This window comes from Streptomyces sp. NPDC001941 (genome assembly GCF_040296945.1).
Lineage (GTDB): Bacteria > Actinomycetota > Actinomycetes > Streptomycetales > Streptomycetaceae > Streptomyces.
Window position 1 is genome coordinate 138,612 of sequence record NZ_JBEOYE010000007.1, and the last position, 56,724, is coordinate 195,335.

General features: G+C 72.8%; 51 protein-coding genes and 1 tRNA gene (2 of these 52 running past the window's edge). 28 read left to right on the forward strand and 24 right to left on the reverse strand.

Annotated elements, in window-relative coordinates; genetic code table 11:
* The 6 genes from ABT160_RS08810 to ABT160_RS08835 all read left to right on the forward strand — a co-directional run.
* Nucleotides 1-709: the 3' portion of a DUF881 domain-containing protein gene (locus ABT160_RS08810; protein WP_351645344.1), read on the forward strand. Its footprint begins 59 nt before the window's first position; 709 of the gene's 768 nt are visible here — the last part of the coding sequence; its start codon lies off the left edge, out of view; it ends in the stop codon at nt 707-709.
* Between the two features lie 53 nt (nt 710-762).
* The gene (locus ABT160_RS08815; protein WP_351645346.1) at nt 763-1,455 is read left to right on the forward strand and encodes a class E sortase; all 693 of its coding nucleotides are present in this window, start codon (nt 763-765) and stop codon (nt 1,453-1,455) included.
* Nucleotides 1,456-1,518: 63 nt separating this feature from the next.
* Entirely contained in the window at nt 1,519-1,680 is a 162-nt protein-coding gene (locus tag ABT160_RS08820) for a hypothetical protein (RefSeq protein WP_351645349.1), read from the forward strand.
* Nucleotides 1,677-2,315 carry an aminodeoxychorismate/anthranilate synthase component II gene (locus ABT160_RS08825; RefSeq protein WP_351645351.1) on the forward strand — a complete coding sequence of 213 codons (639 nt, stop codon included), beginning with the start codon at nt 1,677-1,679 and terminating at the stop codon, nt 2,313-2,315. Before ABT160_RS08820 ends, ABT160_RS08825 begins: the two co-directional genes overlap by 4 nt.
* Nucleotides 2,316-2,383: 68 nt before the next feature.
* A complete protein-coding gene (locus tag ABT160_RS08830) occupies nt 2,384-3,454 on the forward strand; it encodes a class E sortase (protein ID WP_502984186.1) in 1,071 nt (356 codons plus the stop codon).
* A 29-nt stretch (nt 3,455-3,483) separates the two neighbouring features.
* On the forward strand, nt 3,484-4,161 hold the full coding sequence (locus tag ABT160_RS08835) for a class E sortase (protein ID WP_351645356.1): 678 nt from the start codon (nt 3,484-3,486) through the stop codon (nt 4,159-4,161).
* Nucleotides 4,162-4,331: 170 nt separating this feature from the next.
* Here ABT160_RS08835 and pknB read toward each other — a convergent pair whose 3' ends face one another.
* From pknB to ABT160_RS08865, 6 genes are all read right to left on the reverse strand, one after another.
* Nucleotides 4,332-6,350 (reverse strand): Stk1 family PASTA domain-containing Ser/Thr kinase, encoded by a 2,019-nt coding sequence (gene pknB, locus ABT160_RS08840; RefSeq protein ID WP_351645358.1) that lies wholly within the window; start codon nt 6,348-6,350, stop codon nt 4,332-4,334.
* 143 nt (nt 6,351-6,493) lie between these two features.
* Nucleotides 6,494-7,951 (reverse strand): peptidoglycan D,D-transpeptidase FtsI family protein, encoded by a 1,458-nt coding sequence (locus tag ABT160_RS08845; protein WP_351645361.1) that lies wholly within the window; start codon nt 7,949-7,951, stop codon nt 6,494-6,496.
* The gene (locus ABT160_RS08850) at nt 7,948-9,357 is read right to left on the reverse strand and encodes an FtsW/RodA/SpoVE family cell cycle protein (RefSeq protein WP_351645362.1); all 1,410 of its coding nucleotides are present in this window, start codon (nt 9,355-9,357) and stop codon (nt 7,948-7,950) included. The genes ABT160_RS08845 and ABT160_RS08850 overlap by 4 nt, the downstream gene beginning before the upstream one ends.
* Nucleotides 9,358-9,397: 40 nt before the next feature.
* The gene (locus ABT160_RS08855) at nt 9,398-10,867 is read right to left on the reverse strand and encodes a Stp1/IreP family PP2C-type Ser/Thr phosphatase (protein ID WP_351645364.1); all 1,470 of its coding nucleotides are present in this window, start codon (nt 10,865-10,867) and stop codon (nt 9,398-9,400) included.
* A 186-nt stretch (nt 10,868-11,053) separates the two neighbouring features.
* Nucleotides 11,054-11,572 carry an FHA domain-containing protein FhaB/FipA gene (locus ABT160_RS08860; RefSeq protein WP_351645367.1) on the reverse strand — a complete coding sequence of 173 codons (519 nt, stop codon included), beginning with the start codon at nt 11,570-11,572 and terminating at the stop codon, nt 11,054-11,056.
* 10 nt (nt 11,573-11,582) lie between these two features.
* Entirely contained in the window at nt 11,583-12,524 is a 942-nt protein-coding gene (locus ABT160_RS08865; protein WP_351645370.1) for an FHA domain-containing protein, read from the reverse strand.
* A 902-nt stretch (nt 12,525-13,426) separates the two neighbouring features.
* Here ABT160_RS08865 and ABT160_RS08870 point away from each other — a divergent pair.
* The 3 genes from ABT160_RS08870 (at nt 13,427) to ABT160_RS08880 (ending at nt 16,200) form a co-directional block, all read left to right on the forward strand.
* A tRNA-Leu gene (locus ABT160_RS08870) sits at nt 13,427-13,510 on the forward strand.
* A gap of 266 nt (nt 13,511-13,776) precedes the next feature.
* On the forward strand, nt 13,777-15,504 hold the full coding sequence (locus ABT160_RS08875; protein WP_351645373.1) for a sensor histidine kinase: 1,728 nt from the start codon (nt 13,777-13,779) through the stop codon (nt 15,502-15,504).
* Between the two features lie 36 nt (nt 15,505-15,540).
* Nucleotides 15,541-16,200: a response regulator transcription factor gene (locus tag ABT160_RS08880; protein WP_351645375.1), complete on the forward strand. Its 660-nt coding sequence runs from the start codon at nt 15,541-15,543 to the stop codon at nt 16,198-16,200.
* A gap of 249 nt (nt 16,201-16,449) precedes the next feature.
* Here ABT160_RS08880 and ABT160_RS08885 read toward each other — a convergent pair whose 3' ends face one another.
* The gene (locus tag ABT160_RS08885; RefSeq protein ID WP_351645378.1) at nt 16,450-16,884 is read right to left on the reverse strand and encodes a MarR family winged helix-turn-helix transcriptional regulator; all 435 of its coding nucleotides are present in this window, start codon (nt 16,882-16,884) and stop codon (nt 16,450-16,452) included.
* Between the two features lie 245 nt (nt 16,885-17,129).
* Here ABT160_RS08885 and ABT160_RS08890 point away from each other — a divergent pair, with 245 nt between their 5' ends.
* From ABT160_RS08890 to ABT160_RS08900, 3 genes are all read left to right on the forward strand, one after another.
* A complete protein-coding gene (locus ABT160_RS08890) occupies nt 17,130-18,566 on the forward strand; it encodes a DUF2252 domain-containing protein (protein WP_351645380.1) in 1,437 nt (478 codons plus the stop codon).
* 166 nt (nt 18,567-18,732) lie between these two features.
* Nucleotides 18,733-19,641: a J domain-containing protein gene (locus ABT160_RS08895; protein WP_351645477.1), complete on the forward strand. Its 909-nt coding sequence runs from the start codon at nt 18,733-18,735 to the stop codon at nt 19,639-19,641.
* A gap of 56 nt (nt 19,642-19,697) precedes the next feature.
* On the forward strand, nt 19,698-20,042 hold the full coding sequence (locus ABT160_RS08900) for a rhodanese-like domain-containing protein (RefSeq protein ID WP_351645383.1): 345 nt from the start codon (nt 19,698-19,700) through the stop codon (nt 20,040-20,042).
* A 52-nt stretch (nt 20,043-20,094) separates the two neighbouring features.
* Here the strand turns inward: ABT160_RS08900 and ABT160_RS08905 are convergent, their stop codons facing one another.
* The 6 genes from ABT160_RS08905 to paaA form a co-directional block, all read right to left on the reverse strand.
* Nucleotides 20,095-21,228, reverse strand: a complete 1,134-nt coding sequence (locus ABT160_RS08905; RefSeq protein ID WP_351645385.1) for an acyl-CoA dehydrogenase family protein — start codon at nt 21,226-21,228, stop codon at nt 20,095-20,097.
* A gap of 123 nt (nt 21,229-21,351) precedes the next feature.
* Nucleotides 21,352-22,407, reverse strand: a complete 1,056-nt coding sequence (locus tag ABT160_RS08910) for a 2Fe-2S iron-sulfur cluster-binding protein (protein ID WP_351645387.1) — start codon at nt 22,405-22,407, stop codon at nt 21,352-21,354.
* A complete protein-coding gene (gene paaD, locus ABT160_RS08915) occupies nt 22,408-22,872 on the reverse strand; it encodes a 1,2-phenylacetyl-CoA epoxidase subunit PaaD (protein WP_351645478.1) in 465 nt (154 codons plus the stop codon).
* 176 nt (nt 22,873-23,048) lie between these two features.
* Nucleotides 23,049-23,774, reverse strand: coding sequence for a 1,2-phenylacetyl-CoA epoxidase subunit PaaC (gene paaC, locus ABT160_RS08920; protein WP_351645390.1), 726 nt, complete (start codon nt 23,772-23,774; stop codon nt 23,049-23,051).
* A complete protein-coding gene (gene paaB, locus ABT160_RS08925) occupies nt 23,771-24,055 on the reverse strand; it encodes a 1,2-phenylacetyl-CoA epoxidase subunit PaaB (protein WP_351645393.1) in 285 nt (94 codons plus the stop codon). The genes paaC and paaB overlap by 4 nt, the downstream gene beginning before the upstream one ends.
* The gene (gene paaA / locus ABT160_RS08930; RefSeq protein WP_351645395.1) at nt 24,052-25,005 is read right to left on the reverse strand and encodes a 1,2-phenylacetyl-CoA epoxidase subunit PaaA; all 954 of its coding nucleotides are present in this window, start codon (nt 25,003-25,005) and stop codon (nt 24,052-24,054) included. Before paaA ends, paaB begins: the two co-directional genes overlap by 4 nt.
* Before the next feature lie 112 nt (nt 25,006-25,117).
* Between paaA and ABT160_RS08935 the strand changes: the two genes are divergently transcribed.
* The 3 genes from ABT160_RS08935 to ABT160_RS08945 are packed head-to-tail and all read left to right on the forward strand — an operon-like array spanning nt 25,118 to nt 27,953.
* Complete coding sequence (locus tag ABT160_RS08935; protein ID WP_351645398.1) at nt 25,118-26,014, forward strand: DUF5819 family protein; 897 nt, start codon at nt 25,118-25,120, stop codon at nt 26,012-26,014.
* Complete coding sequence (locus tag ABT160_RS08940; RefSeq protein ID WP_351645399.1) at nt 26,011-27,267, forward strand: HTTM domain-containing protein; 1,257 nt, start codon at nt 26,011-26,013, stop codon at nt 27,265-27,267. Before ABT160_RS08935 ends, ABT160_RS08940 begins: the two co-directional genes overlap by 4 nt.
* Nucleotides 27,264-27,953, forward strand: a complete 690-nt coding sequence (locus ABT160_RS08945) for a TrmH family RNA methyltransferase (protein WP_351645402.1) — start codon at nt 27,264-27,266, stop codon at nt 27,951-27,953. Before ABT160_RS08940 ends, ABT160_RS08945 begins: the two co-directional genes overlap by 4 nt.
* Nucleotides 27,954-28,186: 233 nt before the next feature.
* Here ABT160_RS08945 and paaN read toward each other — a convergent pair whose 3' ends face one another.
* The gene (gene paaN, locus ABT160_RS08950; protein ID WP_351645405.1) at nt 28,187-29,884 is read right to left on the reverse strand and encodes a phenylacetic acid degradation protein PaaN; all 1,698 of its coding nucleotides are present in this window, start codon (nt 29,882-29,884) and stop codon (nt 28,187-28,189) included.
* 147 nt (nt 29,885-30,031) lie between these two features.
* Between paaN and ABT160_RS08955 the strand changes: the two genes are divergently transcribed.
* Nucleotides 30,032-31,555: a 3-hydroxyacyl-CoA dehydrogenase gene (locus ABT160_RS08955; protein WP_351645407.1), complete on the forward strand. Its 1,524-nt coding sequence runs from the start codon at nt 30,032-30,034 to the stop codon at nt 31,553-31,555.
* Between the two features lie 14 nt (nt 31,556-31,569).
* A complete protein-coding gene (locus ABT160_RS08960) occupies nt 31,570-32,166 on the forward strand; it encodes a TetR/AcrR family transcriptional regulator (protein ID WP_351645409.1) in 597 nt (198 codons plus the stop codon).
* Between the two features lie 58 nt (nt 32,167-32,224).
* Here ABT160_RS08960 and ABT160_RS08965 read toward each other — a convergent pair whose 3' ends face one another.
* A complete protein-coding gene (locus ABT160_RS08965) occupies nt 32,225-32,737 on the reverse strand; it encodes an Lrp/AsnC family transcriptional regulator (RefSeq protein ID WP_351645479.1) in 513 nt (170 codons plus the stop codon).
* A 165-nt stretch (nt 32,738-32,902) separates the two neighbouring features.
* On the opposite strand from ABT160_RS08965, the gene pdhA (ABT160_RS08970) reads away from it, so the two are divergent.
* Genes pdhA (ABT160_RS08970) through ABT160_RS09000 form a run of 7 tightly spaced genes read left to right on the forward strand, consistent with a single transcriptional unit; the run spans nt 32,903 to nt 41,383 of the window.
* Nucleotides 32,903-34,156, forward strand: a complete 1,254-nt coding sequence (gene pdhA, locus ABT160_RS08970) for a pyruvate dehydrogenase (acetyl-transferring) E1 component subunit alpha (protein WP_351645412.1) — start codon at nt 32,903-32,905, stop codon at nt 34,154-34,156.
* Nucleotides 34,153-35,202, forward strand: a complete 1,050-nt coding sequence (locus ABT160_RS08975; RefSeq protein ID WP_351645414.1) for an alpha-ketoacid dehydrogenase subunit beta — start codon at nt 34,153-34,155, stop codon at nt 35,200-35,202. The genes pdhA (ABT160_RS08970) and ABT160_RS08975 overlap by 4 nt, the downstream gene beginning before the upstream one ends.
* Nucleotides 35,202-36,638 carry a dihydrolipoamide acetyltransferase family protein gene (locus tag ABT160_RS08980; protein WP_351645416.1) on the forward strand — a complete coding sequence of 479 codons (1,437 nt, stop codon included), beginning with the start codon at nt 35,202-35,204 and terminating at the stop codon, nt 36,636-36,638. The genes ABT160_RS08975 and ABT160_RS08980 overlap by 1 nt, the downstream gene beginning before the upstream one ends.
* A 33-nt stretch (nt 36,639-36,671) precedes the next feature.
* Entirely contained in the window at nt 36,672-37,808 is a 1,137-nt protein-coding gene (locus tag ABT160_RS08985) for an NTP transferase domain-containing protein (protein ID WP_351645418.1), read from the forward strand.
* 14 nt (nt 37,809-37,822) lie between these two features.
* Nucleotides 37,823-39,316, forward strand: coding sequence for a molybdopterin molybdotransferase MoeA (locus tag ABT160_RS08990; protein ID WP_351645420.1), 1,494 nt, complete (start codon nt 37,823-37,825; stop codon nt 39,314-39,316).
* Entirely contained in the window at nt 39,313-40,392 is a 1,080-nt protein-coding gene (locus ABT160_RS08995) for a potassium channel family protein (protein WP_502984182.1), read from the forward strand. The genes ABT160_RS08990 and ABT160_RS08995 overlap by 4 nt, the downstream gene beginning before the upstream one ends.
* Nucleotides 40,393-40,402: 10 nt before the next feature.
* Nucleotides 40,403-41,383 carry an NAD(P)H-quinone oxidoreductase gene (locus ABT160_RS09000; protein ID WP_351645422.1) on the forward strand — a complete coding sequence of 327 codons (981 nt, stop codon included), beginning with the start codon at nt 40,403-40,405 and terminating at the stop codon, nt 41,381-41,383.
* Between the two features lie 122 nt (nt 41,384-41,505).
* Here the strand turns inward: ABT160_RS09000 and ABT160_RS09005 are convergent, their stop codons facing one another.
* From ABT160_RS09005 to ABT160_RS09030, 6 genes are all read right to left on the reverse strand, one after another.
* Nucleotides 41,506-42,048: a bacterial proteasome activator family protein gene (locus ABT160_RS09005; protein ID WP_351645425.1), complete on the reverse strand. Its 543-nt coding sequence runs from the start codon at nt 42,046-42,048 to the stop codon at nt 41,506-41,508.
* Between the two features lie 142 nt (nt 42,049-42,190).
* A complete protein-coding gene (locus ABT160_RS09010; protein WP_351645482.1) occupies nt 42,191-44,965 on the reverse strand; it encodes an ABC transporter permease in 2,775 nt (924 codons plus the stop codon).
* Between the two features lie 86 nt (nt 44,966-45,051).
* Nucleotides 45,052-45,792 (reverse strand): ABC transporter ATP-binding protein, encoded by a 741-nt coding sequence (locus ABT160_RS09015; RefSeq protein WP_351645427.1) that lies wholly within the window; start codon nt 45,790-45,792, stop codon nt 45,052-45,054.
* Between the two features lie 86 nt (nt 45,793-45,878).
* Nucleotides 45,879-46,502: a PadR family transcriptional regulator gene (locus ABT160_RS09020; protein WP_351645429.1), complete on the reverse strand. Its 624-nt coding sequence runs from the start codon at nt 46,500-46,502 to the stop codon at nt 45,879-45,881.
* Nucleotides 46,503-46,587: 85 nt separating this feature from the next.
* On the reverse strand, nt 46,588-47,193 hold the full coding sequence (locus ABT160_RS09025; protein ID WP_351645431.1) for a hypothetical protein: 606 nt from the start codon (nt 47,191-47,193) through the stop codon (nt 46,588-46,590).
* 142 nt (nt 47,194-47,335) lie between these two features.
* Nucleotides 47,336-48,952 (reverse strand): protein kinase domain-containing protein, encoded by a 1,617-nt coding sequence (locus ABT160_RS09030; protein ID WP_351645434.1) that lies wholly within the window; start codon nt 48,950-48,952, stop codon nt 47,336-47,338.
* 299 nt (nt 48,953-49,251) lie between these two features.
* On the opposite strand from ABT160_RS09030, the gene ABT160_RS09035 reads away from it, so the two are divergent.
* Nucleotides 49,252-50,898, forward strand: a complete 1,647-nt coding sequence (locus ABT160_RS09035) for a protein kinase domain-containing protein (RefSeq protein WP_351645436.1) — start codon at nt 49,252-49,254, stop codon at nt 50,896-50,898.
* Between the two features lie 52 nt (nt 50,899-50,950).
* Here the strand turns inward: ABT160_RS09035 and ABT160_RS09040 are convergent, their stop codons facing one another.
* The 3 genes from ABT160_RS09040 to ABT160_RS09050 form a co-directional block, all read right to left on the reverse strand.
* Nucleotides 50,951-51,967 (reverse strand): phosphotransferase, encoded by a 1,017-nt coding sequence (locus tag ABT160_RS09040; protein WP_351645439.1) that lies wholly within the window; start codon nt 51,965-51,967, stop codon nt 50,951-50,953.
* A gap of 23 nt (nt 51,968-51,990) precedes the next feature.
* On the reverse strand, nt 51,991-52,407 hold the full coding sequence (locus ABT160_RS09045; RefSeq protein WP_351645441.1) for a pyridoxamine 5'-phosphate oxidase family protein: 417 nt from the start codon (nt 52,405-52,407) through the stop codon (nt 51,991-51,993).
* A 131-nt stretch (nt 52,408-52,538) separates the two neighbouring features.
* Nucleotides 52,539-53,198: a response regulator gene (locus ABT160_RS09050; protein WP_351645443.1), complete on the reverse strand. Its 660-nt coding sequence runs from the start codon at nt 53,196-53,198 to the stop codon at nt 52,539-52,541.
* Between the two features lie 338 nt (nt 53,199-53,536).
* Between ABT160_RS09050 and pdhA (ABT160_RS09055) the strand changes: the two genes are divergently transcribed.
* The 3 genes in view from pdhA (ABT160_RS09055) to ABT160_RS09065 are tightly spaced (at most 9 nt apart) and all read left to right on the forward strand, a layout consistent with a single transcriptional unit that may run on beyond the window.
* On the forward strand, nt 53,537-54,688 hold the full coding sequence (pdhA, locus tag ABT160_RS09055) for a pyruvate dehydrogenase (acetyl-transferring) E1 component subunit alpha (RefSeq protein WP_351645445.1): 1,152 nt from the start codon (nt 53,537-53,539) through the stop codon (nt 54,686-54,688).
* A gap of 2 nt (nt 54,689-54,690) precedes the next feature.
* Nucleotides 54,691-55,671, forward strand: a complete 981-nt coding sequence (locus ABT160_RS09060; protein ID WP_351645447.1) for an alpha-ketoacid dehydrogenase subunit beta — start codon at nt 54,691-54,693, stop codon at nt 55,669-55,671.
* A gap of 9 nt (nt 55,672-55,680) precedes the next feature.
* Nucleotides 55,681-56,724: the 5' portion of a dihydrolipoamide acetyltransferase family protein gene (locus ABT160_RS09065; protein WP_351645448.1), read on the forward strand. The gene runs 396 nt beyond the window's last position; 1,044 of the gene's 1,440 nt are visible here — the first part of the coding sequence; its start codon is at nt 55,681-55,683; its stop codon lies beyond the right edge, outside the window.

Sequence of the window (56,724 nt, forward strand, 5' to 3'; positions counted from 1 at the left end):
CCGGGTCCTCACGGCCGCCGTCTTCGCCCTCGCCGGGCTGATCTTCGTGACGAGCTTCAACACGGCCAAGGGCACCAACATCCGCACCGACGCCTCCCTGCTGAAGCTCTCCGACCTCATCCAGGAGCGCAGCGGCAAGAACGCCGGCCTGGAGGAGTCCACCGCGGCCGTGCGCGGCGACGTCGACGCGCTCGCCCGGCGCGACGACGGCTCCACCAAGGCCGAGGACGAGAAGCTCGGCGCGCTGGAGCGGACCGCGGGCACCACGCCCCTGAAGGGCGAGGGCCTCACCGTCACCCTCAACGACGCCCCGCCCGGCGCCCAGGCCGCCCCCGGCTACCCCGAGCCGCAGGCCAACGACCTGGTCATCCACCAGCAGGACCTCCAGGCCGTCGTGAACGCCCTGTGGAAGGGCGGCGCCCAGGGCATCCAGGTCATGGACCAGCGCCTGATCTCCACCAGCGCCGTCCGCTGCGTCGGCAACACGCTGATCCTCCAGGGCCGCGTCTACTCGCCGCCGTACAAGATCACCGCGGTCGGCGGAACCGGCGCGCTGCAGAAGGCGCTCGGCGCGTCGCCCGCCCTGCAGAACTACCAGCTGTACGTGAAGGCGTACGGGCTCGGCTGGAAAGTCGACGAGCACCGGGCGATGACTCTCCCCGGCTACTCGGGCACAGTGGATCTCCACTACGCGAAGCCGGTGGGCTAGCCGCCCCGCGAAGCCGGTGAGCCAGCCGCCCGGGGAAACCGTTGGGGGAGCCGATGTCGGTGCGCGCGGTCGTCAGGACGTTCAGCGAGCTGTGCATCACCGTCGGCGCCCTGATCGTGCTGTTCGTGGTGTACGTACTGTTCTGGACCGGAGTGAAGGCCGTCGGCGCCACCGACGACCAGGTCCGCGGGCTGCAGGACGCGTGGGCGCGCGGCCCCGTCGCCTCCGCCCCGCCCGCCGGAGGCTCCCCGGCCGCGCCGCCCCCGCCCGCGTACCGGTCCGGCAAGGCCTTCGCCGTCATGTACGTGCCCCGCTTCGGCAAGGGCTGGGACTGGCCCGTCCTGGAGGGCACCGCGGTACCCACCCTGCAGAAGGGCCTCGGGCACTACGCCGGCACCGCCCGGCTCGGCCAGACCGGCAACTTCGCGGTCGCCGGCCACCGGCGCACCTACGGCGACCCGTTCAAGGACTTCCCCGAGCTGCGCCCCGGCGACCCGATCGTGCTGACCGACGGCACGACGTGGTTCACCTACCGGGTCGACGGCAAGCCGTACCGCACGGTGCCCGGTGACACCGCGGTCATCGACCCGGTGCCGCGCAAGTCCGGATTCGACGGGCCCGGGCGCTATCTGACCCTGACGACCTGCGACCCCGAGTGGGGCAGCAGCCACCGGCTGATCGCGTGGGCGCACCTGGACGCCACCCAGCCCGTGACACGGGGCAGGCCGCGAGCTTTGGACAGCTGACCCAAGTGTCGGCCCCGACCCTTAGTCTGGTGCGGTAACGATACGGAAGGGACACGAGGCGTCATGTACGGCTGGATCTGGCGGCACCTGCCGGGCAATGCGTGGGTGAAGGCCCTCATTTCGCTCGTCCTGGTGCTCGCGGTCGTCTACGTGCTCTTCCAGTACGTGTTCCCCTGGGCGGAGCCACTGCTTCCGTTCAACGATGTGACGGTGGACGGCCAGTGAGCTCTCGGATTCTCGTCGTCGACAACTACGACAGCTTCGTCTTCAACCTCGTTCAGTACCTCTACCAGCTCGGTGCCGAGTGCGAGGTCGTGCGCAACGACCAGGTCTCCCTCGCGCACGCCCAGGACGGCTTCGACGGCGTCCTGCTCTCGCCCGGCCCCGGCACCCCCGAAGAGGCCGGCATCTGCGTCGAGATGGTGCGCCACTGCGCCGACACCGGCGTCCCCGTCTTCGGCGTCTGCCTGGGCATGCAGTCGATGGCCGTGGCGTACGGCGGCGTCGTCGACCGCGCCCCCGAACTGCTGCACGGCAAGACGTCCCCGGTCGTGCACGGCGGCAAGGGCGTCTTCGCCGGACTGCCCTCGCCCTTCACGGCCACCCGGTACCACTCGCTGGCCGCCGAACCCGCCGCCCTGCCGGACGTCCTCGAGGTCACCGCGCGCACCGAGGACGGCATCATCATGGGCCTGCGCCACCGCGAGCTGGCCGTCGAGGGCGTGCAGTTCCACCCCGAGTCCGTGCTGACCGAGCACGGCCACCTGATGCTGGCCAACTGGCTGGAGCAGTGCGGGGACACCGGCGCCGTGGACCGGTCCGCGGGACTCGCGCCGGTGGTGGGCAAGGCCGTCGCGTGACCGCGCTGCGCCCGGAGCCGCCGGGGCAGCGCGGGGAGCACCAGTCGCCGTGGTTCCGCTCCCCCGGCATGCCCGGGGAGCAGGAGTCCGCGCCGGCCGCCGACGACACCGCGCCGATACCCGGCCCGCCCGCCGACCCGGGCGCACCCGGCGGGCGGATACCCGGCCCCCGCACGGAAGCCGCCCCCGGCCCGTCCCCGGAGCCCTTCCCGGACCCGGCCGGCCCCGCGCCCGAGCCCTTCGCCGACCCGGCCGCCGACACGCCCGACGACGCCACCATGGCGCTGCGCACGGTCCCCGCCGCCGGTGAGCCGCTGCCGACCGGCCCCGGACGCGCCGAGCGCCGCAAGGCGGCCCGCAAGCGCGGCGGACGAGGCAGAGCGCCCCAGCGGCCCCAGAGGCCCCCAGAGGCCCCCCAGCGGCCTCTGACGCGGGTCGAGGCCCGCAGGGCCGCCCGCGCCCGCAAGGACAGCGTGGGCGTCGTCATGAGCCGCGTGGTGGGCGAGCTGTTCATCACCTTCGGCGTCGTGATGCTGCTCTTCGTCACCTACCAGCTGTGGTGGACCAACATCCGGGCCGGCCAGCAGGCCGACAAGGCCACCCACCAGATCCAGGACGACTGGGCCAAGGGCAGCGGCACCCCCGAGGCGTTCGAGCCCGGCCAGGGCTTCGCCATCATGCACATCCCCAAGCTGGACGTCGTCGTGCCGATCGCCGAGGGCATCAGCAAGGAGAAGGTCCTCGACCGGGGCATGGTCGGCCACTACTCCGAGGGCGGCCTCAAGACCGCGATGCCCTCCGCCAAGCAGGGCAACTTCGCCGTCGCCGGGCACCGCAACACCCACGGCGAGCCGTTCCGCTACATCAACCGGCTGACCAAGGGTGACCCGATCGTGGTGGAGACGCGGGACGCGTACTACACGTACGAGATGGAGAGCATCCTGCCGCAGACCTCCCCGTCGAACGTCAGCGTGATCGCGCCCGTGCCCGAGGGCTCGGGCTTCACCAAGCCCGGCCGCTACCTCACGCTGACCACCTGCACGCCGGAGTTCACCAGCACCTACCGCATGATCGTGTGGGGCAAGCTGGTGGACGAACGTCCGCGCAGCAAGGGCAAGCCGGCCGCGCTCGTAAGCTGATCCCTCCAGACCTGAAGACGGGACAGACAGTGGCAGCACGTGCGCGGAGCCGGATCGCCGGCGCCATCAGTGTCTTCGGCGAGCTGCTGATCACGGCGGGAGTCCTGCTCGGCCTGTTCGTCGTCTACTCGCTGTGGTGGACCAACGTCCTCGCCGACCGGCAGGCCGACCGCCAGGGCGACCAGGTCCGCGACCGCTGGGCCGGCGGCCCCGGCGCCCTGGACACCAAGGACGGCATCGGCTTCCTGCACGTACCCGCCATGAAGAACGGCGAGGTGCTGGTCAAGCGCGGCACCGACGCCAAGACCCTCAACGGCGGCGTCGCCGGCTACTACGAGAAGCCGGTCAAGTCCGCGCTCCCCCAGGACCTCAAGGGCAACTTCACCCTGGCCGCGCACCGCGACGGCCACGGCGCCAAGTTCCACAACATCCACAAGCTCAAGGACGGCGACCCGATCGTCTTCGAGACCAAGGACACCTGGTACGTCTACAAGGTCTACGAGACGCTCCCCGAGACCTCCAAGTACAACGTGGACGTCCTGGACCAGGTCCCCAAGGAGTCCGGCAGGACCAAGCCGGGCCGCTACATCACCCTGACGACCTGCACGCCCATGTACACCTCGGACTACCGCTACATCGTGTGGGGCGAGCTGGTGCGCACCGAGAAGGTCGACAAGGACCGCACCCCGCCCGCCGAACTGCGCTGACGGACTCGGTACCGCGTACGGGAGCCGACAGACGCTTCCCGCTTACGCGAGCCGACAGACGTTCCCCACGTACGGGAGAGGGCCCCGGCACCATCAGGTGCCGGGGCCCTCTCCCGTACGTACCGCAGCCCTGCGGGCAGCGGCCGCGGACCGTCCGTGGTGCCGGAGTGCTAGTCGTGCTCGCGGTGCGAGAGGCCGTCCAGTCCGAAGACCGTGTTGCCGCCGTTGTCACCGCCCTGCTGGCCGTTCCCGCCGTTGTTGCCGCCGCCGCCCATCGTCTTCACGTTGACCTGCTGGTTCGGCTGCGCCTGGCTGCCGCCCTGCGGGTCCTGCGTGAGCACGCGCGCGTTGTCGTCGTTCGGACCGTCGACGTTGCCCAGCTGCAGCCCCGCCTGCTGGAGCAGCTGCTTCGCCTCGCCCAGCGTCTTGCCGAACAGGCTGGGCACCTGCGCCTGCTGCTTGGGGCCCTTGGAGACCTCCAGCGTCACCGTGGAGTCCTTGTCGGCCTTGCCGCTCTTGGGGTCCTGCTTGACGACCTGGTTGGCCGGCTTGTCCGAGTCGACGTCGACCCGGGCCACCTTGAAGCCCAGGCCCTCCAGCTGCGCCTTCGCCGCGTTGAAGTCCTGGCCCTCGACCGAGGGCACGTCCTGCTGGCCCTTCTTGGCGACGGTCAGCGTGACCTTGGTGCCCTTCTCGACCTCGGTGTTGCCCTCGGGGTCCTGGCCCAGGACGGTGCCCGGCTCCTTGTCCGAGTCCTTCTGCTCCACCTCGATGTTGCTGAAGCCGGCCGACTGCAGGTTGTTGCGGGCCTTCTCCAGGGACTGCTCGGTGACGTCCGGCACCTTGACCTTGGGGGCGCCCTCGGAGACGACGACCTGCACGGTGTCGCCCTCGTTCATCTTGGCGTCGCCCTCGGCCGAGGGGGTCTGGCTGCAGATCGCGCCCTTGGGCTGGTCGCAGCGCTCCGTGCCCGACGTGGCGACCTTGACGCCCGCGTTCGTCGCGAGCCCCTGGGCCTGCTTCAGCGTCTTGCCGACCAGCTGCGGCACGGTGACCTGGCTGGAGTCGTCGCCCGTGCTGCCGAACACCGCCCGGCCGATCAGGACCGCGCCGATCAGCACCAGGATGCCCGCGACCACCAGCAGGATCGTCGACGTGTGCGACTTCTTCTGGCGGCGCCGGTCCGGACGCTCGTCGTACCCGTAGCTCCCGTCGTCCGGGTTCATGGGCGGCAGCATGCTCGTCTGCCCGGCCGCGTGGTCCGCCTGGCGCAGCGCCGTCGTGGGCTGGTCCTCCGGCGGGTAGCCGCCGTAGCCGACGGCGCCCAGGGCGGCCGTCGCGGCGACCGGCTGCCCGTCCAGGCACGCCTCGATGTCGGCCCGCATCTCGTCGGCCGACTGGTAGCGGTAGTCCGGGTCCTTGACCAGCGCCTTCAGGACGATGGCGTCCATCTCCGGCGTGATCTCGGGGTCGTACACGCTCGGCGGCTGCGGCTCCTCGCGCACGTGCTGGTACGCCACCGCGACCGGCGAGTCGCCGACGAACGGCGGCCGCACGGTCAGCAGCTCGTACAGCAGGCAGCCCGTCGAGTACAGGTCCGAGCGGGCGTCCACCTGCTCGCCCTTGGCCTGCTCGGGCGAGAGGTACTGCGCGGTGCCGATCACGGCCGCGGTCTGCGTCATGGTCATGCCGGAGTCGCCCATGGCGCGGGCGATGCCGAAGTCCATGACCTTGACCTGGCCGGTGCGCGTGAGCATGACGTTCGCCGGCTTGATGTCGCGGTGCACGATGCCGGCGCGGTGCGAGTACTCCAGCGCCTGCAGGATGCCGACCGTCATCTCCAGCGTGCGCTCGGGCAGCAGCTTGCGCCCGGAGTGCAGCAGCTCGCGCAGCGTCGACCCGTCGACGTACTCCATCACGATGTACGGGATCGAGACGCCGTCGACGTAGTCCTCGCCGGTGTCGTAGACCGCGACGATCGCCGGGTGGTTGAGCGAGGCGGCCGACTGGGCCTCACGGCGGAACCGGGCCTGGAAGGACGGGTCACGGGCGAGATCGGCCCGCAGCGTCTTCACGGCGACGGTGCGGCCGAGCCTGGTGTCGTGGGCGAGGTAGACCTCCGCCATGCCACCGCGGCCGAGCACCGAGCCCAGCTCGTACCGGCCGCCGAGGCGACGCGGCTCTTCCATAACTGTTCCAGCCCTCTCCGTCAGTCCCGACCGCACCCGTGTGTGGTCCGGCGGTGTGCTGTTCGCGCATACGCTACCGGGCACCGCGCGCTGATCAGCGCGCGACCGTCAGCTGATACCCGACCGGTACACGGGCCCACGGGTCACTTCTTGCTCTCGAGGACCGCCTTCATCACGTCGTGGGCGATCGGCCCGGCCAGGCCGCCACCGGTGATGTCGTCCCGGCGCGCGTCGCTGTCCTCCACGATGACCGCCACCGCGACCGGGGAGCCGGCGTCCGTCCTGGCGTACGAGATGAACCAGGCGTAGGGGTTCTTGCTGTTGCGCTCGCCGTGCTGCGCGGTGCCCGTCTTGCCGCCGACCTTGAAGCCGTCGATGGCCGCGCTGGAGCCCGTGCCGTTCTCGACGACGCTCTCCATCATCTGCTGGAGCAGCTGCGCGTTCTTCTGCGACAGCGGCCGGCTCATCTCCTCCGGCTCGGTCTTCTGCAGCACGTCCAGGTTCGGCGCCCGCAGCTGGTCGATCATGTACGGCTTCATCAGCTTGCCGTCGTTGGCGATCGCCGCCGTGACCATCGCCATCTGCAGCGGGGTGGTCGCCGTGTTGAACTGTCCGATCGAGGAGAGCGCGTTGCCCGGGCGGTCCATCTTGGAGTCGTACACCGAGGCCACCGCGCGCACCGGCACGAACTGCTCCTCGGTGAAGCCGAACTTCTTCGCCGTCTCCAGCATGTCGTCCCGGCCCACCTCGTCGCCGAGCTTGGCGAACACCGAGTTGCAGGAGACCTCCAGGGCCTTCTTCAGGCTCGCGTTCTTGCAGCCCGACGCGTGGTTCACCATCGGCGTGCTGGTCGTCGGAAGGATGTACGGCTCCGGCGTGTCCGTCGCCGCCTCGACGTCGGTGATCTTGCCGTGCTCCAGCGCCGCCGCGGCCGTGACGACCTTGAACGTCGAACCGGGCGGGTAGATCTCGCGCAGCGCGCGGTTCAGCTTCGGCTTGTCCGGGTCCTTCTCCAGCGCCGTCCAGGCCGTCGCGTCCTTGTTGTGGTACCCGGCGAAGGCCGAAGGGTCGTACGAAGGGGTGGACGCCAGCGCCAGGATCCGGCCGGTCGCCGGGTCGATCGCCGCGACCGCGCCCTTCTTCTTGCCCAGGCCCTCGTAGGCGGCGCGCTGCGCGGCGCCGTTCAGGGTCGTGATGACGTCGCCGCCCTTCTTCTTGTCACCCGTGAACATCGCCAGGGTGCGGTCGAAGAAGAGCCGGTTGTCGTTGCCCGTGAGGATGCCGTCCTCGATCTTCTCGATCTGGGTGGCGTCGTAGGCCTGCGACGCGTACCCCGTCACCGGCGCCCACATGGGGCCGTCGACGTAGGTGCGCTTGAACTTGTACAGGGTGTCCTTGGTGTCGACCGAGCCGGTGATCGGCTTGCCGTCGACGATGATGTTCCCGCGCTCGCTCGCGTACCGCTCGATCGTGGTCCGGCTGTTCTTGTCCTTGGAGTTGAGCTCCTCCGCCTGCACGTACTGCAGCCAGTTGGTGCGCACCAGGAGCGCGAGGACCAGCAGCCCGCAGAAGACGGCGATTCTGCGAAGGGGCTTGTTCACGGGCGGACCACCTGGGTCATCTCGGCGTCCGGGGACGGCGCGGGGGCGGGGGCGGGACGGCGCGCGGTGTCACTGATGCGGATCAGGATGCCGATCAGCGCCCAGTTCGCCAGCACCGAGGAACCGCCGTACGCGACGAACGGCATGGTCATGCCGGTCAGCGGGATCAGGCCCATCACACCGCCCGCGACGACGAACACCTGGATCGCGAACGCGCCCGACAGGCCGATCGCCAGCAGCTTGCCGAACGGGTCCCGCGCCGCCAGCGCCGTACGGATGCCCCGCTCGACGATCAGGCCGTACAGCAGCAGGAACGCCATCATCCCGGCCAGGCCCAGCTCCTCGCCGACCGTGGAGAGGATGAAGTCCGCGTTGGCCGCGAAGCCGATCAGGTCCGAGTTGCCCTGGCCCAGGCCCGTGCCGAGCGTGCCGCCCGAGCCGAACGACATCAGCGCCTGCGCGATCTGGTCGCTCTGCGCCATCGTCTCCTTGCCGAACGGGTCCAGCCAGAACTGCACGCGCTGCTGCACGTGCGGCTCGAAGGACGCCACGCCGACCGCGCCGGCCGCCGACATCAGCAGGCCGAAGACGATCCAGCTGGTCCGCTCCGTCGCCACGTACAGCATGATCACGAAGAGGCCGAAGAACAGCAGCGACGTACCCAGGTCGGTCTCGAAGACCAGGATCAGGATCGACATGCCCCAGACGACCAGGATCGGGCCCAGGTCGCGCCCGCGGGGCAGGTACAGGCCCATGAAGCGGCGGCTGGCCAGCGCCAGCGCGTCCCGCTTCACCATCAGGTAGCCCGAGAAGAACACCGCGATGATGATCTTCGCGAACTCGCCGGGCTGCAGGTTCAGCGGACCCAGGCTGATCCAGATCTTCGCGCCGTTGCGCGCCGGGAAGAACATCGGGAGGATCAGCAGCACCAGCGACACGGCCATCGAGATGTACGTGAAGCGCTGCAGGATCCGGTGGTCCTTCAGCAGCAGCAGCACACCCACGAACAGCGCGATGCCGATCGCCGAGTACAGCAGCTGCTTGGGCGCGTCCGGGCTGAACGAGCCCCACGCGTTCTGCGCCCGCTGGATCAGCCGCGGCGACTGGTCCAGACGCCAGATCAGCACCAGGCCCAGACCGTTCAGGAGCGTCGCCAGCGGCAGCAGCAGCGGGTCCGCGTACTTGGCGAACTTGCGCACCACCAAGTGGGCCACGCCCGCCAGCAGACCGAGCCCGATGCCGTACCCCAGCATGCCCGTGGGGACCTTGCCGTCCATGGCCAGGCCCACGTTGAGGTACGCGAACACCGGGATGACGACGGCGAACGCCAGCAGCGCCAGCTCGGTGTTGCGGCGGCTCGGCAGTTCGATCGCGCCGATGGTGGTCGTGTTGGTGACAACGCTCATGGTGGTGAAAGGCCCCCCTACGGGTCCCTGCTGCTCGTCGTTACTGCTTGCCGCAGTTGGAGGCCAGCTTCTTCTCGTCCTCCGAGAGAGTGGGCCCCGGAGAGGGAGAGGCCGTGGGCTTCGTCCCGGCCTCGCTGCCCGACCGGCTCTCGGGCGGCTTCGAGCTCGCCTCGTCGCCCGCCTTGCGCGCCTGGTCCTGCTTCTTGCACGCCGACGCCTGCACCGCGAGCTCCTCGACCTTGGCCTGCGCCTTGTCGAGGCTCCCGCCCGTGATCGTCTCCTCGACCTGCTTGCGCTGGTACGGCGGCAGGTACTTGAGTTCGATCTCGGGGTGGTCCTTCTGGACCTCCGACAGGTCCACCCAGGCCAGCTTCTGGCTGATGCCCCGGTACAGCGCCACGTGCTCGTCGTTGGAGCCCACGTAGTACTGCGTCTGCGTCCAGCGGTAGCCGCCGTACGCACCGCCGCCCACCACGGCCAGCGCCAGCAGCAGGAAGAAGGATCTCTTCAGCCAGCGCCGCCCCGTGCGCGGCTTCACGAAGTCGTCGTCCGTGTACGCCCCGAAGCTGCCCTGCGGCGGCATCCCGCCGTACCCGGAGTCATCGCCCGACCCGGGCGGCCCGAAGCCCCCCGCGGGCGCCTGCGGGGCCGCCGGACGGCCCAGGCTCGACGCGCGCCCCGCGGGCGTCTGCATCGCGCCGCCGTCGCCCAGCTGCACCTGGTTCTCCGCGACCGCGCCGACCACCACCGGGGTGTCGCTCAGCTGCCCGGCCAGGGTGTCGCCGCCGTCGACGTCCAGGACGTCCGCGATGATCACCGTGATGTTGTCCGGGCCGCCGCCGCGCAGCGCCAGCTGGATCAGGTCCTGCACGGTCTCCTGCGGGCCCTGGTAACTGGCGAGCGTCTCCTCCATCGTCTGGTGGGAGACCACGCCCGACAGGCCGTCGGAGCAGATCAGGTAGCGGTCGCCGGCCCGCACCTCGCGGATCGACAGATCGGGCTCGACGTGGTCGCCGCTGCCCAGCGCGCGCATCAGCAGCGAGCGCTGCGGGTGCGTCGTCGCCTCCTCCTCGGTGATGCGGCCCTCGTCGACCAGCCGCTGGACCCACGTGTGGTCCTGCGTGATCTGCGTCAGCACGCCGTCGCGCAGCAGGTACGCGCGCGAGTCGCCGACGTGTACGAGACCCAGCCGCTGGCCGGTCCACAGCAGGGCCGTGAGCGTCGTGCCCATGCCCTCCAGCTGCGGGTCCTCCTCGACCATCAGCCGCAGCTGGTCGTTGGCCCGCTGCACCGCCGTACCCAGGGAGGTGAGGATGTCGGAACCGGGCACGTCGTCGTCCAGCGTGACCAGCGTGGAGATGACCTCCGACGAGGCGACCTCTCCGGCCGCCTGTCCGCCCATGCCGTCGGCGATGGCGAGCAGCCGCGGACCGGCGTAACCCGAGTCCTCGTTGCCCTCGCGGATCATGCCCTTGTGCGATCCGGCGGCGAAGCGCAGTGACAAGCTCATGCGCACCTGCCCCGTCGACGTCGCGGGGTACAGCCGGTCTCGTGCCACACTGCCCACCCTCCGGTCGGGAGCCTGTGCCGGTCCGCCGTGAGGACCCGCCGGGCCGTCGCCCCGCCCGCCGTGGCGGCTTGCCGGTCCGCGGGGGAGACCGTCGCGGCTCGCTCGCTCCGCTCGCTCATTGTCGTACTACTTCCGCAGCTCGATGACGGTCTTGCCGATGCGGATCGGCGCGCCGAGCGGAATCGGGGTCGGGGTGGTGAGTCGGGTCCGGTCCAGGTACGTGCCGTTGGTGGACCCGAGATCCTCGACGATCCACTGGCCGTCACGGTCCGGGTAGATCCTGGCATGCCTGCTGGACGCGTAGTCGTCGTCCAGCACGATCGTGGAGTCGTGTGCCCGGCCCAGCGTGATGGTCTGCCCCTGCAGGGCGACCGTCGTGCCCGTCAGCGTGCCCTCCGAGACGACCAGCTTGGTGGGGGCTCCCCGGCGCTGGCGGCCCGGCTGCTGGCGCTGCTGCGGCGGTGCCGCGGCCTGCTGCTGCTGGCGCGCCGCCTGCTGCTGGCGTCCGCTGTCACGGCGCGAACCGCGCTGGGTGACGCGCGTACCGAACAGGTCGCTCCGGATGACCTGGACGGCCACGATCACGAACAGCCACAGAACGGCCAGGAAACCTAGCCGCATGACCGTCAGGGTCAGCTCTGACATTGCCCCCGCTTCACCCTTCGGCTTGCCGGTAAACGATGGTGGTGCTGCCCACGACGATCCGCGAGCCGTCGCGGAGCGTAGCGCGGGTGGTGTGCTGCCCGTCTACCACGATGCCGTTGGTAGACCCGAGATCCTGGATCGTCGAGGGCGTTCCGGTCCGGATCTCACAGTGCCGGCGCGAGACGCCGGGGTCGTCGATCCGCACGTCGGCGTCGGTGCTGCGGCCCAGCACCATCGTCGCGCGGGAGATCTGGTGGCGGGTGCCGTTGATCTCGATCCAGCGCCGCACCTGGGCGCCGGGTGCCGCGGGACGGGCCGCCGAGGGCGCGGGGCCCACGCGGCCCCCACCGCCCGGCGGAGGCGCGGCGGGCATCGGCGGAGCGCCCGCGGGCGGGTAGCCGTAGCCCCCGCGCGCCGGCGCGGAACCCGCTCCGGGGGCGCGGCCGGGCGCGGCCGCCGGCCCGCCTGCCGCGCTCTGCGCGCCCTGGCCCTGGCCGTGACCGGGACCCTGGTCCGGACCCGGTCCGGATCCCGGTCCCTGTCCTGGTCCGGATCCCGGTCCCTGGGACTGTGACGAACTCGACGCGAGCGTGCGGCTGCGCACGCGGTACAGACCCGTGTCGAGGTCGTCGGCCTTCTCCAGGTGGACCTTGATCGGTCCCATGAAGGTGTAGCGCTGCTGCTTCGCGTAGTCCCGCACCAGCCCGGAGAGCTCGTCGCCGAGCTGGCCCGAGTAGGGGCTGAGGCGCTCGTAGTCCGGCGCGCTCAGCTCCACGATGAAGTCGTTGGGGACGACCGTCCGCTCGCGGTTCCAGATCGTCGCGTTGTTGTCGCACTCGCGCTGCAGCGCGCCGGCGATCTCGACGGGCTGGACCTCAGACTTGAAGACCTTCGCGAAGGTGCCGTTGACCAGACCTTCGAGCCGCTGCTCGAAACGCTTCAGGACTCCCATGGGGCACCTCCTCCGTCGTTGTCGTCCTGGTACTGCTTACTGATCGTATCCACGCGTCGGGAAATCGGCTGGTTCCCCTTCTCTGCCCTGTGGACGAGTGTCACCTCTCACACGGATCGTAGAGGCGGCCTCCTGACAGTGTCCCGCACCCGGGGTACACCGAGGAGGACCGGGTTCGGAAGCTCGGCGTTGCCTCACGGCACGGGCGGGTTCGTGACGAGGTCGGTACGGGGGCGGTGCCGGGGCGGTACGGGGCGGTACGGGGCGGGTGTGGTGCGGGGTGTGCGGGGCCGGGCGGGGTGCGTCGGGTGCGTCGGCGTGCGTGCTGTGCGTGGTGTCGGCGTCGCGCCGGTGTCGTGCCGGCGTGAGATGTGCCTCGCCGTGACGGGCGAGGTGTGACGGGTGGGGCGCCGGAGGGTCTGTCTCCGTCGTCGCTCGTCGCTCGTCGCTCGTCGCTCGTCGTGCCGTCGCGTCGTCGCGTCGGCACGACGTTCCGTGGTGAGTGGTCCGCCGTTCCTCTGCTCGTCCGCTGTCGCTGCTTGCCGCCGATTCCGTCTCGTCCTCGTCCCTTGTCCTCGTCTCCTGCCCTCGTCCCTTGTCCTCGTCTCCTGCTCTACGTCTTCATCGTGGTGCTCCTCCTCGTGGTCCCTTCTCCCCCTCCCCGCGCGGGCCGTGGGCGGGCGAGTTGCCCACCCGGCTCCGGCGGCCGCGAGCGCGGGCAGGTGCGGGATGCGTGCCCGGGTGCGTACGAGGAGCCGTGTGCGGGCTCCTCCACCTCCTCCTTGTTCGGTCCTCGGGTCCCCGAAACAAACGGATGTGAATCCACCGTCCGCGACGTGCTAATCTTCAGATGTCGCCAGGGAGCGCACCGACAAGGTGAAGAACCGAACGACACACCCAATGCGCGGGTGGCGGAATAGGCAGACGCGCTGGATTCAGGTTCCAGTGCCCGAAAGGGCGTGGGGGTTCAACTCCCCCCTCGCGCACAGAGCGAACGGTCCCATCGTGAAAACGATGGGACCGTTTCGCGTTTCCGGAGCGCGTGGGCCCGGGGCGTGGGGATCCGACCGAGGTCCGGTCCGAGCGTCCGGCGTCCGGGCCTCATTGGTCGCGGGCGACGGCCTTCTGGTCGCGGGTGACGATCTCCTGGCCCTGGACGACGGCCTCCTGGCCGTGGACGACAACCTTCGTCGTGGGCGTCCGCGACGAAAGAGAGCGGCGGGCCGGGGCCCTCTGTGCCTACCGTTCCCTTGTGGATGCGTCATCGAAGGTCAGAGCCGCGTGGCAGTGGCTGGCCGCCCCTGAGCTGTGGTCGCGGCGCCGTCTCGCGGGCGAGCCGGTGCTCGCGCTCGTCATGGCGGTGCTGGCGGCCGGGATCGAGGAGCTGCTCAACGCCTCGGGGCTCCGGCTCCTCCTCGTCGCCGTCGCGACCGTGCTGCTCTCCCTCCTGCGCCGACGGCTGCCGACGCCTGTGCTCCTCGTCACAGGGGCCCTGACGCCGCTCGTGGGCGGCTTCGTGGTGCTGCTGATGCTGGTCGGCTGGTCGGCCGGGCACCGCATCGCGCGGCCGGGCCGCGCGATGGGCGCCTTCGTGGGGGCGTACGGGCTGTTCGTGCTCACCACGGTCCTGGAGGCCGGGGACAGCGAGCGCACCCTGACCTCGGCCCTCGTCGGCACCCTCTACTTCCTGGTCGCGACCGCAGTCCCGGGACTGGCCAGCCGGTACTGGACGCAGCGACGCACCCTGCTGCACGCCCTCCAGGAGCGCAACGCGCAACTGCTGCGCGAGCGCGCGATGGTGGCCGGGCAGGCGCGGCTGCGCGAGCGCCAGCGCATCGCCCAGGACATGCACGACAGCCTGGGGCACCAGCTGGCGCTGATCGCCGTGCACACCGGGGCCCTGGAGGTCGACCGGGAACTGACGCCCCGGCAGCGCGAGGCGGTCGGGGTGCTGCGGGAGGCCTCCGTGGCGGCCATGCACGAACTGCGGGAGGTCGTCGGCATCCTGCGCGACGGCGTGGAGGCGCCGGCCCCGCCGGACGAGGCGGGCCCGGCGGCTCGGGGGACGGCCGGCATCGACGGTCTGGTCGAGGCCGCGCGGGCCGCGGGCACCCAGGTGGAGCTGCGGCGCTCCGGCGACCACAAGCCGCTTCCGGCCGCCGCCGACCACGCCGCGTACCGGATCGTGCAGGAGGCGCTGACGAACGCGTACAAGCACGCGCCGGGCGCCCCCATCGGCGTGGAGCTGCGCTACGAGCCGGACTCCTTCGTCGTCGAGATCGTCAACGGCGCCTCCAGCGCCACCCGGCACGGCGAGGTCGTCAGCGGCGGCCAGGGCCTGACGGGGCTGCACGAGCGGGCCCGGCTGGTGGGCGGCATGGTGCACGCGGGGCCGTCGGAGGGGAAGCCCGGCTTCCGGGTGGCGGGCGTGCTGCCGTACGAGCCGTCGGGGGCCGTGGAAGTCGCGCCTTTGGTGGATGCCGCCGACGACTTCCGGCAGCAGTCGCCGTATCCCGCCGTCCGCGATGGTGGTCCCGTCGATCCGGGGATGCAGCGGACCGTCCTGGAGCGGGAGCTGGCGATGGCGTTGAACGGGGGTGCCAAGCGGGGCAGCAGGAAGAACGGGGTGGCGCTCGGCTGCGGCATAGCGGTGGCGGCCGTGGTGCTGCTGGTCGTGGCGGTCGGGGCCGGGTTGTTCTTCCTCGTGGGGTCGGTGAGCAAGAGCATGATCGAGCCCGGCGAGTACGAGGCGGTGAAGATCGGGACCAGCGAGAAGGAGGTCCGCGACCGGCTGCCGAGCGGGGACACCATCGCCACCACCGGACTGCACGGCAAGGGCCCCGAGAAGCCGGAGGGCTCCGAGTGCCTGGTGCTGATGTCCTCGGAGGTGGGGGACAACGTCGACACCGAGCCGGTTTTCCGGTTCTGCTTCAAAGACGGCAAGCTGATCGAGAAGAAGGCGTACGAGGTCGAGCGCTGAGCCCGGGCGGGCGGGCGCGGTGAATCGGGGGTACGGGTGGCTGGGCCGCACATCAGAGTGGTGATCGCGGACGACGAGCCGCTGATCAGGGCCGGGATCCGGATGATCCTCACCTCGGATCCGGGCATCGAGGTCGTCGCGGAGGCGCGCGACGGGCGCGAGGTCGTCGAGCTGGCCCGGCTGCACGCGGCCGACGTGGTGCTGCTCGACATCCAGATGCCGGTGGTCGACGGGCTGAGCGCGCTGCCCGAGCTGCGCAGGGCCGCACCGTCGGCGCGGGTGATCGTGCTGACGACGTTCGGCGAGCGGGAGAACGTGCTGCGGTCGCTGGAGCACGGCGGCGCCGGGTTCCTGCTGAAGGACACCGCGCCCGCCGAGCTGATCCGCGCGGTGCGCGCGGCGGCGGCCGGGGACGCCTATCTGTCGCCGGCCGCGACGCGGCACGTGGTGGACCAGCTGGCGTCCGGCCGCGCCGCCGCCCGTACCGAGGAGGCCCGGGCCCGGGTGGACGCGCTCAGCCCCAAGGAGCGCGAGGTCCTGGCCCTGCTCGGCGAGGGACTGTCGAACGCGGACGCGGGTAAGCGGCTGCACATGAGCGAGGGCACGGTGAAGACGTACGTGAGCCGGATCCTGGCGAAACTCGACTGCGAGAACCGGGTGCAGGCGGCGCTGCTGGCGCGGGACGCGGGGCTCTAGTCACACGAGTTCCCAGGGACACGGGACCGGTGCGATGAGCGGATTCTAGGGACAGCCGACTCCGCGGACCCCTGGGCCGCTCAGGCAGTGGTTCCGGGGTCCTGCGGATCTGGTGACGACCGATTTATTCATCATTATGGCGATGTGGAGTTCCTGTGACGCCGGACTCTGCGGATGCGCGGCTGCGGGGAGAGCGTGTCCCGGGTGCGCGGCACCGCTCCGACCCTGCGGGACGCGGGACGTCGGGTGTCACTCGGCAGTGACGGCCGAGTTGTAGCGCAGCAGATAGTCCGCGAAGCGGGCCAGGTCCTCGGCCGACCAGTCACCGAGCCGCTCCTGGTAGGCCGCGCGGCGACTGGCGTGCGTCGAGGAGAGCAGCCTGGTGCCCGCCTCGGTCGGATGCAGCACCTGCACCCGGTGGTCGGCCGGATCGGAGCGCCGCTCGACCAGCCCGAGCCGCTCCAGGGACGCGACCTGGCGCGAGACCGTGGACTTGTCCAGCAGGTAGTGAGCGGCCAGATCGGTCGCCCGGCAGCCCTCCCGCTCGTCGATGTGCGCCAGCAGCGTGTACGAGACCAGCGGCAGCTCCGGATGGAGCCGGGCCGCGGTCGCCCGGGCGCGGCGGGCGAAGGCCGTCAGCTCGCGCTGGATGGTGTCGACGGACGCGTCTCTGGTGCCTGGCATGGCTCCATTTTCCCTGGTCCGGAGCGGGGTCCGGCTGCCGAGGCGGCGCCGAGGCCCGCGAGGCCCGTTCCGGCGGCCGCCGCGAGGTTATCCACAGGGGCAGACGGCCGTCGGACCCCGGCGGTAACGTCGTGCTCAGTTGATGTTGCGCAGCCGACGCGACAGCGACGACCGGACGCCCCGGGACCACCGGGCGCGCCCGGGACCTCGCACCACGTACGAACGAAAACGGGGGGTGGCACGCCATGGGCGAGCCCGAGACGGCAGTACCCGCGCAGCGGGCGGTGGACCAGCGGATTCCGGCGGTCCCGGGCTTCGCCCGGCGCACCGCGGCGGGGGCCTCCAAGGCCGCCAAGAACCACGGCAAGACACTGCGCGACCAGGTGCCCCGCGCCTCCCACGCCACCCTGCCCCCCGCCGACGGACGCCCCGACGCGGTGCGCGCCGTCGAGGAGTCCAGTCGCGGCCGCGTCCCCGAACTCACCCCGATACGGGTGGGCCGCATGGCCGCCACGCCCTTCGCCTTCCTGCGCGGCTCCGCCGGACTCATGGCGTACGACCTCGTGGGCACGCCCGTGACGGGCGTCGAGGCCCAGATATGCGGCGACGCGCACGCGGCGAACTTCGGCCTCTACGGCGACGCCCGCGGCCGGCTCGTCATCGACCTCAACGACTTCGACGAGACCGTGGTCGGCCCCTGGGAGTGGGACGTCAAGCGGCTCGCCGCCTCCCTGGTGCTCGCCGGGCGGGAGGCCGGGGCCGACGAGGAGACCTGCCGCCGGGCGGCGTTCGACGCGGCCGGCGCCTACCGGCGCACCATGCGGCTGCTGGCCAAGCTCCCCGCGCTCGACGCGTGGAACGCCATCGCCGACGAGGAACTCGTCTCCCACACCGACGCCCACGACCTGCTCGGCACGCTGGAGCGGGTCTCGCAGAAGGCCCGGCAGAACACCAGCGGCCGGTTCGCCGCCAAGTCCACCGAACAGGGGCCCGACGGCGGGTGGCGCTTCGTCGACGCGCCCCCGGTGCTGCGCCGGGTCGGCGACGCCGAGGCCGCGGCCGTCACCGAGGCCCTCGGCCCCTACCTGGGGACGCTGTCCGAGGACCGGCTGCCGCTCCTCGCGCGGTACGCGGTGCACGACGTGGCGTTCCGGGTGGTCGGCACCGGCAGCGTGGGCACCCGGTCGTACGTGGTGCTGCTCCTCGACCACCGGGGCGAGCCGCTGGTCCTGCAGGTGAAGGAGGCCAGGACGTCGGTGCTGGTGCCGCACCTGGAGGCGGCCGGCTTCCGGGTGGCCCCGGCCGAGCACGAGGGACGCCGGGTGGTGCTGGGGCAGAAGCGCATGCAGGTCGTCAGCGACATCCTGCTGGGCTGGACCACGGTGCAGGGCAGGGAGTTCCAGGTACGCCAGTTCCGCAACCGCAAGGGCAGCGTCGACCCGGCCGCGCTCGCGGTCGACCAGATAGACGACTACGGCCGGATGACCGGGGCCCTGCTGGCCCGGGCCCACGCCCACAGCGCCGACCCCCGGCTGATCGCCGGTTACTGCGGCAAGAACGAGGAGCTGGACGAGGCGATCGCCGGCTTCGCCGTCGCCTACGCCGACCGCACCGAGGCGGACCACGCCGACCTGGTCGCGGCGGTGCGCGCCGGGCGGATCGGGGCTGAGCTGGGGGTGTGAGCGGGGGCGGGGCCATGGCGGGGGTGGGGGCGGGGGTGTGGGCGTGAGCCTGCGCTGGGGGTGAGGGGGAGGGGCGGGAGGGGGGAGGGGAGGGGAGGCCCCCCGAGGTGTGGTGGGCCCTTAGGCTGGGTGGGTGACGACCCGGAGCGACGACGTGACCGAAGACATGGACGACCGCGGCGCGCGGGACGAGGCCGGGGCCGGGGCCGCTGGTGGTCCGGCGGGCTTCGGCTCGGAGGCCGGCGCCGATGAGGGTGCCGGTGCCGATGCCCGCGCTGGTTCGGGGGCTGGGGGTGGTGCTGGGCGGCCTGAGGAGCGGTTGGCGCGGGCCGTGCGGGCGGCGGAGCAGGCGTTGATCGAGTTCGAGATCGCCGTCGAGACGTTCCGGGTCGAGGTGGAGAACTTCTCCCGGCTGCACCACCAGAAGCTCGGGCCGATGTACACGCGGCTGGACGAGCTGGACGCGTTGATCGCCGAGGCGCGGGCGGCGCGTACCGGGGACCCGGAGGACCAGCGGATCGCGCGGGAGGCGCGGGCGCGGGTGATGCCGATGCCGGGGGTGGAGGAGCTGTTCCACGACTGGATGGACTCCGACGGCCTGTCCCCCGAGGCTTCCGCGATGCTGACCGGTCAGGCGGTGCGGCCGCCGCAGCGGGTGCGGCCCAGTGACGAGGCGCGCAAGCTCTACCGCGAGCTGGCCCGCAAGGCGCATCCCGATCTGGCGCCGGACGAGGCGGAGCGGGCGCGGCGCGAGGAGTTCATCCAGCGGGTGAACGTGGCGTACGGGCGCGGGGACGAGGCGTTGCTGCGTGAGCTGGCCGAGGAGTGGGCGGCGGGTCCGGTGCCGGCGGAGGCGCGGCTGACCGAGAGCGAGGAGCTCTACGCCCGGCTGGAGTGGCTGTCGCAGCGCAAGGAGCTGCTGACGGTGCTGGCCAGGGAGCTGGAGGAGAGCGCGATCGGCGCGATGCTGCGGATGGCGCCGGATGATCCGGATCGTCTGCTCGAGGAGATCGCGGAGCAGTTGCTGGCGCAGGTCGCCGAGCGTGAGGCGGAGCTGACGGGGCTCGTGCAGTAGGTTTCCTGGGGTTCGCGCACGGTGTGCGTACGTTGCGATGAGAGAAGGCCTGATCCATGAACTTCGCACCGCTGCCCTCGGTGGACGTCGCGTCCGTGCCGGCCGATGCGCTGGTGCTGGACGTCCGTGAGGCCGACGAGTGGGCGGCCGGGCACGTCGACGGTGCGCTGCACGTGCCGATGAGCGACTTCGTGGCGCGGTTCGGTGAGGTGACCGAGGCGGTGGCGGACGGGCGGCGCGCGTATGTGATGTGCCGGGTCGGTGGCCGGTCGGCGCAGGTGACGCAGTACTTGGTGCGGCAGGGCATCGACGCGGTGAACATCGACGGCGGCATGCAGGCGTGGGACGGTGCCGGGCGGCCGATGGTGACGGACGGCGGCGGCCCGGCTTTCGTCCTCTGAGGTGATCCCCGGGGGCCCGGGGATCTCGGAACCCCCTGAGGCCGGCCCGGTGTCAGCCCAGGGGGTGGGCGGCCAGGAGGTCGCCAAGTGCTTCCTCGTGGGCGGCGGCGGGGCCGAGGGAGAGTTCGAGCTGCTTGGCCCAGGCGTGGTAGCGGTGCAGCGGGTAGTCGGTGTCGGCGCCGAATCCGCCGTGCAGGTGCTGGGCGGTCTGGACGACGCGGCGTACGCCTTCGGAGGCCCAGATCTTGGCGACGGCGATGTCCCCGGCGGGCGGGAGGGCTCCGGTGGCTCCGCTGCTGATGCGCCAGGCGGCCTGCCAGAGGGTGGCTTCCATGGCGCGCAGGTCGATGTAGCGGTCGGCGGCCTGGACGGCGACGGCCTGGAACGTGGCGACGGGGTGGCCGAACTGTTCGCGCTTGCTGGTGTACTGGCTGGTCATGGTGAGGACGGCTTCGCCGAGGCCGAGGGCGAGGGCGCAGGTTCCGGTGGCGAGCAGCTGGTGGAGCCGTTCCCAGGCGCCTTCGGCGTCGATGACGTCGTGGGCGGGGACGCGGGTGGCGTCGAGGCGAACTTCGGCGAGGAGTTCGCCGCTGGTGGACACCTGGTCGGTGAGGGTGAGCCCGTCGTGGACGCGGGGGACGAGGGCGAGCACGGTGCGGCCGTCGCCGGTGTGGGCGGGTACGGCGATGCGGTCGGCGCTGTGGGCCCAGGGGACGGCGGTCTGGGTGCCGTCGAGGATCCAGGCGGCGCCGTCCTGGCGTGCGGTGACGGCGAGTGGGGCCGGGTCGTGGCCGGTGCGGCCGTGGGCGGCGGCGGTGAGGACGAGGGTGCCGCGGCCGATGGCGGGCAGGAGTTCGGCGCTGAGTGCGGGGTCGGCGTACCGCTCGATGGTCATGGCGACGGCGCTGGTCTCCAGGAGCGGGACGCGGGCGAGGACCTTGGCGGATTCGCGCAGGACGAGGCAGAGGGCGACGGGGTCGAGGCCGGCGCCGCCGTGTTCGGGGGAGAGGACGAGGCTGAGCAGGTCGGAGTCGGCGAGGGCGGCCCACAGGGGGCGGTCGTAGTCGTCGGCGACGGCGCCCGGGGTGAGCGCGGGGCTGGGTACCCGGTCGGGTGTGACGCCTGAGAAGACGGCTTTCGCCGCCTCGACGGCCGCCTGCTGCTCCTCGGTGAAGGTGAAGTCCACAGCCCTGTCCTCCCGCGTCGCACCGCTGTCTGCCGCCCGATCGATCTGACGGATCGTCAAGATAGAACAGGTTCTAGCGGAAGGGAATGGCGGGGGCACGGTCGCGGCCGGCCGTCGGCGGGGTCAGCGGTCGAAGTCCAGCTCCACTTCCGGGCTCAGGGGGTGGGACTGGCAGGCCAGTACGTACCCCGCGTCGGTCTCCTCGGGCTCCAGCGCGTAGTTGCGCTCCATGCGGACCTCGCCGGAGACGAGGAACGACCGGCAGGTGCCGCACACCCCGCCCTTGCACGCGTACGGAGCGTCCGCGCGGGCCCGCAGGACCGTCTCCAGGAGCGATTCGCCCTCCTGGACCGCCCAGGTGCCGGAACGGCCGTCGAGCGTCGCCGTGAGCGTGCTGCCCGCGGGGGCGGCGGCCGGGACCGCGACGGGTGCCGTTCCCTCGTCGACGTGGAAGACCTCCTGGTGGATCCGGGCGCGCTCCACGCCCAGGCCGCGCAGGGCCTGCTCGGCGCCCCGGACCAGGCCGAGCGGACCGCACAGGAACCAGCCGTCGACCGCCTCGACCGGCAGCAGCGCCGGGAGCAGCGCGCGCAGCCTCGGCTGGTCGAGCCGCCCTGAGGGGAGTCCGGCCTGCTGTTCCTCCCGGGAGAGCACGGTGACCAGCTGGAAGCGGTCGGGGTAGCGGTCCTTCAGGTCGGCCACCTCGTCCAGGAACATGGTGGAGGCCGCGGTGCGGTCGCTGCGTATGAGGCAGAACCGCGCGCCGGGCTCGCTCGCCAGCAGGGTGGCCGCGATGGACAGCACCGGGGTGATGCCGCTGCCGCCGACGACGGCCGCGAACCGTCCGGCGCGCGGGGCGAGGGTGAAGCGGCCCAGCGGTTCCATGACATCGACCAGGTCGCCGACGGCCAGCTCCTTGAGCGCGTACGTGGAGAACTCGCCGCCGTCCACCAGGCGGATGCCGACCCGGACGACCGGGTCCGCGCCGTGCGGGGCGGCCGGGGCGCAGATCGAGTACGTACGCCTGATCTCCCCGCCGCGCACGGTGCGGCGCAGCGTGACGTGCTGGCCGGGCGTGTGCCGGAAGGCCTCGTGCAGCTCGGGCGGTACGGCGAAGGTGACGGCGACCGCGTCGTCGGTGAGCCGCTCGACCTCGCTGACCCGGAGCGGATGGAACATCTACAACTCCTTGAAGTGGTCGAACGGTTCGCGGCAGCTCACGCAGCGGCGCAGTGCCTTGCAGGCGGTGGAGGAGAACCGGCTGAGCAGCTCGGTGTCGGTGGAGCCGCAGTGCGGGCAGCGGATCGCCAGGGTGAGCGCGACCGTGCCGCCGGGGCCCTGCGGGCGGGGCGGGGCGATGCCGAACGCGTCGAGCTTGCGCCGCCCCTCGGCGCTGATGTCGTCGGTGGACCAGGCCGGGGAGAGGACCTTGACGACCGAGACGTCGGGGACGCCGTGGTCGTGCAGCAGGCGCTCGATGTCGGCGGACATCGCCTCGACGGCGGGGCAGCCGGTGTACGTGGGGGTGAGCTCGACGGTCACCCGTCCCGGGCCCTCGACCTGGACGCCGCGCAGGACGCCCAGTTCGGCCAGGGTCAGTACGGGGAGCTCGGGGTCGGGCACGGAGCCGGCGAGGGCGCGCAGTTCGGCTTCGAGGGGGGTCTCGTGGGTGCCCTGGGTCCCCTGAGTCCTCTGAGTCCTCTGGGTCCCCTGGGTCCCGTGCTGGCCGGCGAGTGCGGCGCGCGGGTCGGGGCCGGTGCGCGCGGAGGTGGGGTTGGAGGCCGTGGCGGAGGTCGTGTCGGCGGTCGTGCCGGCGGTGGTCACCATGACGCCCCCGGGTGGCTGCGGTGCAGGTGCTGCATCTCGGCGAGCATCCGTCCGAAGGACTCGGTGTGCAGGCCCTGCCGTCCCGCGCCGGCCGTCCAGGCGCCGGTGCGCGGCCCTTCGGGGACGTCCACGGTGGCCTGCCGGAGGACGGCGGTCACCGACTCCAGCCAGCGGTCCTGGAGGTCCTGCCAGTCGACGTCCAGGCCGGGGACGGGCTGGAACATCTCGCCGGTGAAGCGCCACAGGGCCGTGGCGGCGCGCGCCATGCGCTCGTGGCCGGCCGGGGTGCCGTCGCCCAGGCGCAGGGTCCAGTGCTCGGCGTGGTCGCGGTGGTAGGCGACCTCCTTGACGGCCTTGGCCGCGAGGCCGGCCAGCTCGCCGCCGGAGCGGGCCAGCTGCCCGTACAGCAGGTGCTGGTAGGTGGAGAAGTACAGCTGGCGGGCGATGGTGTGGGCGAAGTCGCCGTTGGGCTGCTCGACCAGCTGCAGGTTGCGGAACGCGCGCTCCTCGCGCAGGTACGCCAGTTCGTCCTCGTCGCCGACCAGGGACAGCAGGATGCGGGCCTGGCCCAGCAGGTCGAGCGCGATGTTGGCGAGCGCGACCTCCTCCTCCAGGACGGGCGCGTTGCCCGCCCACTCCCCCAGCCGCTGGGCCAGGACCAGCGCGTCGTCCCCGAGGGCGAGGGCGGCGGCCGCGGTGTCGGTGGCGGGTGCGGTCACAGGTTCTTCACCCCTTCCGGGACCTCGTAGAACGTGGGGTGGCGGTAGGGCTTGTCGGCCGACGGCTCGAAGAAGGGGTCCTTCTCGTCGGGCGAGGAGGCGGTGATCGCCGAGGAGGGCACGACCCAGAGGGAGACGCCTTCGCCGCGCCGGGTGTACAGGTCCCGCGCGTTGCGCAGGGCCATCTCGGCGTCCGGCGCGTGGAGGCTTCCCGCGTGGGTGTGGGACAGTCCGCGGCGCGAGCGCACGAACACCTCCCACAGCGGCCAGTCCTGCGTCATGCCCGTACCTCCCCGTGCTTGGCGGCGTAGGCCGCGGCGGATTCCCTGACCCAGGCGCCCTCTTCGTGGGCGCGGCGGCGCCGGTCGATCCGCTGCTCGTTGCAGGGGCCGTTGCCCTTGAGGACCTCCCAGAACTCCGTCCAGTCGATCGCCCCGAAGTCGTGGTGCCCGCGCTCCTCGTTCCACCGCAGGTCCGGGTCGGGCAGGGTGAGGCCGAGGGCCTCGGCCTGCGGGACGCAGATGTCCACGAAGCGCTGGCGCAGCTCGTCGTTGGAGTGCCGCTTGATCTTCCAGGCCATGGACTGCGCCGAGTGCGAGGACTCGTCGTCCGGGGGGCCGAACATCATCAGCGACGGCCACCACCAGCGGTCGACCGCGTCCTGCGCCATGGCGTGCTGGGCGGGGGTGCCCCGGGAGAGGGCGAGCAGCGACTCGTACCCCTGGCGCTGGTGGAAGGACTCCTCCTTGCAGATCCGCACCATCGCGCGGGCGTACGGCCCGTAGGAGCAGCGGCACAGCGGGACCTGGTTGGTGATCGCGGCGCCGTCCACGAGCCAGCCGATGGCGCCGACGTCGGCCCAGGTCAGGGTGGGGTAGTTGAAGATCGAGGAGTACTTCTGGCGGCCCGAGTGGAGCTTGTCGAGGAGCTCGTCGCGGCCGGTGCCGAGGGTCTCGGCGGCGCTGTAGAGGTAGAGGCCGTGGCCCGCCTCGTCCTGCACCTTGGCCATCAGGATCGCCTTGCGGCGCAGCGAGGGCGCCCGGGTGATCCAGTTGGCCTCCGGCTGCATGCCGATGATCTCCGAGTGCGCGTGCTGCGCGATCTGGCGGACCAGCGTCGCCCGGTAGGCGTCGGGCATCCAGTCGCGCGGTTCGATGCGCTCGTCGGCGGCGACGGCGGCATCGAACACCGCCTCGTACGCCTCCTGCGTGTCCGCAGTCACTGCCGTCATCGGACCCCCTACCGACCGATCGTTCGGTTGAATCCCTTCAATGGTGGGTCGGCGGCCCGTAAGGTGTCAACCCTGTGGATAACGCTTGAGCACCGTGGGGAATCGGGGCGGGATGGACTCGTACGACGACGAGGGCGGCGCGCGGGTCGGCGCACCGGCACCTCACCACCGGGCCGACGCGGCCGGCCGGGAGGCCGGAACCGCCGCGTCCGCCCTCGGCACGCCCGCTGAACCGTCTGCCGGACCGCCCGCCTGGGCGTCCGGTGCGCAGGCCGCCCCGGACGCTCCCGGAACCCCCGAAGGTGCCGAGGAGCACGCCCCCGCGCCCCCGCACCCGCCCCGGGCCCAGGTCGGCATAGCCGGTCTTTCGCTGGGCTACCAGGTGGCCGCGGCCTTCGTCCTCGCCGTCGTCGGCGTCCTGGCCTGCGTCCACCTCGCCATGGTCTTCCTGCACGTGGCGCCGTCGAACACGGTGACCAAGGAGCACGGCGAGACGATCGACTCGTGGATCTACCCCGAGTTCGAGCAGAACTGGAAGCTCTTCGCCCCCAACCCGCTCCAGCAGAACATCGCCGTCCAGGTGCGTGCCGAGGTCGCCACGGCGGACGGCGGGCGCCGCACGACGGACTGGATCGACCTCTCCGCCGATGACGCGGACGACATCGAGGGCAACCTCGCCCCCAGCCACGTCAGCCAGAACGAACTGCGCCGGGCCTGGGACTTCTTCGTCAACTCGCACACCAACGACAACAAGCCCAACGGCACGCGCGGACAGCTCTCGGAGCGCTACGTGCGCCGCATCGCGATGCTCCGCCTCGACGGGCACGCCCTCGGCGGTCGCGTCGAGCGGATCCAGCTGCGCTCCTCCACCGCGGCCGTGAAGGCGCCGCCGTGGAGCGACGAGAAGATCGACACCCGTCCCTTCCACCGGCTCCTGCCCTGGTGGACGGTGACCGCCGCGGACCTGCCCGCCGGCGTGCGCAACGGCGGCCCGGAGGCGGCGAAGTGAACGAGACCAGCACCCCGCCGGCCCGGGACACCGCGGCGACCGCCGCCCCCGTTCCCCAGTCAGCCCGCGACCCCCGGCCGCGCCTGGTGGCCGCCCTGCAGCGGGTGACCGCGCACGCCCTCGGCCCGTACCAGAGCGCCGTGGTGCGCATCGGTTTCTCCGCGGCCTGGCTGTTCTTCCTGCTGCGCGAGTTCCCCAACCGCCGTGAGCTGTACGGACCCGGCGGGCCCTGGAGCTGGGACATGGGCCAGCAGTTGGTCTCCCAGAACCACGCCTTCACCCTGCTGCTGCTCTCCGACAGCACCGTCTGGTTCGAGGTCGTCTACGCGGTGGCCCTGCTGTCCGCGGCCCTGCTGCTGGTCGGCTGGCGCACCCGCACCATGTCCGTGCTGTTCATGGTGGGCGTGCTGTCGCTGCAGAACCGCTCGGTCTTCATGGGCGACGGCGGGGACAACGTCATCCACCTGATGGCGATCTACCTGGTGCTCACCCGCTGCGGCCAGGTGTGGTCGCTGGACGCGCGGCGCCGCGCGCGCCGCCCGGAGGCGGAGGACCGCGTCGGCCCGGTGCTGTGGCTGGTGCTCGGCACGGGGCTGCTGGCGCTGACGTTCCTGGGCGGCCGGGTGGGCGCCGGGGAGTGGTGGCTGACGGCCCTGATGTGGGCGGTGTGGCTGGCGCAGGCCGTGTGGTGGCTGGTGTGCCGGTACGGGCCGGGCGAGCCGCGCACGCTGGCGGACGTGGCCGCGAACCTGGTGCACAACGCGACGCTCGGCGTGGTCATGGCCGAGGTCTGTCTGATCTACGCCACCGCCGGCTGGTACAAGATCCAGGGGTCGCGCTGGCAGGACGGCACGGCGCTGTACTACCCGCTCAACCTGGACTACTTCTCGCCCTGGCCCGCGCTGTCCGGGCTGCTCTCCTCCAGCGGCGTCATCGTCATGCTGATCACGTACGGAACGGTGATCGTGCAGGTCGCCTTCCCGTTCACGCTGTTCAACCGGCGGGTGAAGAACGTGCTGCTGGTGATGATGATGCTGGAGCACGCGGGCATCGCGCTGATCCTGGGACTGCCGTTCTTCTCGCTCGCGATGATCGCCGCCGACGCGGTGTTCCTGCCGACCGCCTTCCTGGTGTGGCTGGGGGCGCGGGTCTCGCGCGGCGCCGGGCGGCTGCGTCCGGGCGGCCGGGACGAGCTCCCCCGGGAGACGGAGCGGCGGGAGGCGGAGCCGGCGGCCCGTACGCTCGTCGGGTGAGCACCACCGAACAGCCGCGCGGGGACGGGTCCCCGCAGCCCCTGCAGTACGACGACGGCTTCCCGCAGGAGGTCGGCGTCGGGCCGCACCCCCTGCCGTGGCCGGAGGGCGACCGCTACGACCCCGAGCTGCTCGCGCACGGCGACCGGCGCAACGTCGTGGACGGCTACCGCTACTGGACGCGCGAGGCGATCGTGGCGGACCTGGACACCCGCCGCCACGGCTTCCACGTGGCGGTGGAGAACTGGGGGCACGACTTCAACATCGGCTCGGTGGTGCGCACGGCCAACGCCTTCCTCGCCGAGGAGGTGCACATCGTGGGCCGCAAGCGCTGGAACCGGCGCGGGGCGATGGTCACCGACCGCTACCAGCACGTGCGCCACCACCCGGACACCGCCTCGCTGACCGCGTGGGCGGCGGCCGAGGAGCTGCCGATCATCGGCATCGACAACCTGCCCGGATCGGTCCCGCTGGAGCGCACCGAGCTGCCCGAGCGCTGCGTCCTGCTGTTCGGGCAAGAGGGGCCCGGGCTGACCGAGCAGGCCCGCGAGCACGCCGCGATGGTCTGCTCGATCGCCCAGTTCGGCTCCACCCGGTCGATCAACGCGGGGGCCGCCGCGGCGATCGCCATGCACGCGTGGGTGCAGCGGTACGCGGACGTGCCCGCGCCCGGCACCACGGTCTAGGACCGGCTGTCCGGCCGTACGGACGGGTCCTGGGACCCGAACGGACGGGTCCGGGACCGTCGTACGGGTCTCCGGACTGCGGACCGCCCACGGGTCCCGGGACCGCCGGGAAGGTGCCGCGGCCCGTCCGGGCAGTCCCGGGACTGACGGTCGGCCTCAGGCTCAGGCTCACCGGACAGTCCCGGGACTGGCACGGCCGCCGAAGCACTGCCCCTCCGGCCGTCGTGCCCGCCTCACGCCTGGCGGCGGACCTCCACCACGCGGAAGCGGTTGGCGACGAACGCGCTGTCGCACAGGGCCGCGTTGGCCGCCGGGTTGCCGCCGGAGCCGTGGAAGTCGGAGAAGGCGGCCGTCTGGTTCACGTACACCCCTCCGGTCAGGTTGAGGGAGAGCTGCGCGGACTCGTCCAGGCAGACCTCCTCCACCGCGTGCTCCACCTCGGCGGAGGTGGTGTACGCACCGACGGTCATCGCGCCCTTGGTGCGCACCGTGCGCCGCAGCAGGGCCACGGCGTCCTCGGTGGAGTCGACGGCGACGGCGAAGGCGACCGGCCCGAAGCACTCGGACATGTACGCGGCCTCGTCGTCCGGCTTGGCGCCGTCCAGCTTCACGATCACGGGCGTGCGGACCACGGCGCCGGGGAAGTCCGGGTGGGCGACCTCGCGGGAGGCCAGGGCGACCTCGCCCAGGCCGGCGGCGGCCTCCAGGCGCTGTTTGACGTCGGGGTTGACCAGCGCGCCCAGCAGGGCGTTGGCCCGGGCGTCGTCGCCGAGCAGGCCGCCGACCGCCGCGGCGAGGTCGGCCACCACCTCGTCGTAGCCCTTGTGGCCGTCGTCCGTGGCGATGCCGTCGCGCGGGATCAGCAGGTTCTGCGGGGTGGTGCACATCTGGCCGCTGTACAGGGAGAGCGAGAAGGCCAGGTTGGAGAGCATGCCCCGGTAGTCGTCGGTGGAGTCGACCAGGACCGTGTTGACGCCGGCCTTCTCGGTGTAGACGAGGGCCTGGCGGGCGTTGGCCTCCAGCCAGTCGCCGAACGCGGTCGAGCCCGTGTAGTCGATGATCCTGATCTCGGGGCGGACGGCGAGCGTCTTGGCGATGCCCTCGCCGGGCCGCTCGACGGCCAGCGCGACCAGGTTCGGGTCGAAGCCGGTCTCGGCGAGCACCTCGCGGGCCACCCGCACCGTCAGGGCCAGCGGCAGCACCGCGCGCGGGTGCGGCTTGACCAGGACCGCGTTGCCGGTGGCCAGCGAGGCGAACAGGCCCGGGTAGCCGTTCCACGTCGGGAAGGTGTTGCAGCCGATGACCAGGCCGATGCCGCGCCCGGCCGGGGTGAACGTCTTGGTCAGCTGCAGCGGCTCGCGCTTGCCCTGCGGCTTGGACCACTCCGCGGCGCCCGAGGGGGTGCGGGTCTGCTCCTGGTACGCGTACGCCACGGCCTCCAGGCCGCGGTCCTGCGCGTGCGGGCCGCCGGCCTGGAACGCCATCATGAACGCCTGGCCGCTGGTGTGCATGACCGCGTGCGCGAACTCGTGCGTGCGGGCGCTGATGCGGGCCAGCACCTCCAGGCACACCAGCGCGCGCGTCTCGGGCCCGGCGGCGCGCCAGGCGCCCAGGCCCTCGCGCATCGCGGGCAGCAGCACGTCCAGGTCGGCGTGCGGGTAGCTGACGCCGAGCTCCGGCCCGTAGGGCGAGACCTCCGCGCCGGTCCAGTCGTCCGTGCCCGGCTGGTCGAGCTCGAAGCGCTTGCCCAGCACCTCCTGGTGGGCGGCGAGGCCGGCCTCGGCGCTCAGCGAGCCGCCCTCCCCGTACGCCTTGGGGTGCTCGGGGTGGGGTGACCAGTAGGCGCGGGTCCTGATCGCTTCGAGGGCCTGGTCGAGGACGGGACGGTGCTTGTCGGCCAGGTGGTCGAAGGTGAGCCGAGCGGCGGCCATGGCGGACCAACTCCTCGATGGGGTCTGTCGCGAGACGGCTGGATGTATGGGCGGGCACTGCCGGACAGAGTTAGAGTAACCGAACGATCGGTCGGGACAAGGGGGTCCGCAGAACCTGTGGACAACCGGTAGGGGAGGATCACCAGCATGACCGCCATCGACGCCCTCGCCCCCGCGCGCACCGTCTCCGTCGTCGGCACCGGGACCATGGGCCAGGGCATCGCCCAGGTCGCCCTCACCGCGGGCCATCCCGTGCGGCTGTACGACGCGGAGCCCGGCCGGGCCGGGGCCGCCGCCGAGGCGATCGCGGGACGCCTCGACCGGCTGGTGGAGAAGGGCCGGCTGGACGCGGCCGGGCGCGAGGCGGCGCTGGCGCGGCTGCACCCGGCCGCCGAACTGTCCGAACTCGCCGACAGCGCCCTGGTGGTCGAGGCGGTCCTGGAGCAGCTGGCCGTCAAGCGGGAGCTGTTCGCCGCGCTGGAGAAGGTCGTCGGCGACGACTGCCTGCTGGCCACCAACACCTCGTCCCTGTCCGTGACCGCCATCGGCGGCGGCCTGCGGCTGCCGGGCCGGCTGGTGGGCCTGCACTTCTTCAACCCGGCGCCGCTGCTGCCCCTGGTGGAGGTGGTCAGCGGCCACGCCACCGACAAGGACGCCGCCACGCGCGCGTACGCGACGGCGAAGGCCTGGGGCAAGACGCCGGTGCGCTGCGCGGACACCCCCGGCTTCATCGTCAACCGCATCGCCCGCCCCTTCTACGCGGAGGCGCTGCGGGTGTACGAGGAGCGGGGCGCCGACCCCGCCACCATCGACGCCGTCCTGCGCGAGTGCGGCGGCTTCCGGATGGGCCCCTTCGAGCTGACGGACCTGATCGGCCAGGACGTCAACGAGGCCGTGACCCGGTCGGTGTGGGACGCCTTCTACCAGGACCCCAAGTTCACGCCCTCGCTCGCCCAGCGGCGCCTGGTGGAGTCCGGGCGGCTGGGCCGCAAGACGGGCCGGGGCTGGTTCTCGTACGAGGAGGGCGCCGAGCGACCCCTCCCGCACACCGCGCCGCGCACCGAGCCGCCCGCGCGGATCACCGTCGAGGGAAGCCTGGGGCCGGCCGCCGCGCTGGTCGGGATGTGCCGCGAGGCGGGCGTCGAGGTGACCCTGACGGAGGAGGACCAGGGCACGCGCGTGCTGCTGCCCAGCGGCGGACAGCTGGTGCTCGCCGACGGGCAGACCTCCGCGGAGTTCCGCGACGTCGTCTACTTCGACCTCGCCCTGGACTACCGCGCGGCCACCCGGATCGCGCTGTCCGCCTCCGAGGTCACCAGCTGGGAGACGCTGCGCCAGTCGATCGGCCTGTTCCAGGCGCTCGGCAAGAGCGTCAGCGTGATCGGGGACGTGCCGGGCATGATCGTGGCCCGTACGGTCGCGATGCTGGTGGACCTGGCCGCCGACGCCGTCGCCAAGGGCGTGGCCTCGGCCGAGGACGTCGACACGGCCATGCGGCTCGGCGTCAACTACCCGCTCGGGCCCGGCGAGTGGGCCGCCCGCCTCGGCCCCTCCTGGGCGCACGAGCTGCTGGACGAGCTGTGCGCACGGATCCCCGGCGGCCGCTACGAGCCGTCCCTGGCGCTCTACCGCCAGACCTACGTACAGATGAAGGGCGACCAGCCAGAATGAAGGGCGACCCGGCCATGACGACCGCGAAGCGCGACACGTACACCCCCGAATCGCTGCTGGCCGTCGCCGTGCGCGTCTTCAACGAGCGCGGCTACGACGGCACGTCGATGGAGCACCTGTCGAAGGCGGCCGGGATCTCCAAGTCGTCGATCTACCACCACGTGTCGGGCAAGGAGGAGCTGCTGCGGCGCGCGGTCAGCCGGGCGCTGGACGGGCTCTTCGCCGTCCTGGAGGAGCCGGGGGCGGTGCGGGGGCGCGCGGTGGAGCGCGTCGAGTACGTCACGCGGCGCACCGTGGAGGTGCTGGCGGCCGAACTGCCCTACGTCACGCTGCTGCTGCGGGTGCGCGGCAACACCAAGACCGAGCGCTGGGCGATGGAGCGCCGCCGGGAGTTCGACCAGCGGGTCGCGGAGCTGCTGAGGGCGGCGTCGGCCGAGGGCGACCTGAGGGCGGACGTGGACACGCGGCTGGCGACGCGGCTGCTGTTCGGGATGGTGAACTCGCTGGTGGAGTGGTACCGGCCGCAGCCGGGCGGCGGCGAGGCGGAGGGCGCGCAGCTGGCGCAGACCGTGGTGCACCTCGCCTTCGACGGGCTGCGCCGGGCGCACTGAGGGCGGTGCGGGACCCGGGTGCGCTGTCCTGGGACAGCGCACCCGGGTCTCTGGTCTCCTAGCTCTTCTCCGGGTCCAGGTCCGTCTCCTCGAAGACCAGGAGCGTCCTGGTGGACAGGACCTCCGGTATCGACTGGAGCTTGGTGAGGACCAGTTCGCGCAGGGTCCGGTTGTCCGGGGTGTGGACCAGGAGCAGTACGTCGAAGTCGCCGCTGACCAGGGCGATGTGCGCGGCCCCCGGCAGCGCCTGGAGCTGTTCGCGGACCGTGCGCCAGGAGTTCTGGACGATCTTGAGCGTGATGTACGCCGACGCGCCCTGGCCGGCCCGCTCGTGGTTGACCCGGGCGCTGAAGCCCCGGATCACCCCGTCGTCGATCAGCCGGTTGATCCGGGCGTAGGCGTTGGCGCGCGAGACGTGGACGCGCTCGGCCACGGACCGTATCGAGGCGCGTCCGTCGGTCTGCAGGATGCGCAGGATGTCCTTGTCGATGGCGTCCAGCGGCCGCGGCGGCGACCCCTGGTCGACCGCGGCCTCGAAGGGGGCCGCGGCGCGCTCCCGGCCGTCGGCCATTTGTTCATCCGCCATGTCCCCCTGCCTCTCCGCCATGGACGCCCTGTTCCCATCCCAGGCTGTGGAGAACCGTTTGTCCACAGGCTGAGGGTGCCTGTAGCCAAAATGCGTCCACGACCGAACAATCGGTAGGTGAGGCGCGACACACTCGCGCCTCCTCGGCCCATGGGGTCTTATGCCCGCTGCCACGAGGAGGTGGACGCGTTGAAGCAGAGCAGTACGACGGTCCAAGAGCTGCCCGGCGCCGCTCCGTACCGGCCCACCCCGCCCCCGGAGTGGAAGCCGCGCACCGACCCCGCGCCGCTGCTCCCGGACCCCGAGCCGCTGCGCGTGCTCGGCACCGACGCCGCCGCCTCCGCCGACCCCGCCCTGCTGCGCAGGCTGTACGCGGAGCTGGTGCGCGGCCGCCGGTACAACACGCAGGCCACCGCCCTCACCCGGCAGGGCCGCCTCGCCGTCTACCCCTCCAGCACCGGGCAGGAGGCCTGCGAGGTCGCCGCCGCCCTGGTCCTGCAGGAGCGCGACTGGCTCTTCCCCTCCTACCGCGACACGCTCGCCGCCGTGGCGCGCGGCCTGGACCCCGTGCAGGCCCTCACCCTGCTGCGCGGCGACTGGCACACCGGCTACGACCCGCGCGAGCACCGCGTCGCCCCGCTGTGCACCCCGCTGGCCACGCAGCTGCCGCACGCGGTGGGCCTGGCGCACGCCGCGCGGCTCAAGGGCGACGACGTGGTCGCGCTCGCCATGGTCGGCGACGGCGGCACCAGCGAGGGCGACTTCCACGAGGCGCTGAACTTCGCCGCCGTGTGGCGGGCCCCGGTGGTCTTCCTGGTGCAGAACAACGGCTTCGCGATCTCCGTACCGCTGTCCAAGCAGACGGCGGCGCCCTCGCTCGCCCACAAGGCCGTGGGGTACGGGATGCCCGGTCGGTTGGTCGACGGCAACGACGCCGCCGCCGTGCATCAGGTGCTCTCCGAGGCCGTGGACCGCGCCCGGCGCGGCGGCGGCCCGACCCTGGTCGAGGCGGTCACCTACCGCATGGAGGCGCACACCAACGCCGACGACGCCACGCGCTACCGGGGCGACGCCGAGGTGGAGGCCTGGCGGGCGCACGACCCGGTGCGCCTGCTGGAGCGCGAGCTGACGGAGCGCGGACTCATCGACGAGGACGGGATACGGGAGGCGGCCGAGGCCGCGGAGGCGATGGCCGCGCGGCTGCGCGAGGGGATGAACGCCGACCCGGTGCTCGACCCGATGGACCTGTTCGCGGAGGTCTACGCCGAGCAGACCGGCCAGCTGCGCGAGCAGGCCGCACAGCTGCGGGCCGAGCTGGATGCCGAGGCCGAGCAGGGCGGGCACGACGACCGTACGGCCGGGGACGGCCGGGGCGGGCGCGGTACGGAAGGCGGTACGCGATGACGACGGTGGCGGCCGGGCAGGCCGGGCGGAGCAAGCAGGCCGGACAGGGCAAGCAGGCCAAGCCGGCCACGATGGCGCAGGCGCTGCAGCGCGCGATGCGCGACGCGATGGCCGAGGACCCGACGGTGCACGTGATGGGCGAGGACGTCGGCACGCTCGGCGGGGTCTTCCGGATCACCGACGGGCTCGCCGCGGAGTTCGGCGACGCGCGGTGCACGGACACGCCGCTGGCGGAGGCGGGCATCCTCGGCACGGCGGTCGGCATGGCGATGTACGGGCTGCGGCCGGTCGTCGAGATGCAGTTCGACGCCTTCGCCTACCCGGCGTTCGAGCAGCTGATCAGCCACGTGGCCAAGATGCGCAACCGCACGCGCGGGGCGATGCCCCTGCCGATCACCGTGCGGGTGCCCTACGGCGGTGGCATCGGCGGGGTGGAGCACCACAGCGACTCCTCCGAGGCGTACTACATGGCCACGCCGGGCCTGAAGGTCGTCACGCCCGCCACGGTCGAGGACGCCTACGGGCTGCTGCGGGCGTCGATCGCCTGCGACGACCCGGTGGTCTTCCTGGAGCCCAAGCGGCTCTACTGGTCCAAGGCCGCCTGGTCGCCGCAGGACCCGGCCGTGGTGGAGCCGATCGGCCGGGCGGTCGTGCGCCGCCCGGGCACCAGCGCCACCCTGCTCACCTACGGCCCGTCCGTGCCCGTCTGCATGGAGGCCGCCGAGGCCGCCACGGCCGAGGGCTGGGACCTCGAAGTGGTCGACCTGCGCTCGCTGGTGCCCTTCGACGACGAGACGGTCTGCGCCTCCGTGCGCCGCACCGGGCGCGCGGTCGTCGTGCACGAGTCGAACGGCTTCGGCGGCCCGGGCGGGGAGATCGCGGCCCGGGTCACCGAGCGCTGCTTCCACCACCTGGAGGCGCCGGTACTGCGCGTCGCCGGGTTCGACGTCCCGTACCCGCCGCCGATGCTGGAGCGGCACCATCTGCCGGGCGTGGACCGCGTGCTCGACGCGGTGGCCCGGCTCCAGTGGGAGGCGGAGGGCTGATGGCGAGGGTCCTTGAGTTCAGGCTGCCGGACCTCGGCGAGGGGCTGACCGAGGCGGAGATCGTCCGCTGGCTGGTGGCCGTCGGCGACGTCGTCGCCGTCGACCAGCCGGTCGTCGAGGTGGAGACGGCCAAGGCGATGGTGGAGGTGCCCTGTCCGTACGGGGGCGTGGTCACCGCGCGCTTCGGCGAGGAGGGCAGCGAACTGCCCGTCGGGGCACCGCTGCTGACGGTCGCCGTCGGCGCGGACGAGTCCCCCTCCGGCGCGGCGGCCGGCTCGGAGGCGGCCGCCGCGCCGGCACGGCCCGCGGTGTCCGCCGCTTCCGCAGAGTCCGCCGAGTCGTCGGAGTACTCGGGCAACGTCCTGGTCGGGTACGGCACCGCGGGCCCCGCCGCCCGCCGCCGCCGGGTCCGCCCCCGGGCCCTGAACGGCGCGTCCGCACCGGCAGCCCCCGCTCCCGAGCCCCGTACGGCCGCACCGGCGCCCGAGGGGCCCGTGCCGGTGATCTCGCCGCTGGTGCGGCGGCTCGCCCGGGACAACGACCTCGACCTGAGGGCCCTCAGCGGCTCAGGACCCGAGGGCCTGATCCTGCGGGCCGACGTCGAGCGTGCCCTGCGCGCCCCGGCGACCGCTCCTCCGGCGACCGCTCTTCCGGCCATGGCTCCCCCCGTGAGCGACGCCCCCGTGACCGCGTCCCCGGTGACCGGATCCGCAGGGGCCGGATCCGCAGGGGCCGGATCCGCGTCGGCCGGTGAGCGGATACCGCTCAAGGGCGTGCGCGGCGCGGTCGCCGACAAGCTGAGCCGCAGCCGCCGCGAGATACCCGACGCGACCTGCTGGGTCGACGCCGACGCGACCGAACTGATGGCTGCCCGTACCGCGATGAACGCGGCGGGCGGCCCGAAGGTCTCGGTCCTGGCGCTGCTCGCCCGGATCTGCACGGCGGCCCTGGCCCGCCACCCGGAGCTCAACTCCCGGGTGGACCAGGAGGCCAGGGAGATCGTGCGGCTGCCCCAGGTGCACCTGGGGTTCGCGGCGCAGACCGACCGGGGCCTGGTGGTGCCGGTGGTGCGCGACGCCCAGGGGCGTACGGCCGAGTCGCTGAGCGGGGAGTTCGCCCGGCTCACCGAGTCGGCGCGGCAGGGCACGCTGACCCCGGCCGATCTGACCGGCGGGACGTTCACGCTGAACAACTACGGGGTGTTCGGGGTCGACGGCTCCACGCCGATCATCAACCACCCGGAGGCGGCGATGCTCGGGGTCGGCCGGATCGTCGCCAAGCCGTGGGTGCACCAGGGCGAACTGGCGGTGCGTCAGGTCGTCCAGCTGTCCCTCACCTTCGACCACCGGGTCTGCGACGGCGGCACGGCGGGCGGATTCCTGCGGTTCGTGGCCGACTGCGTGGAGAACCCGGCGGTGCTGCTGCGCTCGCTGTAGATCGTCGCGGGGCGGCGGCCCATACTGGCCGGTGTGACGGCTGATGCGGCGTACGACGCCATCGTGCTCGCCGGGGGCGCCGCCCGGCGCCTGGGCGGCGTGGACAAACCCGCCCTGAGCGTGGGCGGGCGCGCCCTGCTCGACCGGGTCCTCATGGCGTGCCGGGAGGCGGGGCGCACGGTGGTCGTCGCCGAGCCCCGCCCCACCGCCCGTCCGGTGCGGTGGGCCCGCGAGGAGCCGCCCGGCGGCGGGCCGCTGGCCGCCCTGGAGGCGGGGCTGCGCGAGGTGTCGGCCCCGGCCGTCCTGGTGCTCTCCGCCGATCTGCCGTTCCTGGCCGACACGACGGTACGGGCCCTGCTCGCCGCCCTCGCGGAGGACCGGGAGCCCGCAGCCCCTGAAGCGACCGGCCCCGCCGCAGCGCCGGACCGTGCCCCCGCACCCGGCCCCGAAGTGGGGACCGAAGGCCCGGGTCCTTCGGCAGGGGGCCCCGGGCCGGGCGCCGCGCCCGGCGGGGAGTTCCCCGGCCCGCTCGACGGCGTCCTGGTGGTCGACCAGGACGGGCGCGAGCAGCCGCTGGTGGCCGCGTACCGCACCGAGGCTCTGCGGCGCGAACTGGCGCTGCTCACCGAGGAGTACGGCAGCCTGGCGGGCCGTCCGCTGCGGGCCCTGGTCAAGCGGCTGCGCACCGCGCGGATCGAGGCCGGGCCGCTCGCCTCCTTCGACTGCGACACCTGGGAGGACCTCGCACGGGCCCGGGCCCGCATCAGGGAGCATGGGAACGTGCTGGACGAATGGATCACCGCAGTCAAGGACGAACTCGGCATCGAGCTGGACGTCGACACCGGCGTACTGCTCGACCTCGCCCGCGACGCCGCCCACGGCGTCGCCAGGCCCGCCGCGCCGCTCACCACCTTCCTGGTCGGCTACGCCGCGGCCAAGGCCGGCGGGGCGAGCCCGGAGGCGGACGCCCGGGCCGTCGCCCTCGCCGCCCACAAGGCCGCCGCCCTGGCCGGGCGCTGGGCGCGGGAGGCCGAGGAGCAGGCCAAGGAGGCGGCCACCGAGTCGCAGTCCCAGGAGCCGAAGGCCCACGAGCCGTCGGCCGAGGCGGACGGGACCCGGCCCGCCCAGGGCGACGACCAGGGCGGCGCCCGGCCCGGCGCGGCACGGTGACGGGCCGCCTCCCCATGAGCTCCCAGGAACGCCCGGCGCCCGCCGGCGCCCGCGACGAGCCGCCCCGCGGCGGCGACGGGCCTTCCCACGGCATCCGGGACGCCCGCGACGGGGCCACGGCCCCCCGCACCCCGGGCGCACCCGCCACCCCCCGCACCCCGGAGGAGTCCGACGGGGTCGAGGAGGCCCTGGCCCTGCTCGCGCCCGCGCCCGTCGCGGACCGGCCGGGCAGCACCTCCGCCGGGCCCGCCACGCCCGGGCGCGAGGGCGGGCACCACCGGGCCGCCTCCTGGACCGGGGCACGGGCCGTCGCCGGGCGGGCCGGGGCCGCCGCGCCGAGGCGCACCGGGCGGGTCCCGCTCGACGGCGCCCTGGGCCGCGTGCTCGCCGAGCCGCTGACCGCGCTCACCGACCTCCCCTCCTTCGACACCTCCGCCATGGACGGCTGGGCGGTCGCGGGCCCCGGGCCCTGGGCGGTGGCCCCGGGCGGCTCGGTGCTCGCCGGGCACGGCGGCGCGCGGGCGCTGCCCGACGGCACGGCGGTGCGCATCGCCACCGGTGCGCGCGTCCCGCCCGACACCACGGCCGTGGTCCGCAGCGAGCACGCCCGGCAGGACGCGGGCGGCCAGCTGTACGCGGAGCGCGAGGTCACCCACGGCCAGGACATCCGCCCGCGCGGCCAGGAGTGCCGCCACGGCGACCGGCTGATGCCGCGCGGCGCCCTGGTGACCCCGGCCGTGCTGGGGCTCGCGGCGGCGGCCGGGTACGACGACCTGCTCACCGTGGAGCCCCCCCGGGTGGAGATCCTGGTGCTCGGGGACGAGCTGCTGGCCTCCGGGCTGCCGCACGACGGCCTGATCCGGGACGCGCTCGGCCCGATGCTGGCGCCCTGGCTGCGGGCCCTGGGCGCGGAGGTCGTCGCCACCCGCCGGGTCGGCGACGACGCGCAGGCGCTGTTCGAGGCGGTCACCCGCTCCCCCGCCGACCTGGTCATCACCACCGGCGGCACCGCCGCGGGCCCGGTGGACCACGTCCACCCGGTGCTGCGCAGGGCGGGCGCCGAACTGCTCGTGGACGGGGTGAAGGTGCGCCCGGGCCATCCGATGCTGCTCGCCCGGCTCGCCGGGGGCGGCCATCTGGTGGGGCTGCCCGGCAATCCGCTGGCCGCCGTCTCGGGCCTGCTCACGCTGGCCGAACCGCTGCTGCGGGGCCTGGCGGGGCGCCCGGCGCCGGAGCCGTACCACGCACGCGTCCGTGCCGATGTGCACGGACATCCGCACGACACCCGGCTGGTCCCGGTCGTCCACCGCGGGGGCGCCGACGACCACGTGGCGCCGCTGCACTACAACGGCCCCGCGATGCTGCGCGGCGTGGCGGCGGCCGACGGCCTGGCGGTCGTACCGCCGGGCGGCGCGCGCACCGGGGACGCCCTGGAGGTCCTGGACCTGCCGTGGACGGCGGCGGCGCCCACCACCGCGACGGCGGTCGAAGGAGTGTGTTTCACGTGAAACTCCCCGGCCACGACGCCATGGCCCGCAACGCCGACGAGCACCTGGTCACCAGCCGGGTGAAGCTGCCGCGGCGGGTGGTGGAGCGCCCGCTGCGACAGGTGGCCAAGCGGCTGCTGATGGCGCTGGTGGTGCTGTTCGTGACCGTCCTGATCGTCTGGATCGACCGGGAGGGGTACCACGACAACTCCGACGAGAAGGTCGACTTCCTCGACGCCGTCTACTACGCCACCGTGACCCTCTCCACCACGGGTTACGGCGACATCGTCCCGTACAGCGACACCGCGCGGCTGACCAACGTCCTGCTGGTGACCCCGCTGCGCGTGCTGTTCCTGATCATCCTGGTCGGCACCACCCTGGAGGTCCTCACCGAGCGGACCCGGGAGGAGTGGCGGCTGAATCGCTGGAGGTCCACCTTGCGCGAGCACACCGTCGTCGTCGGATTCGGTACGAAGGGGCGCTCGGCGATCCAGACGCTGTGCGCCACCGGTCTGAGCAAGGAGCAGATCGTCATCGTCGACCCCAGCAACAAGGTGATCGAGGCCGCCAACGCGGACGGCTTCGTGGGGGTGCTGGGCGACGCGACCCGCAGCGACGTGCTGATCCGTGCCGAGCTGCAGCGGGCCCGGCAGATCGTCATCGCCACCCAGCGCGACGACACGGCGGTGCTGGTCGCGCTGACCGCCCGGCAGCTCAACCGGGGCGCCAAGATCGTCGCCGCGGTGCGCGAGGAGGAGAACGCGCCGCTGCTGCGCCAGTCCGGCGCCGACGCGGTGATCACCAGTGCCAGTGCGGCGGGCCGGCTGCTCGGCCTGTCCGTGCTCAGCCCGAGCGCGGGCACGGTGATGGAGGACCTGATCCAGCAGGGCAGCGGCCTCGACCTGGTCGAGCGGCCGGTCATAAAGTCCGAGGTCGGCAAGAGCGTGCGGGAGACCGAGGACCTGGTGGTGAGCGTGCTGCGCGGGCACCGGCTCCTCGGCTACGACGATCCGGCGGCGAGCCCGCTACAGCTCACGGACCGGGTGATCACCATCGTGCGGGCCTCCAACCCGCCGTCCCAGGGTGGCGCGGAGTAGCCTCGCGGCCATGTATGCGATCACGATTGCGCAGCCCGGCGGTCCTGAGGCGCTGGTCTGGACCGAGGTGCCCGACCCGGTGGCCGGTGAGGGGGAAGTGCTGGTCGAGGTGGTGGCCAGCGCGGTGAACCGCGCCGACCTGCTCCAGCGGCAGGGCTTCTACGAGCCGCCGCCCGGCGCGTCCCCCTACCCCGGCCTGGAGTGCTCCGGCCGGATCGTGGCGCTCGGCCCCGGCGTCACCGGCTGGGCGGTCGGCGACGAGGTGTGCGCGCTGCTCTCCGGCGGCGGTTACGCGCAGAAGGTCGCGGTCCCCGTGGGCCAGCTGCTGCCGGTGCCGGACGGGGTGGACCTGGTGACGGCCGCGGCGCTGCCCGAGGTGGCCGCGACGGTCTGGTCGAACGTGTTCATGATCGCCCATCTGCGTCCGGGCGAGACGCTGCTCGTGCACGGCGGCGCGAGCGGGATCGGCACCCTGGCGATCCAGCTGGGCAAGGCCGTGGGCGCGCGGGTCGCGGTGACGGCCGGGAGCCCCGAGAAGCTGGCGCGCTGCGCCGAGCTGGGCGCGGACGTGCTGATCGACTACCGGCGGCAGGACTTCGTCGAGGAGGTGCGCAAGGCCACCGACGGCGCGGGCGCCGACGTCATCCTCGACATCGTGGGCGCGAAGTACCTGGACGCCAACGTCCGGGCGCTCGCGGTCAACGGACGCCTGGCGGTCATCGGCCTGCAGGGCGGGGTCAAGGGCGAGCTGAACCTGGGGGCGCTGCTGAACAAGCGGGCCGCGGTCACCGCCACCTCGCTGCGGGGCCGCCCGCTGGAGGAGAAGGCGTCGATCATCGCGGCGGTGCGCGAGCACGTGTGGCCGCTGGTGGCCGCGGGGACGGTGCGGCCGGTGGTGGACCAGGTGCTGCCGCTGGCGCAGGCCGCCCAGGGGCACCGGGCCCTGGAGGAGGGCGGCCACGTCGGCAAGGTGCTGCTGCGCGCGGAGTAGCGCGCGGCGGTACGCGACGGGGCCCGGCACCTTCGGAAGGTGCCGGGCCCCGCGCCGTACGCCGGAAGGGAACGTGCCGCTCGCCCGCCTCGCGGGAAGACGCCGACAGGTGCCCGCGGTGCCTACAGGTACGGCCCCGAGCGGATCGCGCCGTGGTTGTCGTCATCGTCGTCGTGGCCGCCCGCGCCGGGCGGCAGGGCGCGGCGCATCTGCTCGAGCTGGGCGCGGGCCGCCATCTGCTGGGCGAACAGCGCGGTCTGGATGCCGTGGAAGAGGCCCTCCAGCCAGCCGACCAACTGGGCCTGCGCGATGCGCAGTTCCGCCTCCGAGGGGATCGCCTCGTCGGTGAAGGGGAGCGAGAGCCGCTCCAGTTCCTCCACCAGCTCCGGCGCCAGGCCGTCCTCCAGCTCCTTGACCGAGCTGGCGTGGATCTCCTTGAGCCGGACGCGGCTGGCCTCGTCGAGGGGAGCCGCCCTGACCTCTTCCAGTAGCTGCTTGATCATGCTGCCGATGCGCATGACCTTGGCCGGCTGCTCGACCATCTCCGTCACCGGGACCTCACGGGATTCCTCGCCACCGTCAGCGCCGCCGAGCATCATCCCGTCCGGGCCTACCACCAGGATCGGGGGGTTCTCCTGCGACCGTTCATTCCTCGGCATCTCCATGCCGCCATTCTCTCGCACACATGCCTCACCACACGGTGTGCCCCCGTACGAGGGTGATCCACCTTCGTACGGGGGCACGGTTCGGGCAATCGGCCCAGCGCGTCCGGCCGGAAGCGGAATCCGCGTCCGTACGCCCGGCTTCCTAGATGGCCGCGCGTCGGGCCAGGGCCCCCTTGGAGCGGGTCACCAGGGCCGCCAGCAGCGCGGCGCCGAGCGGAACGGCGACCAGGAGGGCGGCCAGGGTCGGCCACGGCACCACGACCGGGACCACGGGGACGCTGTTGCCGCCCCAGCCCTCGTCGAGCGACCGCTGGTAGAAGCCCATGGCCTGGCGCTCCTCGGTGAGCCTGAGCCCCACGGCGGGCAGCAGGCCCGCCGCCGAGCCGAGGACCACGCCCATCGCGGCCACCACCCCGCACTGGAACCCGCTGAGGGTGCGCCGGACCCGGGGCGGCGCGCCCACGGCGGCCAGGGTCTTCAGGTCGGCCTCGGCGTCGGCCTGGGCGAGGCCGGTGGCGATCCCGGCGGCGCCGATGGTGATCAGGCCGGCGAAGACGGTCAGGGAGAGCAGCACGATGCTGTTCTTGCTGACGAAGCCCTCCTCGATGTGCAGGTTCACGCTGCTGCCGGACTTGGCGAGTTCGGCGTCCAGCTTCTGGCGCTGGTCCTCGCTGGGCATGCGGTCGGTGGAGTAGAAGGCGCCCAGCGGCTTGAGGGTGAGCCCGGCCGCCTTGGCGGTGGCGGGCGTCATCAGCATGCCCAGGCCGTACGTCTCCTGCTTGCCGGTGACCTGGTGCGCGGTGAACCGCTTGACCTCGCCGGGGACCGGCTTGTTCTGCTGGGCGGCCGCGTCGGCGGCCTCGGTGTCGGTGACCAGGCGGATGCCGACCTTGCCGTCGGCGTCGACGGGCTTCTTGTCGAAGGTGACGACCCGGCCCGCGTCGAGGGCCTTCACGGCGGCGGGGTCGTCGATGCCGAGGACCCGGAGGACCTTGGCGTCGCCGATGAGCAGGCTGCCGTCGGTGTAGACGACCTGCATGGTCGATGACTGGCAGCGCCAGTCCTGGGACAGCTTGCGGCGCTCCTCCTTGCTGTACCGGTCGGAGGGGTCGACGCCGTCCACCACCGGTCCCCACAGCGGGCACTCGTTGGCCTTGGGGGTCACCACCTCGTACCGGCCGCAGTCCTTGCCGCCGGAGCCGTGCGGGGAGCAACCGGCCTTGCCCACCACCAGGGTGTCCACGTCGGCGCGCACGTCGACGGGGAAGTTCTTCTGCACGGCCTCGCGGGCGGCGGGCACGTCGCGCCCGCCCTCCTCGTCGATGGAGACGGCGACCGCGCCGTGCGGCAGCTGGGCCGTGTAGCCGGCCCGGTTCTGGGCGTCGCTGCTGGCGGAGTAGGTGGCCACGGCGACGGTGCCGGCGACGGCGGCGAGCACCGCGGCGACGGCGGGGGCCGTGCGCCCCCGGTTGCGCACGGCGTCGCGCAGGGCGAGCCGGGGCGACAGCGGCAGCCAGCGGCCGATCCGGCCGAACAGGCCGACCAGGGCCGGGGTCAGGGCGACGACGCCCAGTTCGGCGAGGGCGCTGCCGCCCGCGACGATCATGAACTGGTCGGTGACCAGCGACCCGTACAGCGCGATGGCCGCGCCGACGGCGACGGCGACCAGGCCGAGGACCGGCAGCACGCGGCTGCTGCGGCGGGTGCCTCGGCGGCCGGTGAGCGAGGCGAGGACCGTCTGGCGGGAGGCGGTCACGGCGGGGACGATCGCGGCCAGCAGGCCGGTGAGCACGGCGAGCAGCGCGATGCCGAGGATCTCCAGCGGGCGCAGGTCGAAGCCGCCGAAGCGCTTGCCCAGGTAGTCCTCCATCACCGGCTGGAGGGCGAAGGTGAGGGCGATGCCGAGCACGGTGCCGATGACGGCGGCCGCGGCGCCGATCACCAGGCCGCCCGCGAGCACGATGGCCCGGATGTGGCGGCGGTCGCCGCCGTTGGCGCCGACGAGGCCGAGCTGGCGGCGCGAGCGGCGGGCGCCGACGGCGAACGCGGGACCGGCGAGCAGGCAGATCTCCAGCATCGCCAGACCGACCACGGTGGCCGCGGCGGCCAGCAGCGCGGCCTTGGCGGAGGTGCTGTCCTCGTACTTGCCCCAGCCGTCCCGCTGGTAGAGCGGGACGTCGGCGTCGGCCGGCGGGTCGAGCTGTACGGCACGCGAACGGACCGACACGCCCTTGGAGTTGGTCTGCTTGACCATGTTCCACGTGAAACCGTCCGCACCGGCCGGCAGCTTCACCAGATAGCTGGTCGAGGGGTCCGTACCGGGCAGCCCGGCCTTCTCCAGGGCCTGGTCCAGCGGGGCGAGCAGGGCGCCGGGCAGCAGGTTGACCTGGTCGGCCTTGAGGTCGTCGGGCAGCTCGTAGCTGCCGACGATCCGGTACGTGCGGTCGAAGCCGCGGGCGGTCAGGCCGGAGCCGATCTTCAGGCCGCTGGACTCCAGGAAGTGCGCGGAGGCGGCGACCTCGTCGTCCTTGGCGGGGAACCGGCCCCCGGTGAGGTTCAGCAGGCCGTCGGCCATCGGGTCGGCGGCCTTGAGCTCGCTGATCTGGGTGTGCAGCAGGCCGTGCGTGGTGCGCAGCTTGGCCGAGCCCTCGGTGTCCTGAAGGACGGTGGCGTTCGCCGGGACGCTCTTCCTGACGTCCGTCTTGCCCTCGGGCCAGGGCTTGTCGTCGAAGTCGCCGACCGGCGCGCTCTGGTCGCCCGCCGGGTCCTGGTCGATGGGCGCGCCGCCCACGTTGGCGTCGGACAGCCGGGCGTCGGCGGCGCCGAGGGAGCGGGTGATCCGCTCCTGCGGGGAGAGCTCGGAGCTGCGGTAGGTGAGGTCGAAGGCGCTGACGCCGACGATGGGCAGGGCGATCATGGCCAGGACCAGGAAGCTGCGGCCCTTGGAGCGCCAGGCGTCGCGGCGGGCGATGCGGATCGCGGCGCGCCAGGAGTGGTACCAGTTCACCGCTGGGCCGCCCGGTTGAGCAGGGAGTCGGCGTCGCTGCGCAGGGTCTGGTCGACCACGGCGCCGTCGCGCAGGAAGACCACGCGGTCGGCCCAGGCGGCGAAGCGGGGCTCGTGGGTGACGAGCACCCCGGCCGCTCCGGCGTCGCAGCGGGTGCGCAGCAGGGCGAGGACGGACTCGCCGGTCTCGGAGTCCAGGGCGCCGGTGGGTTCGTCGGCGAGGACCAGGCGGCGGTCGCCGACCAGGGCGCGGGCGATGGCGACGCGCTGCTGCTGGCCGCCGGACATCTCGTCGGGGAAGCGGTCGGCGAGGTGGCCCAGGCCCATCTCCTCCAGGGCGGCGAGGGCCTCGGTGCGGGCCTTGCGCGCGGAGGTGCCGTCGAGTTCGCGGGGCAGGGCGATGTTCTCGGCGGCGGTCAGGGCCGGTATCAGGTTGTAGTCCTGGAAGACGTAGCCGATGCTGCGGCGGCGCAGGGCGGCCAGGGTCTTGCGGTCGGCGGTGGTGATGTCGGTGTCCTCGACGACGACCTGGCCGGAGGTGGGGGTGTCCAGGCCGCCGGCGATGGTCAGCAGGGTGGACTTGCCGGAGCCCGACGGGCCCATCACGGCGACGAGTTCGCCGGGGAAGACGTCGAGGTTGATGCCGCGCAGGGCGTGCACCTCGGTGGCGCCGCTGCCATGGACGCGTACGAGGTTCCTCAGCTGCAGCACGGGCTGCGGCGAGCGGGTTTCGGACATGGGTGATCCCGTCGGGTGCGTACGCGTGCGGTGCGTACGGAGCGGATGTACGGAAGTGGGGGTGCGGGGCGGGTGCGGCGGGCGGGTCAGGCCCGGCGCACCGCGCCGAGGTCGGGGGACGCGTCGGTGCCGGGCGCCGGGGCGGCCCAGGGGACCTGGCCGGCGTCGGCGGAGAGGCGGATGAGGCGGGCCTCGCAGTGGTCGAGCCAGCGGGCCTCGGCCTCGGTCTGGAAGATCAGCTGCTCCAGGACGAGCAGCCAGGCGACGTCGTCGCGCTCACGGGTGGTGCCGCTCTCGATGGCGGTGAGCGCCTGGGCCTTGAGGCGGGTGTAGTCCTGCATCGCCTGCACGGTGTGGCGGCGCTGGGACTGGATGACGTCGCGGATGTCGATGCTGGGCGCGCCGACGGCCATGGCGAGCTTGATGGCGAGCTCGTCCCGGGCCGGGCTGGTGCGGTCCACGGGCTTCTCGAACCACTGGCGCAGCTCGGCGCGGCCGGTGTCGGTGATGGCGTAGAGCGTGTGCCCGGCCTCGTCCTCGCCGCCCTGGGCGATCATGCCGTCGCGCTCCAGGCGGCTGAGCGTCGTGTAGACCTGCCCGACGTTCAGCGGCCAGGTGGCCCCGGTGCGGGACTCGAACTCCGAGCGGAGCTGCGAGCCGTAGCGGGGGCCGCGTTCAAGGAGGGCAAGGAGCCCGTGGCGGATCGACATACTCAGTATGTATACCGAGTAAGTCCGCTGGTACAAGCGACTACAGGGGGACTCGCGGGGTCCGTCTCAAGGGGGACGCGGGCGGTCAGCCGCGCCGCAGCCGCATCCCCATGAAGCCCAGGCCGAGCCCCATCAGGGCCAGCCCCGCACCCAGGGTCAGCACGGGAACGTGCCGGTCAGCGGGGGTCGCCAGGGCCTGCGGGACGCTCTGCCCGACGGCGGCGGGCGGGGGCGCGTCGGGGTCGGGGGACTCCGTCCCGGGGACCACGTCGAAGGCGTCGCGCACCGGCTCGGCGGGCGGCCGGGCTGTTGCCGTTTTGGTACGCGCGGGGCTGGACGGCTCCGCGAGCGGGGTCCGCCCCGGTCGCGGCTGCCCCACGGCGGCCTGACGGCCCGCCAGCGACGGGGAGGGCCACGGGGAGGGGGAGGCGGAGGGCGAGGGGGACGCGGACGGGTCCGGCGACGCGGACGCCCCGGGGTCGTCGGTGAACACCTCGGGGTCCGCGTCCTCGGCCGGCTCGTCCGAGGGGGAGGCCGAGGGGGAGGCGGTGGCGGTGGCGGAAGGGGCCGGGGAGCCCGTCGCGGACGGCGGTCGCGGCGCCCCGGACTCCTCGGCCCGCGCCCAGGGGGCGGCGGCCAGCAGGAGTGCGGCGACAGCGACCGCGTAACGCGTCCCAACCCTTGGAGTCACCGGGTGACCCCCTCCCGTGCCGAGCCGCCGAGTCGTTCGACTCAGCGTCACATACCGCATCAATTCCGGCATCTCGGACAGTCAAACGGGCCGACGGCCGTCCGGGTCACTCCTCACGCGGTGATCCGGCGCCGGGCGGGCGTCACTCGCTGCCCGGGTCCCCCGACGCCACCGTGAGCTCGAAGGTCTGGCTGCCCGGGACGACGGCCGTGCCCTCGGTCGGGAACTGCTCGATGACCTGGTCCTCCGCGTACTGCGGGTTGTCCACGGTCTTGATCTTGTACTGCCAGCCGGCGGCCTGGATGCACGACTTGACCGACAGCACGTCCCGGTAGACGAAGCTCGGCGCCTGGACCTTCTTCGGGTCGTCGCTGTCCTCGGTCGGCGAGGTGCACTTGGTCGTCTCCAGCGTGCGGTTGCGCTCCGGCGGCTTGTGCTCCGCCGCCGCGGAACTGCTGCCGCCGCCCTTGGCCTCGCCGCCCGGCTCGTCGTCCTTGTTGTTCAGCGTGATCGCGGTGACCACGCCCGCCAGCACGATCAGCACCACCGCGACGACGCCGAAGAGCACCGTGTTGTTGCGCTTGGGCGCGGCGGGCGCGGCGGGCGCCGGGACGTGCGCGGGCGCGGGCGTCGGGGCGTAGGGCGACGGCGCCTGGGTCTGGTAGCCGGGAGCGGGGGTGTGCTGGGCGGGGTTGTGCTGGGGGTAGCCGTACGTCGGCGCGGGCGTCGGCGCGCCGTAGGGGCCGGGCTGGTACGGCTGCTGGACCGCGGACGGGCCGGGCGCCGGGGTCGACTGGTCCAGCGGCGGGAACACCGCGGAGGAGACGCCCTGGCCGCTGGGGGCCGGGCCGCCCGCCACGATCACCGGGGCGCTGGTCTGCCCGGCCTGCAGCACCCGCAGGCACTCGTCGCGCATGGCGGCGGCGCTGGGGAAGCGCTCGTTCGGGTTCTTCTTCAGGGCCCGCGCCACCAGGGCGTCCATGGCCGGGGTGACCGAGCGGTTGACGGAGGACGGGGCGACCGGCTCCTCCTGGACGTGGGCGTACGCGATGGCCAGCGGCGAGTCCGCGTCGAACGGCAGCCGTCCGGTGAGCAGCTGGAAGAGCATGATGCCGACCGAGTACAGGTCGGAGCGGGCGTCCACGCCGCGCCCCAGGGCCTGCTCGGGCGACAGGTACTGCGGGGTGCCGACGACCATGCCGGTCTGGGTCATGGAGGTGACGCCGGACTGCATGGCGCGCGCGATGCCGAAGTCCATCACCTTGACCACGCCGCGCCGGGTCATCATCACGTTGCCCGGCTTGATGTCGCGGTGCACCAGGCCCATCTCGTGGCTGGTCTCCAGGGCGGCCAGCACGTCGGCCGTCACCTTCAGCGCCTTGTCGGCGGGCATCGCGCCGTACTGCCGCACGTCGGCCTGGAGCACCGAGCCGAGCGGGCTGCCCTCGACGTACTCCATGACGATGTACGGCATGAGCGCGCCGCCCAGCTCGTCCTCGCCGGTGTCGAAGACCGAGACGATGTTGGTGTGCTGCAGCTTGGCGACGGCCTGGGCCTCGCGGCGGAAGCGCTCGCGGAAGGACTGCTCGCGGCCGAGCTCGGTGTGCAGCGTCTTGATCGCGACCTGGCGGTCCAGCGCGGAGTCGTAGGCGAGGTAGACGGACGCCATGCCGCCCTCGCCGAGCAGGTCGCGCAGCTGGTACCGGCCGCCCGCCACGGAACCGCCGGCATAGCGGCCCTGTGCGCCGTCCTGGCTCATTTCGTGCTCCCCCATGTGCGCGCGGCGGCGTCGTCCCGGCAATTACGGGCCAAGTCTGCCGGAGGGTACCGACACGTCAAGCCGGGTGCCCGATCCGTGACCGTACGCCCGGGAAGCGTCTCGGAAGCGTTACAGGATTCGCATGAAATTTGCATGGGCGCACGGGGAACCGATTTGATGGCCGGTCCATCTCGAAACGTCGCGCCGCGCGAAGGCTGTAGCGTGACGTGCCAGAGCACCCAGTGGGACACCGCACGCGCGCAGCCCGCGCCCGCGGACAGATACGACGGCGAGGACTGATGGCACCCGAACCCGAAGCAGGCGGCGGCCTGTCGGACGCCGAGTCCTGGGGCGCCGGCGGTCTGGTCGGCGACGGCCGCTACCGGCTCACCCACCGGCTCGGCCGCGGCGGCATGGCCGAGGTGTTCGCCGCCGAGGACGTGCGGCTCGGCCGCACCGTCGCGGTGAAGCTGCTCCGCGCCGACCTGGCCGAGGACCCCGTCTCCAAGGCCCGCTTCACGCGCGAGGCCCAGTCGGTGGCCGGCCTGAACCACCACGCGATCGTCGCCGTGTACGACTCCGGCGAGGACGTGGTCGGCGGCCAGCCCGTGCCGTACATCGTGATGGAGCTGGTCGAGGGCCGCACCATCCGCGACCTGCTGATCCAGGCCGAGCCGCCGCCGCCCGAGCAGGCGCTGATCATCGTCTCCGGCGTCCTGGAGGCGCTGGCCTACTCGCACCAGCACGGCATCGTGCACCGCGACATCAAGCCGGCGAACGTGATCATCACCAACTCCGGCGCGGTGAAGGTGATGGACTTCGGCATCGCCCGCGCCCTGCACGGCGCGTCCACCACCATGACGCAGACCGGCATGGTCATGGGCACGCCCCAGTACCTCTCGCCCGAGCAGGCGCTCGGCAAGGCCGTCGACCACCGCTCCGACCTGTACGCGACCGGCTGCCTGCTGTACGAACTGCTCGCGCAGCGCCCCCCGTTCACCGGCGAGACGCCGCTGTCGGTGGTCTACCAGCACGTCCAGGACGCCCCCGTCCCGCCGTCCGAGGTGGCCCACCACGCGCCGCCGGAGCTGGACGGCCTGGTGATGCGGTCGCTGGCGAAGGACCCGGACGACCGCTTCCAGAGCGCCGAGGAGATGCGCGGCCTGGTCCAGTACGGCCTGCAGATGCTCCAGGCCGAGGGCGGCCACACGGGCACCTGGGGCACCGGACCGGTCGCGATGCACGAGAACCCGCACACGCCGGTGGGCGGCACGGCCCCCACGGCGGCCATGGGCCACCCGGTGCACGGCGACACCTCGCAGGGCCCGATCCTGCCGCCGATGAACCCCGACGACGGCGCCTACACGGGCGGCCACGGCGCGCCCAAGAGCGGCGGGCGCGGCAAGGTGCTGCTGTTCGTCGCGCTGGCGCTGATCGCGATCACGGCGGGCGTGGTCTTCGCGCTGGACGCGGCGAACAAGCCGAAGGACAAGCCCAAGGCGCCGACGAAGATCTCCAACTCGCCCTCGCAGTCGGACTCCTCGCCGACGCCGAGCGAGGAGGAGTCCACGCCGGAGGAGAACCAGGACAACTCCACGGGCGGCAACCAGGACGGCGGCTGGACGCCGTCCGAGGAGCCGTCGCGGCCGCACCGCGAGAGCCCCTCGCCCTCGGACAGCTCCTCGTCCTCGTCGGGCAAGACGGACGGCGGCGGTCAGACCGACGGCGGCCAGACGGACGGCGGCCAGACCGATGGCGGTCAGACCGACGGTGGTCAGACGGACGGTGGCCAGACCGACGGTGGTCAGACCGACGGCGGCACCAACGAGGGCACCAGCGGCGAACCGGGCACCAACACCGGCCAGCAGAACGGCGGCGCCCAGAACGGCGGCAACACCCAGGGCCAGCAGGGCGGCTCGACCACCGGCCAGACCCCGGGGGCCTGACCCCCGGCCCGACCCGCACCGCCCCCGCCCCCGGGCCGAGACGCCCGGGGGCTCACCCCGCGAAGGCCTGGCGCACCGCCTCGTACTCCCGGGTCCACCACACCACCAGGGCCGACGCCGCGGGGAACTGCGGGTCGGCCCTGCGGTCGTGGAGCTGGTAGCGCCAGCGCAGTATCCAGAAGTCGTTCAGTCGCTCCCACCACACCCGGTGCACCGCGGCCGCCATCTCGTCCCGGCCCACCCCGGCGGCCGTCCGGTACGCGCGCGCGTAGGCGCGCACCTTGGGCAGGTCCAGCTCCCCGCCGGGACGCACGAAGAAGATGACGGCGGCCCGGACGGCCTCCTCGGCCCGCGGCTGCACCCCGAGCCGGTCCCAGTCGACGATCGCCGCGGGCTCGGCGCCCCTGCGGTCGCCGCGGTAGAGCAGGTTCAGCGGGTGGAAGTCGCCGTGCACCCAGCCCCCGGCGTCGGCGGCGGGCGGGCGGCGGTGGGCGTGCGCCCGCAGCAGCCGGCGGCGCTCGGTCAGCCGGTGCTCGGCCAGCTCGTCGAAGGCGTCGCGGGGCCGGTGGCCGCGGGCCAGGGCGAGCAGCTCGTCGATCGCGGCGTGGGTGTCGGCCGGGTCGGCGCTCTCGTACCGCTGTCGCGGTCCGGGCTCCATGACCCGCTCCAGGCAGGTGTGGACGAGGCCCAGGAGGCCGCCCAGGCGCCGGGAGTCGGGGGCGGTCAGCTGGGCGCCGTCGCGGTGCATTCCGTCGACCCAGGGGTGCAGGGCGTAGCACCGGCCGCCGATGACCGTGACGGTGTCGCCGTCGCGGCGCTCCAGTGCGGGCGCGACGGGCAGGCCCAGGTGTTCGAGCCGCTGGGTGGCGCGGTGCTGGCGGGCGATCGCCTCGCGGTCGCCGTCCAGGTGGTGCTTGAGGAAGAAGGCACCGCGGGTGGTGGCGAGCCGGTAGCCGCGGTTGAGCAGGCCCTGGGTGACGGGCTCGCAGGCCAGCGGCTCGCCGGGGGTCTCGTACCGGCGCAGCAGCGCGCTGACGGGCGGGGCGGGGTCAACAGATGAGCACGGCACCCGTCATATGTTAGTTGACTATGTCACGCTACGTGGCGAAGTGGCCGCTCTGCGCTGTAGTCCAGGGAGTGGACGGTCACGAAGTGCGGCTCGATGCGCATGTACACCGGCTCGAACGGGCCGCCGTCCACCGTCTCCGGGCCGGGGCCGAACAGCTCCAGCTCGGCCCGGGTGGGCTCGATGATCTCGGCGGTGCCGGTGAACTGGACCGACCAGATGTGGCCGGACCCGGTGTTGAAGTTGTCCGCTCCGTAGGCGACCACGCTGCCGTTGCAGGCGTGGTGGTAGCCGAGGCCGTTGTGCATCCGGAGCACGACGCGGCCGTCGACCACGATGTGCCGGGCGGGGGCCACGAAGGGCATGGCGCGCATGCTGGTCGCCACGCGTCCGTAGGACACGCGACTCAGCAGCTCGATGGCGCGGAGTTCCTCGGTGGTCATGGCTCCACTCTCCGTCACCGGGAGCGGGACGGAAAAGAGGCCCCGGCCCCGAGAGGCCGGGGCCCTAGGTCCCTAAAGAAGCCGCCGGACCGGGTCGCTCCATGAGGGCGACCCGGTGCCGCGCGGCCCTCTCAGTGGCGCTCGGCCTGCATCCGCGCGACGTACGCGGCGGCCTGGGAACGGCGCTCCATGCCCAGCTTGGAGAGCAGGCTGGAGACGTAGTTCTTGATCGTCTTCTCGGCCAGGTGCAGCCGCTCGCCGATGGCGCGGTTGGTCAGCCCCTCGCCGATCAGGTCCAGGATCTTCCGCTCCTGGTCGGTCAGGTTGGAGAGCTTGTCGTCGCCCTTGGGGTTGTTGCCGTCGCGCAGGCGTTCCAGCACGCGCGCGGTGGCGACCGGGTCGAGCAGCGACTTGCCGGCGGCCACGTCCCGCACGGCGGTCAGCAGCTCATTGCCGCGGATCGCCTTGAGTACGTAGCCCGAGGCCCCGGCCATGATCGCGTCGAACAGCGCCTCGTCGTCGGCGAACGAGGTGAGCATCAGGCACTTGATGTCCTCGTTCTGCGAACGGATCTCGCGGCAGACCTCGACGCCGCTGCCGTCCGGCAGCCGCACGTCGAGCACGGCCACGTCGGGGCGGGTCGCAGGGATCCTGACCAGGGCGTCCGCCGCGGTACCCGCCTCGCCGACCACTTCGATGTCGGACTCCACGGAGAGCAGCTCATGGACACCTCGACGGACGACTTCGTGGTCGTCCAGGAGGAATACGGTGATTTTTCCATCTTCGCGCACCGTTTCAGTCTCACACACTCACTCTTCCCGTGCCCGGGGTGACCGGGATAACGTGCCGGTGTTCCGGCGGCCTGCAAGGCTGTTGTCAGTGCGCTGACCTGCTGCTGTTCCCGCATTTCTCGATTTACTTGGAAATCCAAGCAAAATCGCAGGTCAAATGGGGTTTCGCAGGAATGCGACCCACTGGGTAACGTGCCTTTGGCAGGGCGCTCGCCGGGGCACCTGTCACGCCTGTCCCGGACGAGTCGCACCCACCCCGTGCACGGGTACGGAAACAGGCGGAGCCGCACTGGCTTCCCGGCGGACCCCGGGGGCCGGACAGACGGAGGAGCACGCACGTGACCGTGGAGAGCACTGCCGCGCGCAAGCCGCGACGCAGCAGTAAGCGCACCAGCGCCGCGAAGAAGCCACAGGGTTCCGAGCCCCAGCTCGTACAGCTGCTGACGCCCGAGGGCGAGCGCGTCGAGCACCCGGAGTACACCGTCGACCTCACCCCCGAGGAGCTGCGCGGGCTGTACCGGGACATGGTGCTCACCCGCCGCTTCGACGCCGAGGCGACCGCCCTGCAGCGCCAGGGCGAGCTGGGCCTGTGGGCCTCGCTGCTGGGCCAGGAGGCCGCGCAGATCGGCTCCGGGCGCGCGCTGCGCGACGACGACTACGTCTTCCCGACGTACCGGGAGCACGGGGTGGCCTGGTGCCGGGGCGTCGACCCGACGAACCTGCTCGGGATGTTCCGGGGCGTGAACCACGGCGGCTGGGACCCCAACAGCAACAATTTCCACCTGTACACGATCGTCATCGGCTCGCAGACCCTGCACGCCACCGGCTACGCGATGGGCGTGGCCAAGGACGGTGCGGATTCGGCCGTGATCGCGTACTTCGGGGACGGCGCCTCCAGCCAGGGCGACGTGGCCGAATCGTTCACCTTCTCCGCGGTCTACAACGCCCCGGTCGTGTTCTTCTGCCAGAACAACCAGTGGGCGATCTCCGAGCCCACCGAGAAGCAGACCCGCGTCCCGCTCTACCAGCGCGCCCAGGGCTTCGGCTTCCCCGGCGTCCGGGTGGACGGCAACGACGTGCTGGCCTGCCTCGCGGTCACCCGGTCCGCGCTGGAGCGGGCCCGCCGCGGCGAGGGCCCCACCCTGGTCGAGGCGTTCACCTACCGGATGGGCGCCCACACCACCTCCGACGACCCCACCAAGTACCGCAGGGACGAGGAGCGCGAGGCCTGGGAGGCGAAGGACCCGATCCTGCGCCTGCGCACCTACCTGGAGAAGGCCGGGCACGCCGACGCCGCCTTCTTCGAGGACCTCGAGACCGAGAGCGAGGTCCTCGGCAAGCGCGTGCGCGAGGCGGTGCGGGCGATGCCCGACCCCGACGACTACGCGATGTTCGAGCACGTCTACGCCGACGGGCACGCGCTCGTCGACGAGGAGCGGGCCCAGTTCGCCGCCTACCAGGCGTCGTTCGCGGATGGCGAGGTCAACTGATCATGGCTGTACAGAAGCTCCCGCTCGCCAAGGCGCTCAACGAGTCGCTGCGCACGGCCCTGGAGAACGACCCCAAGGTCCTGATCATGGGAGAGGACGTCGGCAAGCTCGGCGGCGTCTTCCGGGTCACCGACGGGCTGCAGAAGGACTTCGGCGAGGACCGGGTCATCGACACCCCGCTGGCCGAGTCCGGCATCGTCGGCACCGCGATCGGCCTGGCGCTGCGCGGCTACCGCCCGGTCGTGGAGATCCAGTTCGACGGCTTCGTCTTCCCGGCGTACGACCAGATCGTCACCCAGCTCGCCAAGATGCACGCGCGCTCGCTCGGCACGGTCAGGATGCCGATCGTGGTGCGCATCCCCTACGGCGGCGGCATCGGCGCGGTCGAGCACCACAGCGAGTCGCCCGAGGCGCTGTTCGCGCACGTGGCCGGCCTGAAGATCGTCTCGCCGTCCAACTCCTCGGACGCCTACTGGATGCTCCAGCAGGCCATCCGGAGCGACGACCCGGTGATCTTCTTCGAGCCCAAGCGCCGCTACTGGGACAAGGGCGAGGTCGACACCGAGGCCGTCCCGGGCGAGCTGCACGAGGCCCGTACGGTCCGCGAGGGCACCGACCTGACGCTGGTGGCGTACGGGCCGATGGTGAAGGTCTGCCTGGAGGCCGCGGCGGCCGCCGCCGAGGAGGGCAAGTCCCTGGAGGTCCTGGACCTGCGCTCGGTCTCCCCGCTCGACTTCGACGCGATCCAGCGCTCGGTGGAGAAGACCCGCCGGCTGGTCGTGGTGCACGAGGCACCGGTGTTCTTCGGCTCCGGCGGGGAGATCGCCGCCCGGATCACCGAGCGGTGCTTCTACCACCTGGAGGCCCCCGTGCTGCGGGTCGGCGGCTACCACGCCCCGTACCCCCCGGCGCGTCTCGAAGAGGAATACCTGCCGGGCCTGGACCGGGTGCTCGACGCCGTCGACCGCTCGCTGGCGTACTGAGGAGAGGACGTGACGACCATGACGACTGCGTCTTCGTCTGCCGTGCGTGAGTTCAAGATGCCGGACGTCGGCGAGGGACTCACCGAGGCCGAGATCCTCAAGTGGTACGTGCAGCCGGGTGACACCGTCACCGACGGCCAGGTCGTGTGCGAGGTGGAGACGGCCAAGGCGGCCGTCGAGCTGCCCATCCCGTTCGACGGCGTGGTGCACGAGCTGCGCTTCCCCGAGGGCACCACCGTCGACGTCGGCGAGGTGATCATCTCGGTGGACACCGGCGGCGGCGACGCCGCCCCGGCCGCCGAGGCGCCCGCCGCCGCACCGGCCCCCGCGGCCGAGCCGGAGGCCCCCGCGGGCCGCCAGCCGGTCCTGGTGGGCTACGGCGTGGCCGAGTCCTCCACCAAGCGCCGCCCGCGCAAGGGCGCCGGAGTGCCCGAGCAGGCCGCCGCCGCGGCCCAGGCGACGGGCACGCCCGTCGCGGGCCTGGCCGCCGCCGCGATCCAGGGCGAGCTGAACGGGCACGGCGCCGCCGTCGCCTCCCGCCCGCTGGCCAAGCCGCCGGTGCGCAAGCTCGCCAAGGACCTCGGCGTGGACCTGGCCGGAGTGGTGCCCAGCGGGCCCGACGGGATCATCACCCGCGAGGACGTGCACGCGGCCGCGGCCCCGGCGCCCGTCGCCCCGGCCGAGGCGCCCGCGCCCGTTTCACGTGAAACAACTCCTGCCGCCGCGGCGCCCGTTCAGAGCGCCGGTGCCCGGGAGACGCGCATCCCCGTCAAGGGCGTGCGCAAGGCCACCGCGCAGGCGATGGTCGGCTCGGCCTTCACCGCGCCGCACGTCACCGAGTTCGTGACGGTCGACGTGACGCGCACGATGAAGCTCGTCGAGGAGCTCAAGGCCGACAAGGACATGGCCGGACTGCGGGTCAACCCGCTGCTCCTGATCGCCAAGGCGATCCTCGTCGCGATCCGCCGCAACCCGGACATCAACGCCGCCTGGGACGAGGCCGCGCAGGAGATCGTCCTCAAGCACTACGTGAACCTGGGCATCGCGGCCGCC

Bases quoted from the DNA above. Each gene is read 5' to 3' on its own strand.
- ABT160_RS08815 (WP_351645346.1), top strand. From the start codon at position 763: ATGTCGGTGCGCGCGGTCGTCAGGACGTTCAGCGAGCTGTGCATCACC.
- ABT160_RS08820 (WP_351645349.1), top strand. From the start codon at position 1,519: ATGTACGGCTGGATCTGGCGGCACCTGCCGGGCAATGCGTGGGTGAAG.
- ABT160_RS08830 (WP_502984186.1), top strand. From the start codon at position 2,384: ATGCCCGGGGAGCAGGAGTCCGCGCCGGCCGCCGACGACACCGCGCCG.
- pknB (WP_351645358.1), bottom strand. From the start codon at position 6,350: ATGGAAGAGCCGCGTCGCCTCGGCGGCCGGTACGAGCTGGGCTCGGTG.
- ABT160_RS08850 (WP_351645362.1), bottom strand. From the start codon at position 9,357: ATGAGCGTTGTCACCAACACGACCACCATCGGCGCGATCGAACTGCCG.
- ABT160_RS08855 (WP_351645364.1), bottom strand. From the start codon at position 10,867: ATGAGCTTGTCACTGCGCTTCGCCGCCGGATCGCACAAGGGCATGATC.
- ABT160_RS08860 (WP_351645367.1), bottom strand. From the start codon at position 11,572: ATGTCAGAGCTGACCCTGACGGTCATGCGGCTAGGTTTCCTGGCCGTT.
- ABT160_RS08865 (WP_351645370.1), bottom strand. From the start codon at position 12,524: ATGGGAGTCCTGAAGCGTTTCGAGCAGCGGCTCGAAGGTCTGGTCAAC.
- ABT160_RS08885 (WP_351645378.1), bottom strand. From the start codon at position 16,884: ATGCCAGGCACCAGAGACGCGTCCGTCGACACCATCCAGCGCGAGCTG.
- ABT160_RS08890 (WP_351645380.1), top strand. From the start codon at position 17,130: ATGGGCGAGCCCGAGACGGCAGTACCCGCGCAGCGGGCGGTGGACCAG.
- ABT160_RS08895 (WP_351645477.1), top strand. From the start codon at position 18,733: ATGGACGACCGCGGCGCGCGGGACGAGGCCGGGGCCGGGGCCGCTGGT.
- ABT160_RS08900 (WP_351645383.1), top strand. From the start codon at position 19,698: ATGAACTTCGCACCGCTGCCCTCGGTGGACGTCGCGTCCGTGCCGGCC.
- ABT160_RS08910 (WP_351645387.1), bottom strand. From the start codon at position 22,407: ATGTTCCATCCGCTCCGGGTCAGCGAGGTCGAGCGGCTCACCGACGAC.
- paaB (WP_351645393.1), bottom strand. From the start codon at position 24,055: ATGACGCAGGACTGGCCGCTGTGGGAGGTGTTCGTGCGCTCGCGCCGC.
- paaA (WP_351645395.1), bottom strand. From the start codon at position 25,005: ATGACGGCAGTGACTGCGGACACGCAGGAGGCGTACGAGGCGGTGTTC.
- ABT160_RS08935 (WP_351645398.1), top strand. From the start codon at position 25,118: ATGGACTCGTACGACGACGAGGGCGGCGCGCGGGTCGGCGCACCGGCA.
- paaN (WP_351645405.1), bottom strand. From the start codon at position 29,884: ATGGCCGCCGCTCGGCTCACCTTCGACCACCTGGCCGACAAGCACCGT.
- ABT160_RS08955 (WP_351645407.1), top strand. From the start codon at position 30,032: ATGACCGCCATCGACGCCCTCGCCCCCGCGCGCACCGTCTCCGTCGTC.
- ABT160_RS08960 (WP_351645409.1), top strand. From the start codon at position 31,570: ATGACGACCGCGAAGCGCGACACGTACACCCCCGAATCGCTGCTGGCC.
- ABT160_RS08965 (WP_351645479.1), bottom strand. From the start codon at position 32,737: ATGGCCGACGGCCGGGAGCGCGCCGCGGCCCCCTTCGAGGCCGCGGTC.
- pdhA (WP_351645412.1), top strand. From the start codon at position 32,903: ATGGGGTCTTATGCCCGCTGCCACGAGGAGGTGGACGCGTTGAAGCAG.
- ABT160_RS08975 (WP_351645414.1), top strand. From the start codon at position 34,153: ATGACGACGGTGGCGGCCGGGCAGGCCGGGCGGAGCAAGCAGGCCGGA.
- ABT160_RS08980 (WP_351645416.1), top strand. From the start codon at position 35,202: ATGGCGAGGGTCCTTGAGTTCAGGCTGCCGGACCTCGGCGAGGGGCTG.
- ABT160_RS08990 (WP_351645420.1), top strand. From the start codon at position 37,823: ATGAGCTCCCAGGAACGCCCGGCGCCCGCCGGCGCCCGCGACGAGCCG.
- ABT160_RS09000 (WP_351645422.1), top strand. From the start codon at position 40,403: ATGTATGCGATCACGATTGCGCAGCCCGGCGGTCCTGAGGCGCTGGTC.
- ABT160_RS09005 (WP_351645425.1), bottom strand. From the start codon at position 42,048: ATGGAGATGCCGAGGAATGAACGGTCGCAGGAGAACCCCCCGATCCTG.
- ABT160_RS09010 (WP_351645482.1), bottom strand. From the start codon at position 44,965: ATGATCGCCCTGCCCATCGTCGGCGTCAGCGCCTTCGACCTCACCTAC.
- ABT160_RS09015 (WP_351645427.1), bottom strand. From the start codon at position 45,792: ATGTCCGAAACCCGCTCGCCGCAGCCCGTGCTGCAGCTGAGGAACCTC.
- ABT160_RS09020 (WP_351645429.1), bottom strand. From the start codon at position 46,502: ATGTCGATCCGCCACGGGCTCCTTGCCCTCCTTGAACGCGGCCCCCGC.
- ABT160_RS09030 (WP_351645434.1), bottom strand. From the start codon at position 48,952: ATGAGCCAGGACGGCGCACAGGGCCGCTATGCCGGCGGTTCCGTGGCG.
- ABT160_RS09035 (WP_351645436.1), top strand. From the start codon at position 49,252: ATGGCACCCGAACCCGAAGCAGGCGGCGGCCTGTCGGACGCCGAGTCC.
- ABT160_RS09045 (WP_351645441.1), bottom strand. From the start codon at position 52,407: ATGACCACCGAGGAACTCCGCGCCATCGAGCTGCTGAGTCGCGTGTCC.
- ABT160_RS09060 (WP_351645447.1), top strand. From the start codon at position 54,691: ATGGCTGTACAGAAGCTCCCGCTCGCCAAGGCGCTCAACGAGTCGCTG.